Below are 57,671 nucleotides of genomic sequence, written 5' to 3'. Positions count from 1 at the left end.
TGGTTCAGGTCGTGCTGTGGTGGGTCATCCGCCTCGCCCCGATCGGCACTGCGGCCCTGATCGGCAACGCAGTCGCCACCTACGGCTGGGAGGCCCTGAGCAACCTGGGCCAATTCGTCCTGGCCATCTACATCGGCCTCGCCCTGGTCATCTTCGTGCTCTACCCAATCGTCCTGGCCGTGAACAAGATCAACGTGGTTGAGTTCTTCCAGCGCGTCTGGCCCGTCACCGCACTGGGCTTTGTCACCCGCTCCTCCATGGGCGTGATGCCGGTGAACCAGCGCACCGTCGAGCAGTCCATGGGCGTGCCCTCCGAGTACGCGTCCTTTGCCATGCCGCTGGGCGCGGCGACCAAGATGGACGGCTGCGCCTCCGTCTACCCCGCCATCGCCGCCCTGTTCGTCGCGCAGTTCTACGGCGTTGACCTGGGCATGATGGACTACCTGCTCATCGTCATCGTCTCCGTGCTGGGTTCCGCGGCCACCGCGGGCACCACCGGTGCGACCGTCATGCTGACGCTCACCCTGTCCACCCTCGGCCTGCCGCTGGCGGGCGTCGGCCTGCTGCTGGCCATCGAGCCGATCATCGATATGGGCCGCACCGCCGTCAACGTCACCGGCCAGGCCGTCGTGGCCGCCGTGGTGTCCACGCGCGAGAAGATCCTGGACAAGGACGTCTGGGACGCGGGCAAGGAGGCCGGAAAAGGCATCCCAGCCTCGGTCAACTAACTTTTCGGCGAAAAATTGATAACGCTCTAGCGTGGCAAAATGCCGGCGGGCAGCACGTCACCAGCGACTGCCGCGGCGGCACCGCCGGCAGCTGCCAGAATCGCTAGAACGATGCCAACAATGGCACCAGTGCTCAGGCTCGAGCCTTTGTCCTGCTGAGCATTCGGCTTCGCAGGTTTTTCAACGGTTTTCGTTACCGTAGTGGCGGGGGCCGTAACAGTCACAGTCGGCGCTTGCTTTTCCGCGGCTTCCGTAATCACCGGTGCCGGCTGACTCACAGTTTCCGTAGCGGTCTCAGTAACCGTCACAGCGGCCATCTCCGTCTTTGCCGCCGGAGCTGCCGGGGTCACCGTCGTCGTTACAGGTGCCGGGGTCACCGTCGTCGTCACCGGCGCCGGGGTCACCGTCGTCGTAATCACCTTTGTCGTCGGAGCTGCCACAGGTGCTGGGGTCACCGTCTTTGTCACAGTCTTCGTCACCGGAGCAGTAGTCTGCTGCGTCGACGACTTCGGAGCTGCTGGACTGTCAGCCACTAGCGAGGCAAGCGGGTGGATCGGGAAGTCCCCAGTGACTATTTCAGAGCTACCGTCAGTGTAGTTCACGCGGACTTTTACCGGAACATTGAAAGCCGCAGGGTAGATCTTCTTCTTCTCGAGGGTGATGTTGATGTACTCACGGAATCCATTGAGGGTTTCCACTCGATACGTCACCGGATACGGTGAATCGAACTCAAGGATTTCCATATCCAGGAACTCGGGGCCCTCATCGGACAAGAAAAACGACAGCTCCTCAGTTGGACCAGCTTCCAAAGCCCCGATCGGAGTGATGCTCGGCTCGTACAAGTCCGCTGCCGTTATCTCCTGCGCCGTGAGGCCCACGGGGTTGACGAGCGCCGACATAGCCACCGAGGCCGCGACTACCAGCGCGGTCGCTTTCTTCTTCAAAGTGTTCTCCTTACAGACGGGAAACGAAAACCGTCTGAAGTATATACACCCCTTGAGTGTTGGCTGCCCGTTTTATTCACACTTGCTGTGCGTCCATTATCTGTCAGCTGCCAGAATGGAATTTACCCCTACTTCGGCAGCACGTCCGGCAGGTACTGCTTCACAAAGGAGTAGATGCCGGCCAGGACGCCGATGATGGCGAAGATGATGCCGATGATCTTCTCGGTTTCGGAACCACCGCCGAGCGACACAGTGCCCTGAGTGCCCTGCCCCCTGCTCGGGGTGCTCTTCTTCGGCAACGGAACCGCCTTCGTCGACGGCGTCTCGCCGTTGTTCGCCGGGCGCGCCAGCGCCTCGGTGCGCGCGCCCTCGGGGAACGCGGTCACGCCGGAGGCCTTGCCCGCGGCCTCCCACGCGCTGGCGGTGCCCTCGGCCGTCCGCACCGACGCCACGCCGAACCACGTGCGGTCCGGGTTGATCAAGTTGTAGAGGTGGCCGTTGGCGTTGTTGAACTGGCCATTCGAGTCGTACAGGGCGTCCAGCTCGTCGTAGCCCCAACCGTGCATGGCTTTCGCCATGTCTTCTTCGCCGGAGAGGTTCTCGCCGAACGGCTGCTCGCCCTGAATCGTCGCGGTCCACAGCGAGCCGCACTCATTGCTGCACGTCTCGTTGTACGGGCGATCATGGTCGATCCCGCCGGCTTCTTCCAGCGCGCGCTGCAGGGCGATGAGCGCGTAGCCGTGGTCGATCTTCACGTCGTTGACGTACGCCTCCTTCGTCCTCAGCCCGGTCACCTTTGCCGCGTACTGCAGGGTCTCGCCCTTGAACGGCACGTTGCGGTCCCACATGTCGGCGCGCAGCTCGCGCACCTTCTGCAGGGCGATCTCGTTGTCGCGGGTGAGGTCAAACTTTGCCTCAAAAGTGACGACCTGATCGGCGGGCTGGTTCAGCTCCACGCCGGTGACCGGAGCGGGGTCGGCGGAAGCGGCGGGCGCGACGACGAGGGCGGTCGCGGCGCATGCTGCGATTGCGAGGGAACGAAAACGCATGTCAGGGGCCTTTCAGCAAGTTTTCGGGCAAAAGTTACCCCTTCACCCTACAACTCCTAGAGATCCAGTCCATCCAGAATTGCGTCCATCGCGTCGGCGACCCCGGTGCGCCACAGTGTCGTGGCCTTCGGGTCGGCGCGCCCCGGCCCGCCGTTGACCACCGCGACGGGCTTGCCCTGTTTGCGGGCGTCCAGGACGAATCGGTACCCGCTCATCACCGCCAGCGACGTGCCCAGCGCCAGAACCGAAGCGGACTCGTCCAGCCACGCCCGGGCTGCTTGTCTGCGCCCCGTCGGCACATTTTCACCGAAGTACACCACGTCCGGCTTCAGCCGTTGGCCGCCGCACGCGGGGCAGGCGATCATGTGGAAGCGCTCCACGTCGCTGGCGCGTAGCTCCACGTCGCCGTCTGGGTTGATCATGCTGCCGGTGATCTGCACTGACTCGAAGAAGTGGGGGTTGGCTTGGGAAAGCAGGGCGTCGATAAGCGAACGAGCGTGGCGCGCCCCGCAGTCCAGGCACACGACGTGCTCCATATCCCCGTGCAGCGCGATGACGTCGCGGGAGCCGGCGGCGAGGTGGAGGCCGTCGACATTCTGGGTGACAATACCGGTGAGCAGCCCGGCGCGCTCGAGCTCGACCAGGGCGAAGTGGGTGCGGTTGGGCGCGGCGGCGCGCATGAACTGCATACCCACGAAGGCGCGCGCCCAGTAGCGGTGGACCTGGGCGGGCGAGTGCGCGAACTCCTGGTACGTCATCGGGCGGCCCTTGGTCAGGCGGCCGCCGGCGCTGCGGTAATCGGGGATGCCGGAGTCGGTGGACACGCCCGCGCCGGTGATGACCAGGACGTTGCCGCGGCGCAGCTGCGCGACGACGCGCTCGAGCGCGAGGTCCGGGTCGGTGGGCGCGGTGGTTTCGTGGACGACTCGCTCGATGGAGCGCACGGCGCTGCGGTGCGCCATCTGCACGGCCGGATCGTCGAAGGAGCTCAACGGAATGGGAGCTCTCCGATCGTGCGGCGCAGCTTGCGGGTGCGCAGGCGCTGCGGGTTCTTGGCCAGCTTCTCCATCGCGCGCACCGCGCACATCACGTGCGCCTCCTTGGAGTTGGAATAGAAGGTCTGGGCGGCCGCGGGCAGCTTCGGCACCGCGTGCAGCGGCAGGTCGGAGACCGCGAGCAGCGCACCGTAGGGCACGCGGTAGCGGTAGCCGTTGGCCGCGATGGTGCAGGACTCCATGTCCACGGCCGCCGCGGTGGAGCCGCGCAGCCACTCCCACAGATCGCGCGGCGCCTTCCATTCCCAGTTGCGGTCGCTGGTGGAAAGGACGGTGCCGGTGCGCATGAGCGAGGTGTCGTCGCCGTAGATCTTCGCCACCGCCTTCTCCAGGGTGCGCTGGATCTCCGGAACGGCGGGGATGGGCGAGTCGGGACGGATGTGCTCGTCAAGCACGTTGTCCTTGCGCTCGTAGGCGTTGCCCAGGATGAGGTCGCCGATGCGCATGCGCGCGTCCATGCCGGCGCAGTGGCCGATCATGATCCACGCTTCGGGGCGCAGCACCGCCAGCGAGTCCGTTATTGTTTTTGCGTTCGACGGGCCGACGCCGATGTTGATCATGGTGATGCCGTCGCCGTCCTCGGTGACCAGGTCGTAGCGCGGCATCTGGAACTTCGAGCCCAGCTCCAGGTTCTCCACCGCCACCGTGTCGGAGATGGTCTCGCCGCTGGGCAGCACGAGGCGCGTGTAGCGCGAGCCCTCGCGCGCCAGCTCCGCGACGCCGAAGCGCACAAACTCGGTGACGTGCATGGCGTAGTTGGTAAACAGGATGAATTTCTGCAGCGACTCCACCTGGATGCCCGTGTAGTGCTCCAGCCGGGCCAGCGCGAGGTCGAAGCGCTGCGGACCGAAGTGGAAGAGGGGCTTCTCTTCGCCGTGGAAGGCGTCCCAGTGGCCGTCGATAATTGCGTCGTGCACCTCGTCAAGGGTGGGGCGAGGCACGAACACTGCGTTCTCCGTGTTCGCGGGGCGGGGGCCAGTGCCGCGGATGTACTCGGGCGGGATGCGGGTCTCCGAGTAGCCGACGCGGATCTCGCACTCGTAGTTGGTGGTCAGCGCCTCGAGCTGCGAGCGCAGGTACGGCGCCATGAGGTCGGGCCGCGACAGCACCGCCGAGTAGACGCCGGCCTCGTCGACGTAGCCGAAGGGCTCGGAGCGGTCCACGGGCACCCATTGCCCGATCTCCACGGAGAGCTTGGGGTAGTACACGTCCTTGTAGCGCGCGTAGTCGCCGCTGGTGAGCGCGTCTCGCGCGAGCTCACACGATGCGGTGTAGAGCTCAATGAGCTTCTCGACGGCCACGTGCGCACTCTCGACTCTGTCCATAGCGCCTAGACTACTGGCTTATGGGATTTTCAGACGTGGTCCGCTGGGCGGAGCACCGCATCAACAACGCGGACGTGAAAACGAAGGCCCGCCGGGGCTGGGCGCCACAGGTCACGGGTTTTACCGGCTACGGCAACTCCGAGCGTGCCCGCGTGCTTGGGCGCGTGCTCATGGCGGACCCGGAGCGGGAACCGAAAACGGAGGTGGAGCGCGGCTACCGCCAGTTCTTCACCACCCAGGTGCCCGACATTGAGGTCACCGTCACGCTGGGCGCGCAGACCGTCACGGCGCAGACGAACGGCAACGGCTACCTCGAGGTCCTCATCCTGGACCACGGGCTGGAGCCCGGCTGGCACACCGCCACGGTGCGCACACCGCTGAGCGCGGAGCCGAGCGAAGCGCAGGTGCAGATCATTTCGGACGACGTCACCCACGGCCTGATCTCCGATGTAGATGACACGATCATGGTGACCATGCTGCCGCGCGCCATGCTCGCCGCCTGGAACTCGTGGGTGAAAAAGACGAACACCCGCCAGCCGATCGCGGGCATGGACGACTTCTACAGCGCGGTCCTCGGCCCCGACGAGCCCACCTTCTACGTCTCCACGGGCGCCTGGAACACCTACGACACGCTCACCGACTTCATCGCGCGCGAGAAGCTGCCGCGCGGCCCGCTGCTGCTCACGGACTGGGGCCCCACCCCGACTGGTCTGTTCCGCAGCGGCAAGGAGCACAAGCGGGTGGCGCTGCGTAACCTCATCGTGGACTTCCCCAACATCCGCTGGACGCTGGTGGGCGACGACGGCCAGCACGACCCGATGCTCTACTCCGACCTGGTGCAGGAGCACCCCGACCGCGTGCGGCTCGTGGCCATCCGCGAGCTCAGCCGCTCCGAGCACATGCTGGCCCACGGCACCACCACCACGATCTCGCAGCCGGGCAACTACCGCACCATTAAGTCGATCCACGGCCACACCGGCTTTGACTTGCTCGAGGAATACCGGCACCTGTGAGCCGCAAACCGTTCGCCCTCGCCTTCGCCGGCGTCGTGATCCTGCTGGTCGCGGCGTCGTTCGTGCGCATCGCGCACACCCCCGCCGAGCCCGACTCGGACGCGCTCTCGCGCCGACTCACCGAGGTGGACGACACCGTCGGCGTCGACCCCGACTGGCTCGAGGCGGAGGTGGAAAGGATCGAGGCGGACACGGACACGAGCATTGGCATCGTGCTTATCGACGACGATGACGCCGCCGTCACCGCAGGCGACGTCACCAGCCTCGCGGCGTGGTCCACGATCAAGGTGCCGGTCGCAATGGCCGCCACGGAACACTGCGACGCGAGCGAGGAAGTGCTGGACACCCTCATCACCTCCACGATCGAGGTCTCCGACAACGGGTCGGCGGACCAGCTCTGGATGTGCCTGGCGGCCGCGGGCGGCGCGAAGAAGCTGGTCGCCGACGAGCTGGCCAAGGCGGGCGCGACGGCCACGCTCGAGGAGGCCTGGGGCACGAGCGAGTGGTCGCTGAACTCCCAGGCCCGCTACGCCCACTACCTCGCGGAACTTTCGGACCGGGAGCCCGACAACGCGGTCCTGGACAAGATGGTGCACGTGGATAAGTCGCAGTCCTGGGGCCTCGGCGCCCTGGGCATCCCGTTCAAGGGCGGTTGGAGCGACGACACCGACGGCTCCTGGCAGTCTCGGCAGCTGGGCTTCGGGCAGTTCGCCGACAAGCGCTACGGCATCTCCATGGCCGCGATCAGCGAGGACGGCTCCTTCGAGGACACCACCGACGCGCTGGACGAGCTCGCCGAGGCACTCGCCAGCGTTAGCCCCGCTTCCGAGTAAGCAGCTGCCCCATCAGGTCGTGCACCCGGTCGACGCGTTCGGCGGTCACGCCGACGGCGATCTCGTCGCGGTACGCGGTGACGAAGAGGTGCTGGGTGCCCGCCACGATGAACATCGCTGCATCATCGATGACCTCGTCGGTGGCCTGGATGCCGCCGCGCTCCAGCGACTTCCACAGGTTCGCACGGATCGGCGGGAACATGAGCTCGCAGATCGTCTGGTTGAGCTTGCCGTGCACGGGCGAGTCGATGAGGTGACGGATCATGCACTCGTGCGGCTCGAGCACCTCGGCGAGCTTGTGCACCTGCGTGGCGTAGTCCGTGTCGCCGTCGAAGTTGTAGGCAAAGTCGCGGTACGCCGGCCCGAGGACCGCCTCGCCCGCGGCGATGACCACGCTATCGCGGTCCTGGAAGTGCTCGTAGAACACCTGGCGGCTCACCTGCGCCGCCTTCACGATGCCGGAGACAGACAGGTCTTCCACCTTGTGGTCAACCAGCAACGCGATGGTGGCGGAGATCAACGCCTCGCGGGTGCGTACCGCGCGGGGGTCGGAGCTCGATTCACGACGTGCCATAACAATTCATCTTCCTTCGGAGCTAGCTGCCCACGATCGACGCGCGCAAGAGTCCAAGCACGCTATTGGCGCGCTTCGCCGCGTCTTCTGCCGAATCCGCCTCGCGCACCGAGGCGACCAGGAGGCGGAAGGCGCCGGCGCGGAGGAAGTCCTCCACGCCTTCCAGCAGGCTCGGCTCGAGCTCGCCCTGGCGCTCCAGGATCGCGTCCACCACCCCGCGCAGCATCGGCTGCTCCGGGGTAGTAAAGAGCTTGAGGGTGTAGGTGAGCGCCGGGCCGCCGACGACGTTGAGCAGCAGGTCGCGCTCCTTGTACATGCCGGCCACGAGACCCTCAATGGCCTGTTCCGGGTCGCCGGTGCGCTCGTAGGTCTTCACATATTCCTGAAGCAGCGGCCGAAACGTGCGCTCCATGAGCGCGCCGACGACGGCGTCGCGGCCGTCGAAATGCTCGTAGAACACCTGCCGGCTCATGCCCGCCAGGCCCACGATCGCGGACACCGTGATGTCCTCGGTCTTCTTTTCGCGCTGAAGCGTCTCCGCCGCGTCCAGGAAGGCGTTGCGCGTACGAATCGCCCTCGGGTCCATGCTGCCTTCTCTACGGGCCACCGCTTCCACCTCTTCCCGGGTTTCTGCTCGCCTCGCCCTCAGGATCACTCAGGTTCTGATTTAAATTCTCAGCTTTCCTGATTTCTTCAGTGAGGCCAGGTCTCGCGTTATCCTCAAATATTGCGCCGTACCGTGCGGTTCAGCGCTGCTCAATATCGTTCAGTCTTCACATTAGACCGCAACAGATGTAAATTACCGCATCCGCCAAATTTAAGAAAGTTGATTTGTATGACTTTAGCGGACACTACCATTACGCTGCTCAAAGAACTCGTCCAAATTTCTTGCGTGAACGATCTCACCCCCGATTCCGGGCAGGAATCCAAGGCCGCAGACGTCCTCGAGCGCTTCTTCGCGGACGCGCCGAACGTGCGCGTCGAGCGCTTCGAACCCCACCCAGGCCGCACCTCCATCGCGTTTACCATCGAGGGCTCGGACCCCTCCGCCGAGCCGCTCACCCTCCTCGGCCACACCGACGTGGTCCCCGTCGACGAGGCGAAGTGGACCAAGGACCCGTTCGGGGCGCAGATTATCGACGGCCACCTGTACGGCCGCGGCGCCACCGACATGCTCTACATCACCGCCGCGATGGCGGCCACCGTGCGCGACGTGGCCCTGTCCGGCACCCAGCCCACCGGCACCCTCACCTTCGTGGGCTGCGCCGACGAGGAGGCCCGCGGCGGCCTGGGCGTGGGCTGGCTGGCGGAGCACGCACCGGACGCGTTCTCCTGGAAGAACTGCCTGTCCGAGGAAGGCGGCTCCCACCTGCCGGTGCAGGACGGGTCGGATGCGGTGGTCGTCGTTATTGGCGAAAAGGGCGCGGCGCAGCGACGCCTCACCGTGCACGGCGACGCCGGGCACGGCTCCACGCCGCACGGGCGCGAACTGACCATTGCCAAGATTGGCAAGGTGGCCGAGCGCATCGCCGCCCTGACCCCGGAGGTCAGTTCCGAGGAGCCGTGGCCCGGCTACGTGCGCGCCTGGAAGTTCGACCCCGAGACCGAGCAGGCGCTGCTGCGCGGCGAGGGCTACGAGGCGTTCGGCGAGCTGCAGCGCTACTCGCACGCGATGAGCCACCTCACCGTGGCGCCGACGGTCCTGCGCGCGGGCGGCGCGATCAACGTCCTGCCGTCCGAGGCCTCGATCGAGCTGGACATCCGCCAGCTGCCGGGCCAGAGCCAGGAGGACATCGACGACCTGCTGCGCGAGGCGCTCGGCGACCTGGCCAGTGAGGTGGAGATCACCCACCTCATCACCGAGGACGCCACCGTCTCCCCCACCGAGGGCCCGCTTTACGACGCCATCGTGGACACCTTCGCCGAGTTCTTCCCCGAAGCGGCCGTGGTCCCCACGCTCGCCGCGGGCGGCTCCGACCTGCGCTTTGCCCGCCGCAAGGGCGGCGTGGGCTACGGCTTTGCCATGCACAAGCGCGAGAACACGCTGGGTAAGGTGCTCGACCTCCTGCACAGCCACGACGAGTACGTCGACCTGGCCGACGTGGAGCTCACGACGCAGGCCTACCGCAGCCTGATCCGCCGCATGGTGAACGCGTAATTTGCGCGCTCCCCTTTCACATGCGTCACATCCGTGACATACTGGCGGTCATGAAACTCCGCTCCCTTGCCATGACCGCCGCCGTCGCGGGCACGCTCGCCGCGGCCCCGGCCGCCGCCCACGCCGACGCGATTGACGACGCCCTTGCCAAGCTCCCCGCCGGCGAAATCTCTTGCGCCCAGGCCGAGAAGTACTGGACCAACGACGCCGACTACAACGCCAAGGTCCGCCAGGCCCAGACCATCGCCCGCTTTGACAGCCGCGGCCCGCAGATCCTCGACGCCCTCGCCCGCGTAGAGAACGCGGCGAACCGCTGCGGCCTCAAGGGCACCAACGGCGGCACCAGCAACGCTGCGCCGGCGCAACCCGCCCAGCCGGCCCAGCCGGCACAGCCCGCGCCGGCCACGCAGCCCGCCCAGCCTGCCCAGCCAGCACCGGCCGCGCAGCAGAACCCCCAGAACGTGATCGTGCTCGCCCCGCAGGGCGCGCCGACCATCGACGTGCCGGTGGCCAACGTCGCGACCGTGCGACTGCCGGACCTGGGCGCGATCGTCCAGCAGCTGCTCGCGCAGTACGCGCAGGGTTCCTCCCTGCCGCGCTAACTCCCCCACTCGTAGAGGACCTCGGCGCCTGCGCGGATGCGCACGCCCGGCGCGGGCTCGAGCCACGCGTCGGTCTGGATCTCCTCGCCGTTTTCGCCACGACTCCGCACGGAGATCGTGGCGTTTTCCTTGTCCAGCACCTCCACGTCGGCGTGGGTGAGCCACTGGTTGCGGCGGCGCACGCCGATCAGCTTCTTGTGTTCCTCGAAGACCCACTGGCCCAGCTCGGAGAGTTCTGCCGGGGAGGCTGGGAGGGGAGGGCGGATGGCGTCGTCAGCCGCGAAGCCCTCGCCGCGCACCCCCTCGAAGCCCTGCTCGTCGCCGTAGTAGATGCTGGGCATGCCGGGCAGGCTCATGAGCAGGGCGAGCGCGACGATCTCCCCGTCCTGGCCCACCTTGGAGGCGATGCGGTCGACGTCGTGGTTGCCAATGAAGATGTTGGGAAGCGCCCGCTTGGCAATGTCGCGGTGGCGGCCCAGCGCGTGGTCGAGCTCCCAGAAGTTGGTGTCTGAGATAGAGGACCAGAGCGCCTTCCACAGCTCGTACTGCGTGACGGAGTCGAGCGTGCCCGCCTCGGCGATCTCGGCGTAGTCGCCGTGGATGACCTCGCCGAGGATGCACACGTCGGGGAACTCCTCGCGTACCCGCCCAAGCACTGTGCGCCAGAACTCGGCGGGCACGGAGTAGGCAACGTCGAGGCGCCAGCCTTGGATGCCGCGGCGCAGCCAGTGCAGCATGATGTCAGTCACCGCGTCCTGGACCCTGGGGTCGTCATGGTGCAGGGTGGCCAGCTCCTCGTGGCCCTCCCAGTCGGTGCCGCCGGCGAGGCCCTCGGCCACCCACGGGTGGGTGCGCGCGACGTGGTTGAACACGCCATCGAGCATGACCTGGATGCCGCGCTCGTGGCACGCGGCGACGAAGTGGTCGAAGTCGGCGTCGTCGCCAAGCCTGGCGTCGATGCGGTAGTGGTCGAGCGTGTCGTAGCCGTGCGCGACGGACTCGAAGATGGGGCCGAGGAGGATGCCGTTGCAGCCGAGCTCGATGAGGTAGTCCAGCCACGCCTCGAGGCGGGGAAGGCGGTGCGCGGCGTCCTTCGCGTCGCGGATGGGGGCACCCGTCGCGCCGAGGGGGTAGACGTGCCACCAGATGGCGTCTACGAGCTGCTGTTTCACGGTATTTCCCTTTCGTCAGCGGACAACGTTCAGAATTATATTGATATTCAATGCATGTAAAACTTGTGCGTGTGTACGATGTAGCGCATGACAGAACGCCACACGACGCACGCGCCACAGCGGCGCCTGAGCGTGGAGGAGCGGCGCCAGGAAATTCTCGACGCTGCCACGGAGATCTTCTCCACCACGCCCTACAGCGAGGTCCCCACCCAGCGTATCGCCGATCACTGCGGCGTGTCCCAAGGCTTGGTGTTCCACTACTTCGACTCCAAGGCCGGCCTGTACACCGCCTTCCTCGAGCGCACGGCCATCAACCTGCACAACGCCCAGATCGCCGCAGCTGAGGGGCTCGAGTCCTCCGACACCGAGGAAATCGTGCGCCGCGGGCTGGACATCTACCTCAACTACATCGAGACGCACCCGTTCGTGTGGTCCACCGGCAAGCGCGGCGGCGAGGAGCCGATCGAGGCGATCCACCTGCGCATCGAGCGCCACGACACCACCGTGCAGGCGCTGTGCGACTTCCTCGGCCGCAGTGACGACCGCGCGCGCATCGCCGTCTCGGGGCTCATCGGCTTTATCGACGCCATCGCGCTGGACTGGGTCGACGACGGCTGCCCCGCCGAGCAGCGCGAACTGCTCATCAGCACCGCCTCCGCCGCCTTCCTCGCGGCACTGTAGCGCGCTACCGCTCGCCGCGGTGCCGGATCAGCGGCTCGAGCCGCTCCTGGATGCGCTCGCGCCAAGCTTCGACCGTTTCCTTGTAGCCCTCGCCGTGCGGGTGCATGCCGCGGTGGGTGAACGTGACCTGGGTCTCGCCGTCCTCCTGCTCGCTGTCGCTGAGCTCGAAGATGAGCGAGGTGTCGTCCCAGTCGCGGTCCTCCTTGTCCTTGCCCGTGGTCTCGGTGTGCCAGACCAGGCGGTCGCCCACCTCGGACTCCTCGACGCGGAATTCCGCGTACTGGTCGTCGGTGTCGAAGTGGAACTCGCCGCCCTGCTCGGAGGCCGAGCCCTCGATGTGGTCGACGTGCTCGTCCCACCACTCCTGCGGAGCGGAGATCGCCCGGAAGACCTCGGTGCGCGACCCCGGCACGGTGAAGGTAGTGGAGAAGTCCTTGATGGCAGGGACCTTCGTGCCGTCGGAAAACTCGTAGTCCGGCATCGCGCCGTCGGGGTCGTAGATGCGCACGTCCAGGCCGGTGTCGCGCAGGTGGCGCATCCCCTCCTTGATCAGCAGGCGCCCGGCCTTGTTAAAGCTGGTCACGTTGGACACGTCGAGCACCAGCGTGCCGCCCACGATGCGCTCGCTGGCCAGGTCGTGCAGGATGTTCTCCGCGGCGGTGAAGTTGATCATGCCCTGCAGCTCCACCACGGTGCAGTCCTCGCGCCGCTCCACCGACCGAATGCCCGGCGCGGCGTAGAAGTCCGCGCCCATCAGGTTCAGCCCGAGCGAGTCGGACATCTCGCGGAAGATCCGCACCCCGCGCACCGAGTTGCCCTGCTCGTTGAGCCGCGGGCTTAACGACGCCAACCCCAACTGCCCCGGCATCGTCCCGATCAACCCGCCGGCGACGCCGGATTTCGCCGGGATCCCCACGTTGACCATCCACTGCCCCGACCCGTCGTACATGCCGGCCGACGTCATCACCGCCTGCGTGATCCGGCACGAGCCGGCGGACAGGACGCGCTCGCCAGTAATCGGCTGCACGCCGCCGTTGGCCAGTGTCGCCGCCATGGTGGCCAGGTCGCGCACCGTGACCAGCACCGAGCACTGCTGCGTGTACGAGTCGATCGCGTCGTGCGCCTGGTCCTGCACCATGCCGAACTCCCGCAGCAGGTGCGCAATGGCCAGGTTGCGGTGGGCGGTGCCGAGTTCGGACTGGACCAGCGACTCGTCGATACGCAGCTCCCTGCCCGCGAGCCGGGAGAAGTACGCGCGGATCTTCTCCACCCGCTCCTCCACCGAGGATTCGGCGCCGTTAATCATTTGATTCACCGCGATCGCGCCCGCGTTGATCATCGGATTCGCCGGGCGGTGCGTGTCCTCCTCCAGCGAAATCGCGTTGAACGCCTCGCCCGACGGCTCCACGCCCACGTACTTGTGCACCTCCGCCGCGCCGAGCTCCTCCAGCGCGAGCGCGTACACGAACGGCTTGGAGATCGACTGGATGGTGAACTCGTACTCGTCATCCCCCACCGAATACAGGTTTCCCGAGGTCGTGCACAGCGCCACGCCCAGCTTGTCGGGGTCCGCGGCAGCCAGCTCGTCGATGTAGTCGGCGACCTCGCCGCTGTCGTCGTCGCGGACGAGGTCGAGGATGCGGTCAAGGTAGGCAGGCACTGGCGTCGGCATGCGCGCCAGTCTAGAGCCTTTCGCTTATCGACGCTCCCCCATTTCCTTTTTGTCTAGTTTCCTTTACATCGTGGCGTGTTTGGTTTATATTTTGCCGTAGGCGCTTACGAGACACGAAAGGAGCGCTGATGCCAGACACACACGAAAACATGGTCCGCAAATGGCGGCGGTGGCAGGAACTCTCCCAAGCCGACCTCGCCGCGCAGGTGGGAGTGTCCCGCCAGACCATCGCCAACATTGAAAAAGGCAACTACTCCCCCTCCGTCCACCTCGCACTCGACATCGCACACACCCTCGGCAAAACCGTCGAAGCCCTCTTCGGCGACGACCAGGAAGGATAACTCCCCATGTTGAAGCAGTACGGCGACAAGAAAGTCGCCCTGGCCAACCAAGGCACCGACGACGAATACCAGCAGCAGATCCTCCACCAGTCCAGCACCGTGACCTCGGAGACGCTCAAGTACACGACCACATTCATCATGGCGATCCTCGCGTGGGTCCTGCCCGACGGCGCCGCCATCTACTCGCTGCTGGCCTTGCTGCCCGTCACGCTCGCGCAAACCGCCGGCGCGCTGTGGATGCAGAACTACGCCCCGCGGCCCCGCCCGCCCAAGATGTTCACCCTTTCCACCCTGCCCATCTGGATCCTCTTCGCGATCGCCCTCGCCGGCATCGCCTTCACCGACTTCGACGGCGACCGCAGCGGCACCATCGGCATGGTCATCGGCGCGCTCATCGGCGGCGGCGCGGCGGCCATCTTCGCCCCGCGCCTCCAGCGCCGCAAGCGCCGCGACGACGAGGAGCGCCTCGCCACGGACCTCGAGGACTAGTTTTGACGGGTACAGTCGGTGTTAATTGTTCAACGGCACGAAAGGACACCGCATGTACCTGCAGGAAAAGCCGGACCCGAAGCTCAACCACCTCAGCGAGGAGCACGCCGAGATCATCAAGGCCACGCTCCCGCCGGTGGGTGAGAACATCGAGACCATCACGAAGACGTTCTACAACAAGATGTTCACCGCGCACCCGGAGCTCATCGCCAACACCTTCAACCGCGGCAACCAGAAGCAGGGCGCGCAGCAGAAGGCGCTCGCGGCCTCGGTCGCGACCTTCGCCACCCAGCTCGTGGACCCGAACGCGCCGGACCCGGTCATGATGCTGGACCGCATCGCCCACAAGCACGTCTCGCTGGGCATCCGCAAGGACCAGTACCAGATCGTGCACGACAACCTCATGGCCGCGATCGCGGAGGTGCTCGGCGACGCCGTGACCCCCGAGGTCGCCGAGGCGTGGGACGCCGTCTACTGGCTCATGGCCGACGTGCTGATCAAGCACGAGGCGAAGCTCTATGAATCCGACGGCGTGACCGACGGCGACGTCTTCCGCCGCGCCGAGGTCACGGCCAAGGAGCAGCTCACCGACTCCGTCTACGCCTACACGCTCAGCGGCGACTTCACCGCGCCGCGCCCCGGCCAGTACACCTCCGTGGGCGTCACGCTTGACGACGGCGCCCGCCAGCTCCGCCAGTACTCCATCATCGAGGGCGACGAGCACTCCTACCGCATCGCCGTGGAGACCGACGGCGAGGTCTCGACCTTCCTGCGCGACCACGTGGCCATCGGCGACACCGTCGACGCCACCCTCGCCGCCGGCGACCTGGTCCTCCAGGACAGCGACAACCCGGTCGTGCTCATCTCCAGCGGCATCGGCTCCACCCCGATGGTGGGCATCCTGGGCCACCTCTCACGCACCCACTCGGACCGCAAGGTGACCTACCTCCACGCCGACAACTCCGAAGATTCCTGGGCGCAGCAGGCCGAGACCCGCGCCCTCGCGGAAGCGCTTGCCGACGCCAACGTCACCGCCACCTTCCGCAGCCAGGACCAGCGCATCAACGTCGCCGAGGCCGACCTCGCCGGCGCGGACGTCTACCTCTGCGGCGGCGCGAACTTCCTTCAGGGCATCCGCGACGACATCGCGGCGCTGCCCGCCGACAAGGCGCCCGCCAACGTCTACTTCGAGCTGTTCAGCCCGAACGACTGGCTGATCAACTAGCTACTCCACCTCGGTGATGCGGGCCCCGCACTCGTGGGGCCGGTCGAACGGCAGAAGCTCCACCTGCATGCGGCCCGCCTTGCCGTCCACGTAGCCGGCGTGCAGCGCGCACACCGCCGGGCTCGGCGCCCTGCCGGGGTCGGTGACAAACGGGCACGCCTTGAGGGAGAGCTCGCGTGAGGTGTCGGTGGCGGCATCGTCGCGAAGCGCTGGGTCGAACCCCATATCCCGCAGGATCCGGGCGACCTTCTCGGTCGCCTCGTCCAGATCCCGCGGCGTGCCGCCGTGCCTCGACGACGCCTCCTTCGCCCACTGCCGCCCCACCTCGCGCGCTCGCTCCAGGTCGTCGCCGGCGATCGCGGTGGCCAGCATGTCAACCAGCTCGACGTACTCGCTGGTCACGTCCGCGTTCCGCGCCACGCGCGCGGTAAAGATGTGCGACGGCCGCCCCCGCCCGGTCGTACGCGCCTGCCTGCGCACCACGAGCCCGTGGGCGATGAGCTCGTCAAGGTGCCCGCGGACCGTGTTGATGTGCATGCCCAGTTCCTTCGCCAGCTCCGTCACCTGCGCGCCCTGCGGGAACTGCTGCAGCGCGCCGAAGACCTCGCGCTGCTTCGCGCTCAGCTCCGCGGCTGCGGTGGTGAGATCGGAAGTGGGGCGCGGCGTCCGGTGTCGGTCCATGCTTCGCACCTTTCTTGGACAGTTGCGTGCGTTCATTATATGAACCACGCCCTGACCGCCTTGTTTGACCCCTCCCAGCTTAGTACGATTATTACTGTGCAAAAAGTAGTGGGCGTGCTCGTGGCGTGCTGGGCCGCCGTCTCGCTCGCGGCCGCGCTCGCCGGCGCGTCGCGCTGGACGGTGATCCACCCGCTCACGCTCGGCGTGGTCACGACCGCCATCCAGGCCTACTCCACCCACTTCGCCGACGCGCTCACGCGCACCGCCTCCCGTCCCGCCGGGCTGGCCGTGCGCATCGCGGCGGTCAACCTGGCGCTCGTCGCGATGCTGCTGGGCGCGCCGCTCGCCATTCCGGCCGCCGTCGCTGCGGCCGCGCTGTGCTGGCACGGGGTGTCCATCGCCCGCAAGCTGCGCCGCGGCCTCACCAGCCCGTTCGCCAGCACCGCCCGCTGCTACGTCGTCGCCGCCGCGTTCTTCGCCCTCGCCGCCGCCGTCGCCGTGGGCTCGCGGCACGTGGGGCCCTCGCTTATCGACGCCACCATCGCCGCCCACTCCCGCCTCGCCGTCTGGGGCTTCGCGTGGACCACCATCGCCGGCACCGTCATCACCCTGCTCCCCACCATGACGGGCAACCGCGCCTCCGCAACCGCCCGCGCCCGCCTCCCCCGCGCGCTGCTCGCCCACTGCATCGCGCTGCCGGCCGCAGCCGCCGCGGCCCTGGCCAGCCCGCCGCTCGCCGCGGTGGCGCTCGCGGTGTGCGCGCTCGCGTGGTCCTACGCGCTGCAGCCCGTCCTCGCCGGCGCGCTGTTCACGCCCGGGCTGTCGGCCCCCGCGGTGAGCGTCGCCGCCGGACTGCTCTGGCTGCTCGGCGCCATGTTTGCCGACGCCGCAACACTCGCCACCGGCGCCGTCCGCTTCCCCGCAAACCTGCTCACGTTCCTCCTCGCCGCCGGGCTCGCCCAGGTCGTCGCGGGCGCGATCGGCCACCTGCTGCCGGTCCTCGCCCGCGGCGCGCGCGAGCCCGACAACGGCTTCATCAAAGTCGGCGTGGTCAACGGCGGCGCGCTCGTCGCCCTGGTCAGCCCGCGGATCGGGCTTGCCATACTGGGAGTAGGGCTCGCGCTCCATGCAAGAAAGGTAGCTGTCCCATGAAACGAACCGAATCCCTGGCCTGGGGGCTCATCGCCCTCGTGGTCGCCGTCGTCGTCGGGCTCACGCTCGCGTTCAGCGGCTCCGACACCACCAGCACGCAGGCGGTGAGCAGCGAGGACGCCACCACCGTCGACGTGGACATCCAGGGCATGTCGTTCGTCCCCGCGAGCGTCGCGGTGGAGCCGGGCACCCGGCTGGTCCTCAACATCACCAACTCGGACACACAGCAGCACGACCTGAAGCTCGGCGGCGAGCACAGCGGCCGCATCGACCCCGGCGAGACCGTCACCCACGACTTCGGCGTCTTCACCGAGGACACCCAGGGCTGGTGCACGATCGCGGGCCACAAAGCCATGGGCATGACCTTTGATGTGGTGACGAGCGGGAAGGGGGAAGAGGAGGCGTCGATAGGCACTGCCCGCGACGCCACGCTGCAGCCCGCGAGCGGCGAACTCCACAAGGAGACCTGGGTGATGCACGACGACGGCGACTCCTGGACCTTCGCCGACCAAGCGCCCGGTCCGACGCTGCGCGGCAAGGTGGGCGACCGGTTCCGCATCACCGTGGAAAACCACGGGCAGATGAGCCACTCGATCGACTTCCACGCCGGCGAAGTCAGCCCCGACGAGGTGATGCGCGAGATCCCACCGGGCGACAAGGTGGTCTACGAGTTCACCGCGCGGCGCTCCGGCATCTGGATGTACCACTGCGGCACGATGCCGATGAGCCTGCACATCGCGAAGGGGATGGCCGGCGCCCTTATCATCGACCCGCCGGACCTCAGCCCCGTCGACGCGGAGTACGCGCTCGTCGCACACGAGATCTACCACGACGACAACAGCATCCCCGGCGGCGAGTACGACGCCACCGCGTTCAACGGCACGCCGAACCAGTACGTCGAGCACCCGATTGAGGCGCACGTCGGCGACACGGTCCGCGTCTGGGTCCTCGACGTCGGGCCCGACAACCCGGTCAGCTTCCACGTCGTCGGAGAAATCTTCGACACCGTGTACAAGGAAGGCGCCTATTCGCTTCGCGACGCCCACGACACCGGCTCCCAGGCCCTCGACCTCCTCGCCGCACAAGGCGGGTTCGTGGAGTTCACCTTCGACGAGCCGGGCACCTACAGCTTTGTCAACCACCAGATGACGGATGCGGAGAAGGGCCAGCGCGGCCAGTTTGTGGTCCGTCCGTGACCGTGCGGTGCGGCGCGCGGGCCACGTGGTCCGCGCCGGTGGGTGTGACGCTTCCCGACGGCGAGACGTACACAATCCGCCCGCCCCGCCGCTCCGTTCGCCCGCGGGAGGCGCGGCCCGCCTGGTAGTTGTGGTACCGGCACAGCCAGCCCAGGTTGTGGACCGCGGTCTCGCCGCCGTGCTGGTGCTCGGTCATGTGGTGGGCGTCGCAGCGAGAGGCCGGCACGTCGCAGTCCTTCCACGTGCACGTCGCTGAGTCCGCAAGCATCATCTCGCGGTGCTTCGGCGTGGCCAGGCGCATGTCGTAGGCGTTGACGGGCCCGTCCATCGCGCCGACGAGGATGATGTGCCCGAACTGCGAGAGCCGCTGCCGCACGAACTCCTCGCCGGACATGACCACCCCGTTGGCGAAGCGGACCTGCACGTCGTCGCCGGCGCCGGAGACGATCCGGACGTAGTCGCCAAGGTCCAGGTTCACGCTGAGCTTGAGCAGGTAGTCGGCCCGCGGGCAGTCCTGGTCGAGCCAGGCGGCGACGTCGTTCTTCGCAGCGTCATATGCCGCCTGGACGTCCAGCGCGGGGCCGGTCACGCGCAGGGTGGCCTGGCCGTCGCCGTGGTGGGTGACGCGCGCGCACGTGGTGCGCGGCGCGCGCGGCTGCAGCTCCTCCTTCAGCTCCGCCGCGCGCTTGCGGATCAGCGACAGGTCCCCCGGCGTGTTGCACAGCGTGTCGATGTAGCGCCACCGCTTCGTCGCGTCCTTGATCCCGTTCGCCGTGCGCGCGATGTACGCGAGCGTCTCGATCCGGTGCCCGTGCTCCCGCGCCCCGTCGTGCGCGCGCTGCTGGTAGCGCGAGTGGGACGTCCGGCCGCACAGCGTGCGCGCCGCCGCGACCAGCTGCTTCGCGCGGTCGTACTGGACCCCCTCGTCACGCACCTCGCGGGCAGACTTGCCCGCCGCGGCGACGACGAAGTCGAAACCGCTGCGGTCAAACCGGGCGAGCTGTGCGAGTGCGTTCATGGCAGCAACAATATCCGAAACAGCAGCGAAAATGAGGAAATGTGAGAAGTCCCCCAGTTCCCGCAAAAATGGAACCGGGGGCCGGGTTGCTGCGTCTAATACGGTTTGGGGGTTTTCAGCTCAGCACGGCGATGAGCACGCCCAACACGACGAGCGCGGCGGCGGATTGGGTGGCGGGGTGTTGGGTGGGTGTGGCGTCGATAAGCGAATCCTTGCCCTTGAGCACCCCAACCTGCGCGCGGATCGCGCGGCCCATGAGCGGCAAAAACGCGACGAGCACGCCGAAGCAGAGGACGCTCATCACCACGCGCAGCCACGAATTGTCCGTGGCCAGCCAGCACGCGAGCGAGCCGTTGAACAAGACGACGCGGAAGTACGCGGCGCGCGACAGTTCCGCCAGGCCGGCGCGGACTGCACGCGGGCCGCCGCCCATCGTCGTGGGCAGCAGGTAGCTCATCGTGCCGATCAGGAGCTGGGCGGCGAAGCCGAGCATGAGCGCGAGCGTCGGCAGGTCCGGCGTGGTGAGGCGGACGGCGAACCAGATGAGCGTGACAATCAGCCAGATCAGCGCCGCGAAGACGCTCAGGCCGGCGTAGGTGACGCGGCCGCGGGGGTCGCGAAGCACGTCGAGGACGTTGACCAGGAAGCCGTGGAACGTCCACAGCCACGCGGCGATGTACACAACCGTGCCCGCGCTGGCCAGGAAGTCCAGCCCCGCGAGCGCGCCGCAGCTGGCCACGATCACGCCCGCGACCGCCAGCGGCACCGAGACTCCCGCCCGGTCGTGCATCCCGTTGACCCGCCACATGCTGGGGAACAGCACGGTCAGCGACGCCAGCGCCGCCAACCCCACGAACCCGCCGACGTTGGTGACCAGGTGCGCGAGCCGGACGCGCTCCTGCCAGTCGCCGGGCAGCCCGAACGACAGCGCGGAGCCGAACGCCACGCCGACGGGCAGGAACACCGCGCTGGCCACGTAGCCGAGCACCACCGGACGGAGCCGCTTGTCGCGCCCGGCGCGCCGTACCTGCGCGTACAGCTGCCACGAGTGCCAGCCCAGCACTCCCGCGACGATCGCGGCGCCGACCCAGGTCAGCGCGTAGTGCCCGCGCCACCACCCGGCGAGGAACTGCCCCACCAGCACGCACACGACGCCCGCGTTGAGCGCCCAGGTGCGGCGCAGCTGCGCGGGCCGGGCGCTTTCGGGGAGCCGCTGCTGCAGGAACCGTTCGGTGAGGTTTTGCGACCACAGCACCACCGAGTTGGTCAGGATGCCCAGCGTGAACACGTGGATGAGCAGCCACCGCGGCTCGGGCACGAGCGGGTGCGCAAGCCCGATCACGATGAACACGACCATCCAGACCATCACGGGCCTGGACGCGCGCCGGTGCCAGGCGTGCGGGCTCCATTTCTTCGGCATGGCACTAACCTAACATTTACTCCAACTAAAGTTGTATTTAATTGAGGAGCTGGAGCAGCTTCTCGACGATCACCGCCCGGTTCCCCTCCGCCAGCGGCCTCGCGTAGATGTGGTCGTGCGCCCAGAGCCCCGACGCCAGCACCGACGCCGCCAGGAGGTCCGGGTCCGTGGCCGTGTCGTCGGGGCGCGGCAGCCACCGGTCCTCCACCTCCAGCCACGGGCGCGTGTAGTCGGGATGGGTGTGGGCGTGGAGGGTGACCAGGAGCTCGGCGAGCGGCTCGTGCTCGCTCATGGTCACCAGCATCGCCCGGTAGCGCTCGCGCGGGGCGAGGTCGGCGGCGTCCCCGCCGGCGCGGGCGCGCACCTTGTCCTCCCACAGGCCCGCGGTGTACTCGTGCAGCCCGACGAGGAGCTCGTGGCGCGACGGGAAGTGGTAGAGCAGGCCGGACTTGGACAGGTCCGTCTCGGCGGCGAGCCGGTCGTAGGTGACCGCCTCAATACCGCCCGGTCCAGCGACGATGGCGTAGGCGGCGCGCAGGATCTCGGCGCGCTTGCTTTTACGCGGCATGGAGTTCTCCAGACTTCGGGTTGTCGCGGAAGCACCACCAGGTCGCCGCGGCGAACGCCAGGGCCGCGGCGGCGAGGAGGAGCAGGACGGCGTGGTAGGCGTCCGCGTAGGCGGTGGCGGCTGCGGGGCTGGGTGGGCCGCTGTACAGCGCCTCCATGCCCTGCGGGAAGCGGCGCTCGAACCACAGCGGGAGGAGCGAGCCGGTGACGGCGACGGTGAGCAGGGTGCCGAACTCGTACGAAACCTCCTCGACGCCCGCGGCCATGCCCGAGCGGTGCCGCGGCGCGGCGCCGAGGATGGCGATCGAGCTCACCGACATCACCGAGCCGGCGGAGAACCCGAGGAGGACGAGCGCGGCGAGCTCGAGGGCGAGGCCGTCGGCGGAGTCGCCGGCGATGAGCAGCGCGGTGCCCGCCGCCGCGCCCAGGAAGCCGCCGCCGATGAGCGGGAGGAAGCCGATGCGGTGCAGGTTCGCGCCGCCGACCACGGAGGCCGGGATCGCCGCGACGGCCATCGCCGTGATCACCACGCCCGCGTGCAGCGGGGAGAAACCGCTGACCAGCTGCAGTTTCTGCGAGGTCATCAGCTCCACGCCCGCGAGGACGAACATCGCGCCGGCCGCCGCGACGACGCCGCCGGAGAACAGGCGGGACCGGAAGATGTCGAAGGTGAGCAGCGGGTCCGCCAGCCGGCGCTGCCGGCGCGCGAACAGCCAGCCCGCGAGCAGGCACACGACGACCGCGCCCCCGACCAGCGCCGCCGAGCGGTCCGGGTTGGCCACGGCCTTGATGGTCATGGTCAGGCCGGAGAGCGCGAACAAGGCGTAGACGGAGGAGACGATGTCCCAGTGCTTCTCCGGGTTGGGCACGTTCTCCGGCGCGAGGGCGAACGTGGCGATGAGCGCGACGAGCACGATCGGCACGTTGATAAGGAAGACGGAGCCCCACCAGAAGTGCTCGAGCAGCGCGCCGCCGACCAAGGGCCCGAGCGCGGCACCGACGACCGCGACGGAGGCCCAGATGCCGATGGCGGTGTTGCGCTCCCGCTCGTTGGGGAAGGTGAGGCGGATCAGCGCGAGCGTGGCGGGCATCATCACCGCGGCGCCGAAGCCGAGGAGGCCGCGCGCCGCGACGAGCCACCACGCGCCCGGCGCGAACGCCGCGGCTAGCGACGCCACCCCGAAGATGCCCAGGCCGACGAGCCACATGAGGCGGTGGCCGATTTTGTCGCCAAGCGTGCCGGTGCCCAGCAGCAGCCCGGAGAGCACCAGCGGGTACGCGTTAATGATCCACAGGGACTGCGCGGGCGTGGCGTGCAGCTGAGCGCTCAAGGCCGGCAGCGCGGTGTACAGGATCGAGTTGTCCAGGCCGATCATGAGCAGGCCCGTGGAGACGACGGCGAAGAAGGTCCAACGTTGGGCGGAGGCGGAATGTGTCACGCGCCGAAACTGTAATGACCGTCCGTTTAGGTTTCAAGGCGGGGGAAGCGTATGGAGGCGTCGTCAAGCACTCGCACCTGCGCCTCCCCACCCACGGGGAACGTGAGCAGCGGGTTGGTGTGGCCGAAGCTGGCGTTGGCGATGACGGGCTTGCCTTCCAGCTCCGGGATCGACGCGATCGTTTCCTCGAGCATCGCGCGCGTGACGCGGCTGGCGGTCTGGAAGCGGCCGATGACCACGCCCTCGATGCCCTCGCCGTCGGGCATCTGCAGCAGGGAGACGAGCTCGCGACGGAAATCCATCACGCTGTACTTGCCCGTGACCTCCGCGAACAGGATCGCGCGCTCGAGCGACGGCATGAACTCCGTGCCGGCGAGCAGGCCGAGCGTGCCCAGGTTCGCGCCGAGGGCCACGCCGTGCGCCGTGCCGGCCTGGATGGGCCACCAGCCGTCGTCGGGCTCGCGGACGCGGCCGTCCTGGTTGATAAACCAGTCGTCGTCGGTGAACCAGGTGCCCGGCTGCCACTCGATCGGGTCAAGGCCGAACGCGGCGTGCTCGAACCCGGCGCGCGTGACCTCGGAGTGGTCGCGCATGCCCAGCGTGGACCAGTGCGGGCCGATGTAGGTGGCCACGCCGGTGCGCGCGTAGACCGCGTTGGCGATCGCGGAGATGTCCGAGTTGCCGCACATGAACTTCGGGTTCGCCGCGATGAGGTCGAAATCCAGGTGCGGCAGGACCTCGTTGCTGGTAAAGCCGCCGATCACGCTCATGATGCCCGCCACCTCGGGGTCCGCAAACGCGTCGTGCAGGTCCGCGGCGCGCGATTCCGCCGAGGACGACCAGAACATGTCCGATTCGCGCACGTTGTCGCCGAAGGTCACGCTGATGCCCAGTGTTGCCAGGCGCTCGTTCGCAAGCTTTTCGACGAAGCGCCCCGCCCTCCCCTGCTCCACGTAGGTCAACGAACGCGACGGGGCGACAACGCGGATGGTGTCGCCTGCCTGCAGGGGGCGCGGGTAGGTAGTCATTGTTCTGACATTACGGGCTCGGGGCCGAAAAGTGTGCCCGGAATCGCCACACACATGCAAGAAGGCCCCGCTCTCGCGGGACCTTCCGGTTGTGCCCGGGGCGGGACTTGAACCCGCACGTCCTTATCGAACACTGGCACCTGAAGCCAGCGCGTCTGCCAATTCCGCCACCCGGGCGGGCGACTTGATTAATATAACACCACGCCCCAACGTACCTCCAAATCGCCAGTTCACACCGCATTTTCGCGTTTTGAACTAGGTCTGCGGGCGCTGCGCACTTATACTTGCTTGGTTATAGGACATCAGTGAGAACAAAATGAGAGCCGCTGGGAAGGAGGTGCGGGCAGTATGGGTGTCATGGATCGTTTGGCCAAGCTGGACTCATCCATGCAGCGTGGCCTGGACAATTCCATGGCCGCGCTGTTTGGCGGCAAGGTCGTGCCGGCCGAGATTGAAGAGCTGGTGAAGCAGGAGGCGCAGGACTCCGTCGTGGTCACGGACCGTGACGAGTACGTCTCCCCCAACGTGTTTGCGGTGGGCGTGTCGTCGAAGGACCTGGAGAACCTGTCGCAGCAGCGCGACCTGCCCGCGGACCTCGCAGAGCAACTCATGCGGTACGTGCGCAACCTGGGCTGGTTTTTGGACGGGCCCGCCGTCGTGCGTATCGCCGAGGAGTCTGGGCTGCGGACTGGCCAGCTGCGCGTGTCGTCCTACATCGACCAGGAGCCCGACGTGGTCAGCGGCTTCGACGCGATCGTGGCAGAGCCGAAAAAGAAGCGGCGCCGCCACGCAGCCAGCCAGGTTCCCACGGATCACAACCATCAGGAGGATCACATGAATGAGCCGACGACAGATGCCGCCGCCACCGGCGGCACCCCGACGGTGAGCCTGCTGCTGCAGGACGGGTCTTCGCGCACCTACCTCGTGCACGAGGGCTCCAACATCCTGGGCCGCTCCAACGACGCGGACTTCCGCCTGCCGGACACCGGGGTGTCCCGCCAGCACGCGGAGATCACGTGGGACGGCGAGGTCGCCGTCCTGGTGGACCTGCAGTCCACCAACGGCACCACCGTCAACGAGGAACCGGTGGAAAACTGGATGCTCGCGGACGGCGACGTGATTACGCTGGGTCACTCGCACATCGAGGTGCGCATCGTGGAGCCGCTCGCGCAGGCTGCGGCCGCCGCGGACGCGCACCAGGACGTCCCGGAGGCCCAGGTGGACGCCCACCCGAGCACCGAGTTCTTCCGCCCCTAACACCGCAACCCCGTAAAGGAGCCCCATGGATTCCGCTGTGATTCTCAGCGCCCGCTTCGGCCTGCTCGCACTGCTGTGGGTGTTCATCCTCCTCGTCCTGTGGGTGCAGCGGAAGGATGTGGTGCGGGCTGCGGGGGCGGTGCGTCGACAAGCGAAGAGCTCCGCCCCCATCCGCCGCGAGAAGGCACGAGAGCTTGCGGTAGTTGAGGGGCCCCTCAAAGGCTCCCACATGGAAATTGCCAGCCTGGAGGACTTAACTATCGGGCGGGCCGGTGACAACGACTTCCAGCTCGGCGACGATTTCGCGTCCTCCACGCACGCGCGCCTGTTCCGCCGCGGCAGCGAGTGGTTCATCGAGGACATGGATTCGCGCAACGGCACGTTTGTCAACGGCACACGCATTGACCAGCCGGAAAGGGTGTCTGTGGGCACGGATATAAAGATGGGACGCACGATTGTGAGGCTGATGCCATGAGTTTGCGCTTAAACTACGTCGCCGCGTCCGACCGCGGCCTGGTCAGGGGCAACAACGAGGATTCGGCATACGCGGGCCCCAACTTGCTCGTGCTTGCCGACGGCATGGGTGGCCACGCAGCGGGCGAGGTCGCCTCCCAGCTCATGGTCGAGCACATGGAGCACCTGGACCGCGACCCCGGCGACGCGGACATGCTCGCCCTGCTCGGGGCGGCGGCGGAGGACGCGAACGCGTCGATCGCCGAGTCCGTGAAGCACCACCCGGAGCAGGCGGGCATGGGCACGACGCTCACCGCGCTCATGTTCAACGGCCTCGGCTTCGGCATGATCCACGTGGGAGACTCCCGGGGCTTTTTGCTTCGCGACGGCACGCTGACCCAAATCACCGAAGACGATACATTCGTCCAGTCGCTGGTCAACGAGGGCAAGCTCAACCCGGCCGACGTGTCGAGCCACCCGCAGAAGTCGCTGATCTTGAAGGCGTACACCGGGCGCCCGGTGGAGCCGCACCTGGAGATGATCAACACCCAGCCGGGCGACCGCGTCCTGCTGTGCTCCGACGGCCTGTCCGACCCGGTCACCCCGGAGACCATCGCGGTGGCCCTCGGGCAGGGCACCCCGGAGGTCGCGTCGCAGCGGCTCATCGAGCTAGCGCTGCGCTCCGGCGGCCCGGACAACATCACCGTGGTCATCGCGGACGTCGTCGCGGCCGACGACAAGGACGCGCCCGAGCTGCCGACCGCGCCCGTGCAGGCCGGCGCGCTGGCGCCGGACTTCGAGCAGTCGCACCCGGACTCGTCCGCGAGCCGCGCCGCGGCGATCATGCGCAAGTCCGAGACCATCCCGCCGAACCAGCACCGCGAGGCCACCAAGATGGCCGGCAGCGCGGGCGACCGCGGCGGCGCTGGCGGCTCCGACGGTGCCGAAGATGCCGACGAGGAGGATCATCCTCGAGGCAAACGAACCGTCTGGCCGTGGGTAGTCGGCGCGCTCGTGCTGGCGATCGCGCTCGTGGCTGCCGGGCTGATGTTCGTGCAGCACCGCGCGTCTGACCAGTACTTCGTCTCCGCGGCGAGCGACGGCCACTACGTCATCGAGCACGGCTCCCGCGACGACCGGACGCCGATCCAGCAGGCCTGCCTGGACAACCGGAACCGGCTGCGCATCGTCTCGGCCGACTCGACGCCGGAGGACTGCCACGTGTTCAACCAATCCGACCTGCCCGAGAGCCAGCGCTCCGTGCCGGAGAACTTTGGCGGCGGCACCTACGACGACGTCCTCGGCCTGCTCTACCGCATGGCGGGTGAGGCGTTGCCGGTGTGCGTCGATAAGCATGAAGACCCCGAGACCTGCAGGACGGTGAGCTGACGTGAAGCGGCTATTCTCGCGAAACCTCGAGCTCCTCCTGCTGCTGTGCTCGGCGGGGCTTTTGCTGCTCATGGTGTTCGGGCTGGAGATGAGCCAGGGGCGGACGCTGTCGAAGGACATGCTGTACCTGGTCGGCGGCTTCGTCGGCGTGTACGCGATCGCGCACGTCGCGCTCACGCTGCTCGCGCCGCGCGCCGACCAAGTGATGCTGCCGGTGGTCTCGCTGCTCAACGCGCTCGGCCTGGTCATCATCTACCGCCTCGACCTGGCGGAACGACCCGGCTACGGGCCACTGGCGGAGCGGCAGGTGCTGTGGTCACTGGTCGGCGTCGTGCTCATGGTGCTGACGCTGGCGATCGTGCGCGACCACAAGTCGCTGTCGCGCTACTCCTACCTGCTCGGCCTGGCCGGGCTGATCCTGCTCGCGCTGCCGCTCGTGTGGCCGCAGCCGGAGGGCTACGCGGACGCGCGCATCTGGCTGTGGCTGGGCCCCTTCTCCATCCAGCCGGGCGAGTTTTCCAAGATCCTGCTGCTCATCTTCTTCGCGCAGCTGCTCGCTCAGAAGCGCGCCCTGTTCACCGTGGCGGGCAAGCGCTTCCTGGGCATGACGTTCCCGCGCCTGCGCGACCTCGCGCCGATTCTGGCGGTGTGGGCCATCGCCATCCTCATCATGGGCGTGTCCAACGACTTCGGCCCGGCGCTGCTGCTGTTCGCTACCGTGCTGGGCATGGTGTACTTTGCCACCGGACGCACGTCCTGGCTGGTCATCGGCCTGGGGCTGGTGGCCGTGGGCGGCTACGCCGTCTACCAGGTCAGCGAGAAGATCCAGACGCGCTTTACCAACTTCATCAACCCGTTCGAGGACTTCGACGGCGCCGGCAACCAGCCGGCCAACGCGCTCATCGGCCTGAGCTGGGGCGGCATGACCGGCACCGGCCTGGGCTACGGCCACCCCGAGCTCGTCCCCGTCGCGCACTCGGACTACATCCTCGCCGCGCTGGGCGAGGAGCTCGGCTTCGTGGGCATCGCCGCCGTGCTGTGCCTGTTCGCCGTGCTGGTCACCCGCGGGTTCCGCGCCGCGATGCAGCTGCGCGACTCCTACGGCAAGCTGCTCGCCTCCGGGCTCGCGCTCACCCTGGCTATCCAGATCTTCGTGGTGGCGGGCGGCATCTCCGCGATGCTGCCCATGACCGGTCTGACCACGCCGTTCATGTCGGCGGGCGGGTCGTCCATTATGGCCAACTACATCCTGGTCGGGCTGCTGCTGCGCATCTCCAACAGCGCGAACACGCCCACCGAGTACGACGCCTCCGCGGTGGCCTCCCACCCGGGCACCGGCGTGGCCGAGGCGGTGAGCGCGCGATGAACAAGTCGCTGAAATACGGGGCGATCCTCTCGCTCCTGCTCACCGTGGCGCTGCTGGTCAACTTCACCGTGGTCCAGAACTTCCGCGAGGACGAGTACGCGCAGAGCCCGCACAACTCCCGCACGTTCCTGGAGCTGAAGCAGATCAACCGCGGCCAGATCAGCGCGGGCGGGCAGGTGCTCGCCGAGTCCCACCGCGACGACAACGGCTTCTACCAGCGCACCTACCCCAACATGCCGTACTCGTTCGGCCCGATCGTGGGCTACGTGTCCGACACCTACGGCACCTCGCAGGTCGAGTCCGCCTACAACGGCGCGCTGACCGGCGACGGCCAGGGCAACTCCCGCTTCATGCGCACCGGCCACGAGGAGGACGCCGTGGGCAACTCCGTCGAGCTGTCCATGGACCCCAATCTGCAGGCCTTCGCCTACGAGCAGCTGTCTAACAACGGCTACAACGGCGCGATCGTGGCGCTGCGGCCCTCGACCGGCCAGGTGCTGGCCATGGCATCGACGCCGTCTTTCGACCCGAACAGCATCTCCGCGCCCGCCACCGCAGCCGAGGCCTGGGGGCAGCTGAACAACGACCCGCGGCAGCCGCTGCTCAACCACGCGGCGCAGGACCAGCTGCCGCCCGGCTCGATCTTCAAGATCATCACCACCGTGGCGGGCTTGCGCAGCGGCTACACGCCGGACTCCCCGCTGACCGGGGACGCGCAGATCATACTGCCCGGCACGAACGTACCGCTGACCAACTTCGGCGGCCAGGCCTGCGCGGGCGGCGGGCAGGTCACGCTCACTACGGCGTTCGCCCTGTCTTGCAACACCGCGTTCGTGCAGATGGCGCTGAACATGGGTGCTGACCCGCTGCGCAAGGCGGCCGCGGACTTCGGCGTCGGCGAGCGCTACGACCTCATGGAGCTCGGCGTGCCCAACGCCGCCGGCTCACTTGGCGATATCCCGGGCGCGGCCGAGCTGGGCCAGTCCGCGATCGGCCAGCGCGACGTCACCATGACCGCGCTGCAGGCCGCCGTCATGGCGGGCGTGGTGGCCAACGAGGGCAAGCGCATGCGCCCATACGTGGTCAACCGCGTGGTCACCTCGGACCTGCGCACGGTCAAAGAGACCAAGCCGAAGCAGCTCGCGGAAGCGCTCACCCCGGAGGAGGCCGACACGCTGACCAACCTCATGTTCGCCTCCGAGCGCGCTACCTGGGGCTACGACGGCAACGGCTTTGCCTCCAAGACGGGCACCGCCGAGCACGCCGAGGGCGCGGACCCGCACGTGTGGTACGTCGCTTTCGACCCGGCCAAGGACGTGGCCGTGGGCGTGGTGGTGAAAAATGGCGGGCACTCTGGTTACTGGGCCACCGGCGGGCAGGTCTCCGGCAGTCTGGGTCGCGCGGTCTTGCGCGCGGCGCCGGCTGCGCCGGCGGATGGGGAGTCGGCACAATGATGGGAACACGGGGCGTCGACAAGCATGAAGCAGACGAAGGACACGAACGATGAACACTGAGAACCGCGAAGAACTACAGAAGCTCATCGGCGACGATTACCAGCTGCAATGGGTGATCGGGCACGGCGGCATGTCCACCGTGTGGCTCGCGGACGACCCGGAAAACGACCGGGAAGTCGCGCTCAAGGTGCTGCGCCCCGAGTTCAGCTCCAACGACGAATTCCTCGCCCGCTTCCGCAACGAGGCGCTCGCCGCCGAGGGCATCAACTCGCCCAACGTGGTGGCCACCTATGACTACCGCGAGCTGGAGTCGCCTTCCGGGGCGGCGATGTGCTTCATCGTCATGGAGTACATCCGCGGCGAGTCGCTCGCCGACCTGATCAAGCGCGAGGGCGCGCTCAGCGAGGAGCTGGCGCTCGACGTGCTCGAGCAGGCCGCGCACGGCCTGGCCGTGATCCACCGCATGGGGCTGGTCCACCGCGACATCAAGCCGGGCAACCTCATGATCACCCAGAACGGGCAGATCAAGATCACGGATTTCGGGATCGCCAAGGCCGCGGCCGCCGTGCCGCTGACCCGCACCGGCATGGTGGTCGGCACCGCGCAGTACGTCTCGCCCGAGCAGGCCCAGGGTATGAAGGTCACCGCGGCTTCCGACGTGTATTCGCTGGGCGTGGTGGGCTACGAGATGCTCTCGGGCAACCGCCCGTTCACCGGCGATTCCTCCGTGTCCGTCGCGCTCGCGCACGTGTCCGCGGAGCCGCCCGCGCTGCCGATTGCCGTCTCCGCCCCGGCGCGCGAGCTCATCGAGATCGCGCTGCGCAAGGACCCGCGCCAGCGTTTCCGCGACGGCAACGAGATGCAGCTGGCCGTCGAGCAGGTCCGCCAGGGCCTGCGCCCCGCACAGCCGGGCGGCCAGACCGCGGTGATCGCCACGGAGCCCTCCCCCACCGCCTCGACCCAGATGCTCGCCGACGTGGCGGAGGAGCGCACCACCCGTCCCGCGGGCGCGTACCCGCCTTCCGCCGCTCGAGCAGTCGCTTCTCGACGCCCCCCTGCCCCCGCCTCCTCCCGCGCCGGCACCTACCGGGAGGCGCCCGCCCCGGCGCGCGAGCCGGAGAAGTCCTCCAAGGCCGGCCCGATCGCGGCCGGCATCCTCGGCCTGATGCTCGTCGGCGGCGCGGCGGCGTGGGCGATGACCAGCGGCGTCCTCGACGGCATCGGCGGTGGCGCGTCGTCGAGCTCTTCGACGGCCCCGACCGTGGTCACGCAGACGGAGACGGTGGAATCCACGCCGTCGCCCAGCGAGGACACGGAGACGGACACGACGACGCGCGAGCGCGAGACCGTGACGCGCCACGAGCGGAGCCCCGAGACGCTGACCATCAGCGACGAACCCACGCAGCCGAAGCACTCTCGGGAGGCCCCCACCTCGGCGGCGCGCCCGTCGGCGCCGCAGGGCTCGAAGACGGCCGGCGCGCCGACGAGCGCGCAGGAGGTGCCGAGTGCGGCGACGCCGGCGCCGTCGGCACCCGCCGCCCCGTCCGCAGGCACCGACACCGGCACGGACGGCGGCGCAGGTGAGATAGAATTGCCTGACCTTGATTCCATCCTCGGAGGTAATGCGCAATGATGATCGCGGATCGCTACGAGCTCGGTGACGTAATTGGCACCGGCGGCATGAGCGATGTCTACGCGGCGACCGACACAGTGCTGGGCCGCGGCGTAGCGGTCAAGATGCTGAAGATGGACATGGCGCGGGACGAGAGCTTCCGCGAGCGCTTCCGTCTGGAGGCGCAGAACTCCGCACGCCTGAACCACCCGAACATCGTGGCGGTGTACGACACGGGCGCGGAAAACGTCGACGGCGTGGCCGTCCCCTTCATCGTGATGGAGCGGGTCAACGGCCGGAACCTGCGCGACATCGTGCGCGAGGACGGGCCGCTGCCGCCGAATCGGGCGGCGTCGCTGCTGATCCCGGTGGCGCGCGCCCTGCAGGCCAGCCACGACGCGGGCATTATCCACCGCGACATCAAGCCGGCCAACATCATGGTCACCAACACCGGCGAGGTGAAGGTGATGGACTTTGGCATCGCGCGCGCGGTGGACGATTCCTCCTCCGTCCACACGCAGACTTCCGCGGTGATCGGCACCGCCCAGTACCTCTCCCCCGAGCAGGCGCGCGGGAAACCGGTGGACGCCCGCTCCGACATCTACGCGCTCGGCTGCGTGATGTACGAGGCCGTGACCGGCACCCCGCCGTTTGAGAACGAGTCCCCGTTCGGCGTGGCGTACATGCACGTCCAGGAGGACCCGGAGCCGCCGAGCGAGCGCCTCGCCGCGCTGGGCCGCACCAACGGCGCGCACGGCACCGTGGCCAATGCTGCCGACGCCGCGAACGCGCTGACTGACGACGAAGCCGTGAACCTCGACTCCGTCATCCTCACCGCGATGGCGAAGCACCCGGCCGACCGCTACCAGTCCGCCACCCAGATGTGCGAGGACCTCACGCTCCTCGAGCGCGGCAGTGTCACGCACGCCGCGCGCACCCACCTGGCGGCGGCCGAGCACGACCTGGGCCAGCAGCAGCCTGGCGCGCACGCCGCCGACGCGACCGTCGTCGGCGCGACTGCCGTGCCCGGCCCGCACGCTCCCCAGGCGCCGCAGGGCCCTCAGGGCGCAGTGCCACGCCCGCAGGGCACGACCCGCTACGAGGACCACCGCCGCTCCCACGAGAAGCGCCGCATCTCCTGGATGAAGTGGATCGCCGCCCTGCTGGGCCTCATCCTGCTCGGCGCCGCGTCCTGGCTGGCGTACGAGTACTTCTCCACGCCCGACCCCTCGTCCGACGCTCCGGTGGAGGAGTCGATGGTGCAGGTCCCGGACGTGACCGGCAAGCACCGCGACGAGGCCGTCTCCGAGCTCGAGGACCTGGGCTTCCAGGTCGCTGTGAGCGACGAGCCGAGCCCGGACTTCGCGCGCGGCGACGTGATTGGCACCAACCCGACCGCCGGCTCCGAGCTGCAGCGCGGCACCCTGATCACGGTGAGCGTGTCCACGGGCAAGGAGGTCACGGACGTGCCGGACCTCACCGACATGGCGCCGCAGGAGGCGCAGGCGCTGCTGGAGGAGAGCGGCCTGGAGCTGAACGAGGAGATCCGCCACGAGGCGTCCGAGGACGTCCCGGAGGGCGCGATCATCTCCCAGCACCCGGCCGCGGGCACGCAGCTGTCCAAGGGCAGCAAGGTCACCATCACCGTGTCCTCGGGCCCGAAGCAGGTGGAGATCCCGTCGCTGGTCGGGTTGGACGTGAACCAGGCGACGGCGACGCTGTCGTCGTTAGACTTGCGCGCAACGGTAACCAAGATCGACTCGGAGCGCCCCGACGGCGAGGTCCTCGCCGTGGCCGGCGAGAACACCGAGGTCAACGCGGGTACGACCGTGGAGCTGCGCGTGTCCAACGGGATGCTGATGATCATGCCGGAGATCACGCGCCTGGACGTCAACGCTGCGGATGAGAAGTTGCGCGAGGCCGGCTGGAACGGCCGCCTCGTCGCCGGCCCGCCGGTGCCCACGGGCGCGATGGTGGACGCCGGCATGATCGGCCACCAGGGCGTGGGCGCGGGCGAGACGATCCGCAAGGACCAGGCCATCGGCTACAACCTGTGGGAGTTCGACGCGGCCCAGCTCAACCCGCTGAACAATAGTGCCGCCTCGCAGTCGCCTGGTAAGGTATCGCCCCAGAACGCCAACGGGAACCAGCTGGGCGACGCAATCCGCGGGCTCGGCCTGTAAGGAGCAAGAATATGCCGAAAGCAAAAGTCACCAAGGACGCGAAGCCGGTCACTACCGCTTCCTCCGGCGCCACCCGCACCCCGGTCAAGATCAACACCGGCGGTACCCCGATGTGGTACAAGGTCATCATGTTTGGCCTGATGATCCTGGGCCTGGCCTGGCTGATCGTCTTCTACCTTGCTGCCGACCAGATCCCGTTCCTCGCGGAGCTGGGCCCGTGGAATTACGCCATCGGCTTCGCCGGGATGATCGTCGGTTTGCTCATGACAATGGGCTGGCGCTAATCGACGCCACGCTGCAGGCGGATACCCCTCGCGGGTATCCGCTTCTTTTTTGCTCGCCTTCAGCACGAACCTGAGAATTTGAGTAATTGATAGGTAAGCAAACGCGGTGATCATTAATATTCGCGGATTTTCCCGAAAATCCCTTGACCTGCACAGTTAGTATTCCTATGGATGTTTCTACAAGTCCTCGCCACCCCCGGTTGGGGGTATATTCGTACTATATTAAGCGCAATCTCAGTTTAGTCGCTATAAATACTTACCAGGACGTCAACCGCGTCGAAATCGCACTTACTTCGAATCTCAGAAAGGAAAACCACATGCGCGCCTTCCGTACCGCCTTCGCCGCAGTGGCTACCGTCGCCATCGCTGGTGGCGCACTGACCGCCCCCGCTCACGCAATGACCAACGAGGAGTCCCGCCCGGAGACCCCGGCAACCAACGACTCCCTCCCGATCATCCACACCTACCGTGGCTCCGATCACATCAAGGCCAACGTGCTCAACGCTCGCCCGGTCTGCAACTCCACCGAGGACTACCGCACGGTCGTCTACAAGGTCACCGACAACTTCCTGCCGGTCGGCACCATCTCCACCACCAACCTGTCTGACAGCCCGGTCAACCTGACCCAGGACCTGTCCCGCACCCAGCAGATCTCCGCATCCGTCAACGGTTCCAAGACGGAGACCCTGAACATCGGCGGCACCGGCTCCAAGGACGGCCTGCAGGGCACCATCGGCTACACCCTGGCCAAGTCCCTCGGCTGGGACGTCTCCGGCTCCCTGTCCTGGTCCGTCGGCCAGAAGATCGGCCCGTACGAGGTTCCGGCCGGCAACACCGGCGAGGCTACCTACGGCTTCCGCACCGTCACCATGACCGGTACCCAGCAGCGCTGCCGCCCGAACGGCACCTGGGCGACCCCGACCGCGTGGATCGCAAACATGCCGGTCAAGAACGAGGTCCGCGTCAAGAACTACGACACCCCGGCTGCTTCCTGGGCTCCGAACAAGGGCGCACAGGTCACCAAGCCTGTCGACGATGCAAACCCGAACTTCGAGGACGAGGTCAACAAGCTCCGCGAGGGCGAGGACCTCGAGGACGTGACCAAGGTCAACGACGACGAGGCCGCTGACGTCACCAACAAGGACATCACCGACGAGGGCACCGAGGTCGTCGAGGACGACGAGGCTACCGAGGTTGCTGACAAGGAGAACACCGAGGTCGAGGAGACCATCGAGGAGACCGAGACCGAGGGCGAGACCGCCGAGGACGCTGCTGACCGCGAGCAGCAGGACCTGGACCTCGAGCCGTACTTCACCTCCTCCTCCTGGAAGTCCTCCGGCTTCGCTGGCACCGCTGCGCTGCGCATCAAGAACGTTGGCAAGGACCGCTACTACGGCGAGTTCCCGGCTGTCACCTTCCGCGTTGACGTCAAGACCGCTGAGGGCCCGGAGGGCGTCGACCGCCTGATCACCGCCAACAGCCACAAGGGCGCTCACGTCCGCGACCTGGGCTTCGACCGTAAGAAGGGCGTCCGCACCTTCGAGGTCACCCTGGCTAACCCGATCAAGTCCGGCGAGGAGGTTGCAGTTGCTTCCTTCAACTTCGGCGACGGCAACACCTCCGAGGGCCGCATCCACAACTACATCACCGCGACCCAGACCGGCCGTCTCGATGGCGACGAGTCCGACGACAACGACCAGGACGTCGACTCCCGCGAGGCAACCGTCACCGACTTCGGCCGCAAGCTGGACGGCACCTTCTAAGCTGACCGCCTAAGCGGTTCCGCTTCGAAATTCTTTCTCCCGCCCGGGCTCTCCACCACGGAGGCCCGGGCTTCTTACTGCGCCCACAACGGCGAAGTTATCCACAGGCTGTGGATCCCTCTGTGCATACCCCACATTCCACAGCCTGTGGATAAACCTGTGCACTACTTCCACAACCCGAACAAAGTGGCTGTTCGAACGCTCTTTGCCCTCGCTAATCGACGCCACCCCGCCCCCAGTTCGAGGAATTACACGCCCGTAACTATCCACAATGTGAATAGATCTGTGGAAAACTCCCCATGGGGATAACCGGTGGACAACACGCCGCACTTCTCCACAATCCCCAAGTCAGCTACCCCGCGTACCCCGCGCTCACTGTGCACACTGTGCACACCGCCAGCGCGACCCACGCCGCCACCCACCGCGTACGCACGCTTGGCGACGTCAGTGGCCACGCCATCAGCGCCCCCGCAACCAGCCCGCCGGCGTGCCCCCACACGCTTACGTCCGAGGCGACGAGCGTGTACACCACGTTGCCCGCGAGGAGGATGAGGGCGGGGCGGGGGTCGACGTGGCGTCGATAGGCGATGGCAACGAACACCGCCATGAGGGCGTAGAGCGCGCCCGACGCCCCCGCGGTCGGGGTGAGGAACGCGAACTGGAGCACCGCGGCGGAGGACCCCAGGATCCCCGCCGCGTACGCCACCGCGTAGGGGCCGCTGCCCACGGCGCGCTCGACCTCGGTGCCGATCACGGCGAGCATGAGCATGTTGAGCACGAGGTGCGTGGCGCTTAAGTGCACGAACCCGGCTGTGAGCGCGCGCACGAGCCCCGCGCCCCGCGTCTCCGGCCCCCACAGCACGAGCTCGGCGCCCACCGAATCCCACACCACGCTGTCCAGCGAGCGCGACTGCACCGCCATCACCGCGTACACGAGGGTGCACAGCGCGGTGATGGCCACGCTCACGGGCGCGCCGCGGAAGAACTGCTGGGCAATCTTCTGCATGTCAGGCCTCCAAATACAAAAGTGCCCCCGCTGCACTGAGCGGGGGCAAGGGTCGAAGCGGTCTTACTCGGAGACCTCGACGGACTTGATAACGACGTCCTCGACCGGGCGGTCCATGCGGCCGGTCTGCACGTTCGCCAGCTCGTCGACGACCTTGCGCGAAGCCTCGTCGGTGACCTCGCCGAAGATGGTGTGGCGGTTGTTCAGCCACGGGGTCTCGGCGACGGTGATGAAGAACTGGGAGCCGTTGGTGCCCGGGCCGGCATTCGCCATGGCGAGCAGGTACGGGCGGTCGAAGGTGAGCTCCGGGTGGAACTCGTCGGCGAAGTTGAAGCCCGGGCCGCCGGTGCCGGTGCCGGTCGGGTCGCCGCCCTGGATCATGAAGCCGGGGATGATGCGGTGGAAGATCGCACCGTCGTAGAACGGGCCCTCGTTGGAGCCGGAGGCGTTGGCCGCCGAGTACTCCTGGGTGCCCTTGGCCAGGCCGGTGATGATCTCCACGGTCTTCGGCGCGTGGTTGCCAAACAGGTCAATCACGATGTCGCCGTGGTTGGTGTGCAGGGTCATCGTCTGCGTCTTATCAGTCATGGGTCCCAGGATACGCATTTTCGCGCGCGGGTGGCGGAGGGTGGCACACGAAAGCGACCCGGGGTGCGTTCCCACACCACCGGGTCGCGTGTTCGGCGCGGCGCCTACTTCAGGCCAGCGACGACCTCATCGCGCGCGGCGACCAGGTTGCGCAGCGACGGCTCGACCTCGGCGTAGCCGCGGGTCTTCAGGCCGCAGTCGGGGTTGACCCAGAGGCGCTCGGTCGGCACGTTCTCGAGCGCGGCGCGCAGCAGCCCGGCGATCTCCTCCTGCGACGGGACGCGCGGGGAGTGGATGTCCCACACGCCCGGGCCGATCTCGGAGTGGAAGGACTCGTCGAGGTCCTCGAGCAGCTCCATCTTGGAGCGCGCAGCCTCGATGGAGGTGACGTCGGCGTCGAGAGCTGCGACAGCGTCGATGATCTGCCCGAATTCGGAGTAGCAGAGGTGGGTGTGGATCTGGGTTGCGGGCTGCGCCTCCAGGGCGACCAGACGGAACGCGCGGACGGCCCAGTCGAGGTAGGCGGCGCGGTCGTCGGTGCGCAGCGGCAGGAGCTCGCGCAGGGCGGGCTCGTCGATCTGGATGACCTTGATGCCGGCGTTCTCGAGGTCGCGGACTTCGTCGGCAAGCGCGAGCGCGATCTGATCGGCGGAGACGGCGAGCGGGACGTCGTCGCGCTTGAAGCTCCAGGCCAGGATGGTCACCGGGCCGGTGAGCATGCCCTTGACCGGCTTGTCGGACAGCGACTGCGCGTACTTCGCCCACTCGACCGTCATCGCGGCGGCGCGGGAAACGTCGCCGACGACGATCGGCGGGCGGGTGCAGCGGGAGCCGTAGGACTGGACCCAGCCGTTCTCGGTGACAACGAAGCCGTCGAGCAGCTCGGCGAAGTACTGCACCATGTCGTTGCGCTCGGCCTCGCCGTGGACGAGCACGTCGACGCCGATCTCTTCCTGCAGCTCGATGACGTTCTTGATCTCGGTGCGCAGGGCCTCCTGGTAGGCGGCGTCATCGAGCTCGCCCGCCTTGTGGTCGGCGCGCGCCTTGCGGATCTCCGGGGTCTGCGGGAACGAGCCGATCGTGGTCGTGGGCAGCGTCGGCAGGCCGAGCGACTCGCGCTGCGCGGCCTGGCGCGCGGAGAACTCCGGCTGGCGCTGCACGGCTCCCTCGGGGAGCGCCTGCACACGCTTCTCGACGCCCGCGTTGTGAATCTTCTCGCTCTCAGCCCTCGTCCGGACCGCACGATCCGACTGGGCGAACGCCTCCTCGGCGGCCTCGGGGCCGGCGACGAGCGCCTGGATCTCGGCAACCTTCTCGTCGGCAAACGACAGCCAGGTCGCGATGTCCACGGGCAGGTTCTTCTCCGCCTTCAGGGTGTGCGGCACGTGCTGCAGCGAGGTGGACGTGGAGACCGAGACGGCGTCGCGGCCGGCGGCCACGGCCTCGAGGACCTCGGTGCGCTCGCGCAGGTTCGCGGCCCACACGTTGCGGCCGTCGACCAGGCCCGCCACCAGGTGGGTCTCCGCCGGGATCGCCTTGGCCACGCGCTGCGGGTAGTCGGCGTCCTGGTCAAGGGTCCACGGCGCCAGGTCCACGTGCAGTGCCTCGGGGGCGAGCTCCGCCAGGACCGGCAGCGCCTCGCGGGTCGCGCCGTACGGGGTGGTCAGGTACACGGCCGGGCGGTTCTCGGCGCCGAGGAGTGTCGTGTACGCCGCGCGCAGGTGCTGCGCCAGCTCCGCGTCCGGGGTGGACAGGTCGGCGACCAGGGCGGGCTCCGCCAGCTGGACCCACTCGGCACCGGCGTCCTTGAGGGCCGCGAGGACGGTGGCGTAGGCGTCGATAAGCGAGGGCAACAGCGACCACTCGGCCGGCTTGGACAGGGCAATCAGGGTGACGGGGCCGACCAGGAACGGGCGGACCGTGTGGCCGGCCTCCTTGGCCTCCTCGAAGATGCGCACGATGCGCTCCGCGGCGGGCGCGATGTCCTGGCCAGCGGCGATCTCCGGCACCAGGTAGTGGTAGTTGGTGTCGAACCACTTGGTCATCTCGAGCGGGACGCGGGTGTCGTTGCCGCGGGCGAGGGCGAACTCCTCGTCCAGGTCGGTGCCGCCCGGGATCAGGCCGACGGTCAGCGCCGTCTCCAGGACCTGGTCGTAGTAGGCCACGTCGGCGGCGATGGCGTACTCCTCTGTCAGCCCGAGGTCGCGCAGGTGGTTGTAATTGTCAATGCGCAGCGCGTGCGTGGTGGAGCGGAACGTGTCCGCGTCGATGCGGCCCGCCCAGTAGCTCTCCAGCGCGCGCTTCAGCTCGCGGTTCGCGCCGATGCGCGGGTAGCCCTCGATTGTGGCCTTGGGGAACGGTGACGAGGATGACACAGTAGGTCCTTTCCATGGAAACGGGTGGGTCGGGTAATTCGGGGTTATTGGGGTGAGTGGTCTGCCCGCTGCGGGATCCCGATGCGGGACAACAGGTCCTGGGTCACAGCGAGGTTGTTGTGCGTGTACACGTGCAGGCCGCCGGTGCCGGCGTCCAGGATGGTGTTGGCGAGCCGCGCGGACATCTGCATGCCCAGCTCGTACTCCTCCTCCGGCGTCGTGGCCTGCGCGAGCGTGCGGGCCACGCACTCCGGCACCTCGATGCCGGAGAGCTCGCCCATCCGCTGCACGCGCTTCAGGCTGGTCATGGGCATAATGCCGGGGATGAGCGGGATGCGGACCCCGGCGAGTCGGGCCACCTCAACAAAGTCGAGGTAGTCCTGCGCGTTGAAAAACAGCTGCGTGATGGCGAAATCCGCGCCCAGCCGCTGCTTGGACAGCAGCACGTCCAGGTCTTCGTCGAAGTTCTTGGACTCCGCGTGCCCCGACGGGTAGCACGCCACCGACAGCGCCAGCTTGCCGGCGGCCAGGCGGAACGCCTCCTCGTCCTCCACGTCCTGGATCAGGTTGAGCAGGTCCGTGGCGTGCTGGAGGTGGTCCGCTGGCATGCCGGTCTCGGGCAGGTCGCCCCGGAGGGCGAGGAAGCCGCGGACGCCGGCGTCGATGAGCGTGCGAATCCACGTGACCAGCTCCTCGCGCGTGCCCGCGGTGCAGGCGAGGTGCGCGATCGGGCGCAGGTTGGTCGTTTCGGCGACGCGCGCGATGAGCGCGGCCGTGCCGGTGAGCCAGTCGCTGCGCCGTGAGCTGGTCACGGAGACGTAGTCGGGGCGGTAGGCCGCGAGGCCGGCGATGAGTTCGTCGAGTTTGCCCTCGTCCGCGCCGTGGCGGGGCGGGATCAGCTCGAAGCTCAGCGCGGTGCGCGTGCGCCGCCGCTGCTGCGTGGTGTCCTCGCCGACGCGGTCGATCGGCGCGGAGGCAGACAGCCGCGTCGGTGCAAAAGTGCCGCGCATTGGTTTCCGCCTTTCTCTGTGTCTGGGCCGTTTTTCAACGGTGTCCAAGAATCTAGGGGCCGGTTTTTCGGGGCACAACGAGGGGGCGCATCCGGGCAGGCCACGCGCGTTAAATGCGTGAATATTAATCGCAGAAATGAACAGCTTGGTATGTTTTTGCGTAACGCTTGGTCCGCGCGTGCGCGGCAGCGGTTTGGGTAGCCTTGAGGCGAACCGACCTCGACCCCCTACACAGAGGAGCGACAATGAACACGCAAATTTTCCAGGTCCTGCTCACCGGCATCACCGACACCGTGAAGTACCTGCGCGGGCAGGACGAGAAGAAGAAGCGCGAGCTGTACGATTCGCTCGTTGACACGCTGAAGAACAACAACATCGACTCCCTGCACGACCTTGCGGACAAGGAGCAGCTCGAGGAGCTTTACGACGCCGCCCGTGCCCAAGCCGGCGACGTCACCCGCGCCGCCCACAAGCGCTTGGACCGCCGCCGCGCCGCCTTCAACGCCGCGCTGCCGGCCCGCGAGGAGCAGCGCAAGGCTTGGAAGGCCGAGGCGAAGCAGCACAAGAAGAAGGCCAAGGGCAACGGCGGCAAGATCGCGGCCGGCATCTTCGGCCTCGCGGCGCTCGCCGGCGCCGGCTGGGCGTGCTGGCAGTTCTGGCTCAAGGACAAGCTTAACGACGCCCCCGAGCCCGCCCCCCAGCCGCAAACCAACACCGGCGAGGCGAAGCTGGTCTACTCCACCACCACGGAGGACGATCTGCACGCCGAGGAGAGCACCGGCGTGTACTCCCCCGACACCGCCACCGACGCGCACGCGAAGGACGCCGACGGCTCGACTGGCTCGACCGTGCTGACCACCAGCCTCGACGACACCCGCGACCACACCGAGGGCACCGGTGAGGGCCTGTCCACCCTGGACACGCTCGAGGACGACCAGCGCAAGGCCACCCGCGGCACCTCCACCCGCAAGAGCCGCCACTCGCTGCGCGAGGACTAAAGGCGCGGGTCGCCGCGCCTGACCACGTGGACGTCGACGCCGCCAAACAGGCTGAAGCAGCGCACCACGATCTCGGGCGCGGAATCCGGCAGGTCCGCCGGGTCGATCACGCCGGGCGCCAGTTGCATGTCGTGGCCGCCGAAGAGCCCGACCCCGTTGACGCGCACGCGGAAGCCCTCGGGCACGTACACGTCGACACCGCCGAAGACGCCGACCGCATTGATGGTGGTCACCGGCTGCGCCAACTGCGCACCGCGCAGGTCAATGTCTACGCCGCCGAAGACGCCCACCGCCGTGTGCGTGGCCGCGATGGCGTCGCCGCGGACTTTCGACCCGCCGAACACGCCGAGCGAGACGCTCCGACCGCGCTCGACCGCCTGCACCTGTGCGAGCGCAGCCTCAACAGGCGGGGCGAGCTCGGCGCCCGGGATCTGCGCCGGCTCGCGGTGGCCGAAGAGGCGGTTCTGGGGGTCATCGACAAGGTCGGCGATGAGGGCCACGAGGTTGTCGCGAGTCGTGGCCGCCTCGCACTTCGAGGAACGCTCCTCGAACTCGTTCACGTCAATCTGCCCCTGGCCAAGCGCAGCGGACAGGACCTCGGCCGTGCGGTTGCGGTCGTCGTGGTTACACCGAATGCTCATACCTTGATTCTAACGCCCGGCGCCGTCTTCTGCGGCCGTTTTCACAGGCAGGCATGCGTGTTGGCGCCAGGGGCACTGGCGCTAACTCGAAAGCGACGACACGCTACCCTTCATCCGGCGGGTCCGGGGTACGAAACGGCGCCCGCGCGGCGTGATCCGCCCCAGTCGGTGTGACCCGACCCGACGGCGAGACCCACACAATCCGCCCATCCCGACGCTGCGTCCGCCCACGCGACGGCCTACCCGCCTGATAATTGTGATACCGACACAACCACCCCAAATTCCCCACCTCAGTCTCACCCCCATGCTGATGCTCCACCATATGATGCGCATCGCACTGTGACGCCGGCACATCACAATCCTTCCACGTACACCGCACCGAATCCGCCAACATCATCTCCCGATGCTTCCGATGCGCAAACCGCACATCATACGCATTCACCGGCCCATCAGCCGCCCCCACCAAAACCACCGACCCCAACTCAGCCAAACGCATCCGCACAAACTCCGCACCGGAGACCACCACACCATTGTCAAACCGCACCTGGACGTCATCACCCGCCCCCGCGATGACCTTCACATACTCCCCCAGGTCCAAATTCGCAGTTACACGCACCGTGTAGTCCGCCTGCGGACACTCATCAGACAACCAGCCGACCACATCATCTTTCGCCGCATCAAACAACCCCTGCACCGCAAGCGAGGGACCAGTGACCTTCAACGTGGCCATCCCATCCCCATGCTGGCGCACCCGCACCCCAGGCGTGCGCGCAGGCGCCGGGCACAACTCCCGCTTCAACTGCCCAGCAACACGGCGCACACACGCCAAATCACCACTGGTGGCACACAGCGTTTCAATAAACCGCCACCGGTTCGTCGCATCTGTAATCGAGCGCGACGCACGCGCAATATAGGCCAACGTATCCACCCGATGCCCGCACTCACGAGCACCTGCCACCGCACGGGCCTGGTAGCGCGAATGCGACGTCGGCGCGTACAACATGCGGGCGGCGACGACTAGCTGGGCGGCGCGGTCGGGGTCCACGCCGGCGTCGATAAGCGTATCTGCAGACTTGTCAGCGGCCGCGGCGACGTAGTCAACGCCGGCGCGGTCGTGGGCCACAAGGTCTGCAATCACATCCATACCCAGCACCATACGGGCCTGTGACCAGCACAAACAAGCACTTGTGAGAAGACTCCCAAAACACCCACCAAAGGGAACCGCGGGCCCGTTCCCTGCGTCTAATACTGGTTAAGGGTTTTCCGCGCGCCAGGCGATGAGGAGGTTGCGCACGAGGCGCTCGCGCACGTCGGGAAACAGCGCCGTGAGGGTCGCGTCCATGGGGCGGGTGACCACGATGAGCTCGGAGGCGAGCTCGGTCGGCGTCTGGTCCGGCGCGATGAGCCCGTGAGGCGCGGCCTTGTCCAGCAGCACCTGCACGCGGGCGAAGAACTCGTCGCGGCGGCACTTCACGTCCGGCTCCACGCCATCCGGCAGCTCGGACGCGAGCGCGCCGACGAGCATACCCACCCCGTAATCCACGAGCCGCCACACGAAGCGCTCCCAGCTGCCTTCGGGGTCGTCGTCGAAGGCGGCGAGGGTGTCGTCGAGAAACCCGTCCAGGTCCTCGATGAAGCGGAGCGCGCACGCCTGGCGCAGCTCCGCCCGCGACGGGAAGTGGCGGTATAGGGTGGCAATGCCGACGCCAGCGTCCTTGGCCACGCCCTCGAGCGTCACCGCGGAGTTGGGGCGGGTGCGGAACTGCTCGGTGGCAGCAGTGATAATTTGGTCGCGTTTCGCGCGCGGATCAGATCGCACCTGCATCTCCTTCCCGCGCGATACGGTTTCAACTGGACATCGCGCTACATGCGGAGCACCATAGCAGGAGTCTTAAGTGATAGCCAACCCTCCACTTGGAGTTTTTCAATGACACAAATTCTCAGCGCAACCGACCTTGTGCTGCGCAAAGGCGACGACCCGGTGAGCATCGACGCCAGCGAGGGCTTCAACTTTCTGCACGTTGGGCGCGAGTCAAGCGCCACGACGCTCGCGATGACCCTCGCCGGCCGCTACAAGCCGCACTCGGGCACGGTCGACGGCCCCGGCTTCAAGAAGACGGCGCTAGCCGGCGTGCACATGATCGATTCACTCGACCGGCAGATCCCGCTGCGCGACTTGCTGCGCGAGCAGATCGCGTGGTCGCAGCCGTTTTTCAAGCCGACGCCGCGCCGCCCGCTCGAGCACGACACCGTGGCTCGCTGGCTGGAGCCGCTGGGGCTTGAGGAGCTTGATAGCGCTACGTCGGTAGGCGAACTCAACGTCCTCGACCGCTTCCGCTTCCGCATTCTGCTCGCGCTGGTGTCGCGGCCAAAGGCGGAGCTGCTCATCGTGGATGACGTGGACCAGATCCGCGACATGTCGCTGCGCGCGAAGCTGCTGGACAACCTGTACGCGGTCGCTGAGGAAGTGCCGGTGTTGGTGACGAGTGCGAACGAGGAGGACCGATGAGCGGACTGCACCTGGGATCGAATTTCCGCAAGTTTCTACACGGCAAGCTGCCGCCGCTGGCGCTGATTGCAATCACGCTGCTGCCGCTGCTGTTCGGCGGCCTGTTCGTGTGGAGTTATTGGGACCCGTTGGGCAACCTGAACAAGGTGCCGGTGGCGTTGGTGAACTCGGATGAGGGTGAGAATGGGCAGCAGGTCGTCGATAAGCTGCTCGAGGAAAAGCCCATGAACTTCCAGGTGGTTTCCGCGGAAGAGGCCCGGCAGGGCATCGCGGACGGCACCTACTACCTGGGCATGGAGATCCCGACCGACTTCACCGAGGCCGTGACCAGCGTGAAGGAGGACAACCCGCACCAGGCGAAGATCAACGTCACGCTGAATGAGACGAACGGCTTCATTCCGACGATGCTGGGCGGGCAGGCCGCGCTAGTGATTACGGATACCGTGTCCCACACGATCGGATCGAAGGTGGTGGACCAGCTCTTCGTCGGTTTCAACACCATCAACGATGGCATGGGCCAGGCCGCCGACGGCGCGGGCCAGCTCAATGAGGGCGCGAAGAAGGCGGGCGAGGGCGGCCAGAAGCTTGACGACGGCGCGACCCAGCTCGACAACGGCATGCAAGAGTTCAACTCGAAGCTGCAGCAGATGCCCAGCGCCGCGCACCAGCTTGACGACGGCGTGACGCGCCTCCAGGACGGCGCCCAGCAGCTCAACACCGGCATCGGCACGGCGGCGGACGGCGCGAACCAGCTCTCCGAAGGCATGCTGACCCTGCAGGGCGGCACCGACAAGCTGGGCGCGGGTGCGTCGCAGGTTGCGGGCGGCGTGGACAAGATCGCGGGCGTGGCCGGCCAGCTCGGCGCGGCGCAGGCGGCGTTCGCGGACATCGACGCATCCCTGAACCAGGTCATCGCGGACCTGGACGCCTCGCCGATCCCGGGCACGGAGCAGATCGCGGCGCAGGCTCGCCAGACGCAGGCGCAGCTGCACGGCGGCCCGCTCGCCACGGCGATGAACTCTGACCTGGTGAGCCAGCTGCAGCTGCTGCAGAACGGCGCGCACCAGGTGGCCAACGAGCTGCAGGACCCGAACGCGCAGTACCGCGGCGGCGTGAACCGCGCCACCGACGCGGCCCAGCAGCTGGCGGCCGGCCTGGCCAAGCTGCAGGACGGCTCCGGCACGCTCGTCGCGGGCGTGGCACAGCTGAAGGACGGCACGTCGCAGCTGGTCGTGGCGGCAAACACGGCGTCGGACGCGTCGTCCAAGCTGGCCGACGGCTCCAACCAGCTCGTCGTGGGCCTCGGCGCGCTGAACGACGGCCTGGTGCAGCTCGATGACGGCACCGGCGAGCTCAGCGTCAAACTCCACGACGCGCAGGAGCAGGCGCCGACGTGGGAGGGCGAGCGCCTGAACAAGGCGGTCGACTCCGCCTCCAACCCGGTCGTGCTGAACCAGGCCGGCGACGAGCTGACCTTCTTTGGCAAGGGCCTCTCCCCGTTCTTCCTGTCGCTGTCTCTGTGGTTCGGCGGCCTGGTGCTGTACATGATCTTCGAGCCGATTTCGCGTCGCGCGATCGACTCGGGGGCGTCGCCAGTGCGCGTGGCGCTCAACACGCTGCTGCCGTCGTTCCTGGTCACCGGCGTGCAGTCGGTCTTCCTGTGGATCATGCAGGTGTTCATCCTGCGCGTCGAGCCGGCGCACGCGGGTGTGATGCTGGCGGTGCTGGTGGGCGTGTCGTGGGTGTTCGTCTCCTTCATCTACATGCTCAACTGCATTTTTGGTAAGTCGATCGGCCGCCTGCTCACCATGGCGCTCATGTCGCTGCAGCTGGTGGCGTCGAACGGCCTGTACCCGCCCGAGGTGCAGCCGAAGTTCATCCAGTGGGTGCACAGCTGGGACCCGATGCGCTACTCGGTGGACCTCATGCGCTACGCCCTGTTCGGCACCGACGGCGGCGATCCGCGCATGATCCGCGCGACACTGGTGCTGTTGGGCATCGCGGTAGGCTCGTGGGTGGTCGCCTGCCTGGGCCTGACCAGGCTGCGCCAGATCCCAGAGCGCGATCTGCACCCCGAGCTTTCGGTCTAAGACCGCGGCCCTTGCCGGGAGCAGATTGTTGACGTATCATCTTGATGGACGACATCCCACACGGAAGGACACATCATGTTCAACCCGCTCAACCTGCTCCCCGCTAACCAGAAGGCCGCCAAGGCCGCCAAGGCACAGAAGGCTGCGAAGTCAAAGACCCGCCTCGCCTCCGCCGCGCTGCGCGTGCCCACCGGCCTGTATATCCTGAACTCCGGCATCGGCAAGATTGGTGCCGACGAGGGCACCGCCGAGTTCCTCCACGGCATGGCCGTCACCGGCATCCCGGCGCTGAAGGACATGGACAAGGAAACCTTTGCCAAGTTCGTCGCCTACTCCGAGACCGGCATCGGCGCAGCGCTGCTCACCCCGTTCGTGTCCAACCGCCTCGCCGGTGCCGCGCTCGCGACGTTCGGCGCGGGCCTGCTCACCATGTACTTCGGCAACGACGCGATGACCGAGGACGACGGCATCCGCCCGTCCCAGGAGGGCCTGCCGCTGTCGAAGGACTCCTGGCTCGTAGCCATCGGCGCCGCGCTCATGGCTCTGCCGCGCAAGTAGACGCGCAGGCGTGCAGCGCGGTACTAATATGTTTCGCGTGAAACGTGTTCCCGCCCTCGTCGCCCTGCTTGCGCTCGCCGCTGCGCCCGCCCCTGTTGCCCCTGTTGCTACAGCGCAGCCGCTGCGGCCGTTCGCGCCGAGCTGTACCCCGATCCACGTCGTGCAAGCGGCGGGCTCGGGGTTTTCGCATTCCTGGGACCCGTCAGCCCGCGACACGCTTTTCGACGACAACTCCTCCCCCGCCGCCGACCTCACCGAACACTTCGGCGCGCGCACGGTGCGCAGCTACCAGGTCCGCTACCCCGCCTCGTTGGGCCGCTTGAGCGCGCTCGGCAGCGCCAGCGGCGGCATCGAGGGCACGGAGGCGGCGACCTACGGCGAGTCCGTCACGCAAGGAACGGACGACGCGGTGCGCGAAATGGAGACCGTGGCGAGCGCGTGCCCGCAGACCCGCTTCATCATGGTGGGCTACTCGCAGGGCGCCCACCTGATCGGCGACGCGGCAGCGCGGGCGGCGCACGGCCAGGTGCGCGGGGTGGGCCCGGAGCAGATTGCCGGGGTGGTGTTGTTTGCGGATCCGGGGCGGGCGAGCGTCGATAGGCAACGGCCCCTGCCGCCCGCCAAGCTGTACGCGCCCGCGCCGAAGGGGGTCCTGGCGCGCGGCGGCGAGCTGATCAACGGCGGCGGTTCCGGGGTGATTCCGGAGCGCGTGGGACTCGCCGGCGAGCGCGCGCTGAGCTTCGCCGGCCTGGAGGGCAAGGTGCTTTCGCTGTGCAACCCGGCGGACATGGCGTGCTCGACGGACCCGGAGTCCGCGCTGCGCGACCTGGCGGATGTGGCGATGCGCGAGGAGGCCGTGGGCCCGCCCAACGCGGCGACGGGCGCGCACGTGCTGGAGTTTTCCCGCCGCATGGACGCGGGCGTGCCGGTGCAGCAGGCGGTGCGCGAGTCTGGGCTATCGCTTCTCGACGCCCCCGCCGCCGCCCTCATCCTCGGAGAGATCGCACTCTTCGCCCAGGCGGCCGATGGCGCCACCCGGTCGGAGCAGGCGGCCACCCCGCCCGAGCAGCTCGTAGCGGTCACGCTCATGGCGGCGCTGCCGAACCTGGCGAAAGAGGGCGTGACCTGGACCTACCTGCTGCCGGCGCTCGAGGGGCTGCGCGGCGCAGTCTCGGGGGATGACGAGAACGCCACCTGGTACGACGTGGCGCTCGAGGGCATGCGCGCGACCCAGGCGACAGAGCGGTTCTACCTGCAGCTGGCGCGCTCGGGTGTGGTGCCGCGGGTGCCGACGCCGACGGAGCAGCGCCAGGCCGCGGCGCACTCGGCGGTTTCGCAGCTGGTGGGGCAGGTCTCCTCGGCGGCCGGTTTGCAGGCGGCGAGGCGCAATCCGGCGAACGCGAACCTTCTGGCGTCGGCGAGCCAGGCCGGCGACTTCGGGCCACGCCACATGTCGTATTACAAGCTCGGGTACACCGATAGCGCGGGCGGGTTCAACGTGGACGGGCAGACCGGGTACGACTACGCCGTCGACTGGCTCGACGACGTAGTCCGCGGCGTGCTGCGGGAGCGATAGGGGCTACTTGAACGCCTTCATCGCGTTGTCGATGGCGGCGTTAAGTTGCGCGCGCACGCCCTCAAGGCCGGGGATCGGCAGCTGGGAAACTGCGATCAGCGCGAGCAGCAGCACCAGCGGGGTTGCGATGCCGACTGAAGAGGCAACGGTCTTCGGATCCGAGGAACCGTCCTTCGGCGCGTTGCCGTCAGCGCCCGACTTCGTATCGATGTCGAAGCTGTAGCCGGTGGTGTTCTGCACGTTGTCATTCACCGGGACGAACGACACCGTGCCACGCACGCCCTGCTTCGGGGTGAGGACCAAGGAGTCGCCCTCGCGGGTGATGTCCACGAGGTCCGCGCCCTCGGCGATCCCGATGTCGCCGCCCTCCTTGCCGAACGAGATCGTGATCGCGCCGGTGGATGCGTCGCGGCGAGCCGTGGCGATGTCCTTGTTCGGCGCTTCGAACTCGTTGTCGGTCGGCAGGGTGTGCTCTCGCAAAATGATCAGTGACCTGATCGTGCGGACGAGCTTACCGTCGTTGTCGTATTCTTCGGTCACAACGAATTGTTCCTCACCACCTGATTTCGGGGTCAGCGTGAAGTTGCCCTTATCGTCCGTGCCGGTGGTGACGTGATTCGCACCCTGCACAACCTTAAAGGTGTTGCCCTCCGAGATCGGCTGGTATGCCTTGCCCTGACCAATGATGAGGTAGTCGCGCAGCTGAGGGGTGTCAGAGGTTGCGCCCCGGACGATCTTCAGGTTCCAGGTGTTAAGGACGTTGCCGTCCTCGTCCCACTCTTCAATGGTCGCGGTCTTGCCGGCAGCATCAGCCTTCGGTTTGGCCACCCACTGGTTGCCGTCCTCGGTCTGGTACTCCAGGTACTCGGCACCGTCGATGACGACGAACTTGTTGGACTTCTCAACCAGCGTCGCGCGGAACTCTGCGTTGGGCGAGGTCCGATAATTGTAGACGCGAGCGCCCTTGGACTCCGTGATGGTGAGCGTGTATGTCCCGTACACACCTTGCTTGTCGCTCACAGCAATCGTGACACTACCGATCTTGCCCGCACGGCCGGTGACGACGAAATCGCCATCATCCTCGCGAACACGGACGAGATCGTAGCCGTCGATGTCGTTGCCGTCGGCATCCTTAGCGGAAACGATCTTGTAGGAGTCGCCGAATTCAGCGGCGATGCGCGCTGAACTAGTCCAGGTCATCTCATGCTCGACGTCCTTCTGTTGCTCACCAGGCGTGATGTTGACGGTAGAGCGCTCGAAGACATGGCCGCTTTCGGTACGGTCCTCGATCACGACCCGGCCGCTGGCGCCGCGGTTCGGAGAAATCGTTATGTTGGACTCGCCATCCGCTGGCACGGCTTCGAGCAAATCCCCGCCTTCGGTGATGTGGAGCCGGGTGCCAACCAACCCGAGCTCGTTTTCGGAGGTAATTGTGTATTCGGATTCGATCGGCTTGAACGGGGAAACCACATAGACGTGCTCGGTAATCGGGACGTTGTCGTAGTCGACACCGTCGTCGTTAGTCGCCCACCGGACGAATTCGGTGACCTTAAGCTTCCCCTGTGCCCCCGGCTTGAACTTCAGCTTCAAGTCGCCCCAGATCTCTTTACCGTCGTAATCTTCCGGGTTCTCAAAAAAGTCCTCGAGCGTTGCGCCGTCCAGCGGTTCGACCAAGAAGCCATTGTCTTCGTCACTGAACGGAGTGAGGTACACCTCTGAGAGATCGACAACCTCGTGCACACGGGTGGTCTTCTCGGGGTTGAAAGTATGGCGCTCAATGCTGACCGTGACGTTTTGAACGACGCGACCCTGGCTGTCCTTGAGGTCGATGACAGCGGTGCCACCGTTCTTCCTCAGCACGTCGTTATCCTTGTTTGCGTTGACGATCCAGGCGTTGTCCTCCTCGCTCACAGTGACAAACTCGGCGCCTTGCACAACGTCGTAGGTCACACCAGCGGGGCGTAGCAGCTTCGCAAATCCCCCGTACGGGATCGAATCGTGAACGATGCTCTTCGTCGCGTACATCCGCTTCTCAAGCTGGAAGACGTGTGGGCGCACGGTGCCGTCGGCGTCGGTGACCACGACGTGGGCCATGCCCTCCTGGTCCCTGCTGGTGGGAGTGACCTTCCACACCGGCGTGCCGCCGATTTCAGTCTCGTCGACAGCGACGAGGTCCTCGCCCCTGGTGACCGTTGCGGTGCCCCCGTTGTTGGAGATGTAGGCAACCGTGCTCGTGGGTAGATGGCGGTACGCGGTTTCCTCGGGTGCGCGTGGCGGGGCGTCGATAATCTGCTCCGGCTCTTCCGGCACTTCCGCATTGATGGTGTTGTTGAGCTGCAGGTGGTAGATGAACTCGTTCGCCTGCTCATCGGTAATCACGACCGTGGCGGTGCCGTCACCCTCGAGGCTCGGGCGCGGTGCGAGCACGAGCTGGTGGTCACGTTCACCGCGGGTGACGCGGACGTACTTCGCGCCCTCGGTGACATCAAAGGTCCAGTGGCCCTTGATGCGCAGATCCAAGTCGATGGTTTTGGACTGCTCGTCAGCGGTGAAGCCTGCAAACTGGTGGTACTCGGTCGAAGTGGTCTCGACTGGTACGGAATTGTCAGGCAAGTCAAGCCCCGGCTGGTAAAGGCTGAGCAGACGCTCGCCGTCCTTGCCGAGAAACACGGTGACGTACTCGTCGTCACCCGCGGTGAGTTTTTCGATCTTTTGGGTATCGGGAACGAGGACGTAGTTCAGGGTCGCGTCGGCAGAACCCGGCTTGGTTCGCTGCGCGACTGTGAAGCCAGTGAGCTCGTGGAATGCGCCCCTGTGATTCTCGAGGACGTCTGCGCGTGCCGCGTTGAGGGACGCGACGTCATTGCCAAGCAGAGCCCGTGTAAAGAGCAACTTCTGCTCAATCTGCTGTGTCAACGAGCGTGACGGTTTAGAGGCGTAGTTCCGGAGGTCCTGCTGAAGCGCCTTCGTCACGTTGATTGCCGAGACACGGACCTGAGCGTCCAAGTTATCGCCCTCGCCGACGCGACCGGACTGGCCGGTCAGCTTGCGAACCTGCGCGCCTTCAAGGGCATCTACCGCACCATCGATGCTCCATGCAGGACCGCGATCTGTCTGAAGTGGTGCCACTTCCCCATCAAGGCCCTTCGCCTGCAGGGCAAGCTTAGGACGGAGCGCCTGGAACTGTCTGAGGGTATCTGGCGCCACGGGCTGAAATGCTTTAGTGGCAAAAGTGTCTGCAGCGAGAGCATTCGGTGCAATAACTGCGGTGGTGCTTGTGGCGAGGACACTGGAGATGAGCGCAGCTAGAACGCGCTTCTTGAGGGAGGACATGTGTAACGGGAATCCTTTGAACTTTCCGAGTTAGCGCAGTGCGAGGCGTTACTTTCCTGGAAATACAGTGGGTATTTACAGTGACTATTCTCTCACATCGCTTGCACCGGTGCCGCACAAATCTATAGAAATATCCGTGTATTAAGGCAGCCAAGGTTTCGCCAGGAATGCGAAAAGCCGCTTATGCGGGAACATTCCCACACAAACGGCTTACCGTGGTGCTACGAACTACTTCTCAGCAGCCTCAGCCTCCTCAGACTTCGGAGCCTCAGACTCCTCCGACTTTGCAGACTCAGCCGGCTTGCCAGAGGAACCATAACGCAGCGTGTCATTATCCGTCGCCTCACCCAACTGGTACGACGACGTCGACTCCTCCTGACCACAAGCACGCAGCACCGCATCACCAATCAACAGACCAGCAGTAATCACGCCCAGCGCACCAGCAGCCACACCAATCATCTGCGAATTCTCAACCGCAAACGCACCCTGCACACCAGCAGCACGCGACGCACGATCATGATCATAAATACCCAGACCCTGCTGAATACGATTATTCGCATCCTGAATCGCAGCATTCAACTGACCACGCACACCCTCAAGACCCGGAATGTTCACCTGGGACAGGATGCCCAACGGAATCAGCAGCAACAACGGCGAAGCCAAACCAACCAACGAAGCAATACACTTCGGATCAGACGACCCAACATTCACATCACCCTTGCCGTTGCCACCGTTGGCATCTGCGTCGGTCTTAACTTTGACCTGGACGTAGAGCTCCATGGGCTTCTTGCCCTGGACGCCGCCAGCCAGCGGAATGAAGATGACCTTGTTGTTGCCGTTCGGGTTCTTCGGGGTCAGGACGACCTTGCTGTTCGGGTCCTTCGGGGTCAGGACGACGTTGCCGTCCTTATCCGTCTCCTGATCGACCAGCTCGGAACCCTCGAGGACAGCGATGGAGCCGTCCTCCTTCTCGAACTTGATGGTGACCTTGCCGGTCTTCTCATCGTGATCGATCTTGACGCCGAGGTCCTTGTTCTCGCCCAGGATGGCGCCGTTTTCAATCTTGGAGCCGGACGGGACGATCAGGGAGGTGATCTTGCGGACGACGTTGCCGTCCTTGTCGTACTCCTCGGTGACGACGGTCTTGCCCTCGGTGCCGGACTTCGGGGTCACGGAGAAGGTGCCGTCGTTGTTCGACTTCGCATCCACGAACTCGGTGCCCGAGACGACCTTGAAGGTGTTGCCCTTGGCCATCGGCTTGTCGGTCTTGGTGGAGCCCATGACGATGTAGTCGCGGACCTCGCGGCTGCCGGTGGACTTACCCTCGACGATCTTGAGGTTGTAGGTGTTGATGACGTTGCCGTCAGCGTCCCACTCCTCGATCGTGGCAGTCTTGCCTGCGGCGTTTGCCTTCGGCTTGGCGATCCACTGGTTGCCGTCGTTGGTCGGGTTCTCGAAGTAGTCCTCGCCGTCGATGACGACGAACTTGTTGGACTTCTCAACCAGGGTTGCGCGGAACTCCGAGTTGGTGGAGATCTGGTAGTTGTAAACGCGCGCGCCCTCAGCCTCACCGATGTTGAGCTTGTAGGTGGCGTAGACGCCACGCTTGTCGCTCACGGTGATGGTGACGACACCGGTCTTGCCGGCGCGGCCGGTGACAACGAACTGGCCGTTCTCTTCCTTCACGCGGACGAGGTCGTTGCCGTCGACGTCGTTGCCCTCAGCGTCCTTGGCGGAGACGATCTTGTAGGTGTCGCCCTCGTCCTTGCTGATACGCGCCGTACCGGTCCAGGTCATGTTCTTCTCGGTGACCTCGCCCTTGTTGGCGCCGCGGCCCGGGGTGATGTGCAGCGTGTAGCGCTCGAAGACGTAGCCGTCTTCGGTCTTGTTCTCGATGACGACGTCGCCATCAGCGTCACCCTTCGGGGTGATCTTGATCTTGGACTCGCCGGCGGTCGGAACGGACTCAAGCAGGTCCTTACCCTCGACGACGCTGAGCTTGGTGCCCTGCAGGTCGATCTCGTTCTCGGAGGTGATGGTGTACTCAGCCTCACGCGGCTGGTACGGCTTCACGTCGTAGGTGTACTCAACGAGCGGGTAAGTCTCCTCGTCGGGCTGGCCCTTGGCGTAGTCGAGGAACTCAGTCACCTTGAGCTTGCCCTCTGCTCCCGGCTTGAAGTGAAGCTCCAGGTCCTCTTCCAGCTTCTTGCCGTCGTAGTCCTCCGGGTTCTCAAAAAGGTCGCTCAGCGAGCTGCCATCGAGCGCTTCGACCTTGAACCAGTGGTTGCTATCCAGCTCACCGAGGTGAACTCGTGCAATTGTGCGGTCGACGATCTCGCGGGGCGGACGCTTAACGACCTCGCCCGGCTTCTCGAAGTCCCGCGGATTGATGTTAATCGTCGCGACAGCCACGAGCTGGCCGTTTGCGTCCTTGACGTGCACGACTGCCTTGCCGCCCTCAGTAAGCAGCTTCTCGTTGTCCTGCTTCGGGGTCACGGTCCAGGTCTTGTCGGTCTCGGTGAGATCGACAAGATCCTCGCCTTCAACGACCTTGGCCTCGTAACCGTCCTTGCGCTGAACGTCGACGTTGCCGTTGTAGTAGATGTCGTGCTCGATGACCTTCGGGCCACCGTTCGGGTCCGGGACGACCTTGAAGTCGAAGTTGTACTCGATGCCCTCCTCGTCGGTGAAGACAACGTGAGCCTCACCCTCGGTGACGCCGTCCTTCGGAACGATCTTCCAGACCTTGTCGCCGTTGACCTCGGCCTCTTCGACGGTGATGACGTCCTTGCCCTCGGTGATCTCTGCCTTGCCGCCGCGGTGCTCAACGAAGCCCACGGAGGTGTTCAGGATCTCGCGGGAGACGTTGTACTGCGACTCCTTGTTCTCGATCGTGATCACGTTCTCGCGGGTATTGCCCTGCTTGTCGGTGATCTCGACGATGACCTCGCCCTTGGTCACACCGTCCTTCGGGGTGACCTTGAGGTGGCCCTGACCGTCGTCCTTCACGACGGCGATGTCGCCGCCCTTGACGGTCTTGTGCGTCTCGCCCTCGTCGATGTTGATGAGCTTGAAGCGATCGCCGTTGCCACCGGTGTTGATGTTGTAGAAGAAGTTGTTCACCTTGACGTGGGTGGACTCATCTACGTTGACGGTGTTGTTGATGGTCAGGCGGTAGACGTGCTCGTTGCCGTCGGAGTCGGTCACGACGATGGTGACCTTGCCCTCGCCCTTGAAGCCCGGGCGCGGGGTGACAACGAGCTTGCCGTCCTCGTTCCGCTCGACGATGACGTACTCGGAGCCCTCGGTGACCTCGAAGGTCCAGGAGTCCTTGATGCGCTTGTCAAGGTCGATGACCTTGGACTGCTCTTCCTTGGTGAAGCCAGCGAACTGGTAGTACTCGTAGACCTCGCGGACCTTCTCGTACACCTTCTCGGTGTAGTAGTGGTCGTTCTGGCTGATGGTCTTAGTAACGGTGGTCGGCTCGCCAGTGACGGTGGTGACGACCTCGCCGGTACGGCCCGGAACCGTAGTCTTCACGGTAGAGACCGGGGTGACCACGGAAGTCTTGGTGACCGGCTGTGCCGGGACCGTCTTGGTGACGGTCTCCTCGGTGATGGTCTGGGTCTCGGTGGCGACCGTGGACGGGATCGTCTCGGTGACGATCTCCGGCTCCGGCGTCTTCTTCACGGTCTTGGTGACCGGGGTGCCGTTCTCGGTGGTCGTGACAACCTCGGTCTCTACCGGCTTGGTGTTGGTCACGGTGGTGACGCGCTCCGGGCGAGTGGTGGTCACCGTGGAGGTGATCGGCTCGCGGCTGCGGCGCTCGGTGGTCACGGTTGCCGGAGCGGTCTCGGTCACCGTGGTGGTGTACGGGTTGCCTGCCGGGACGGTCGTGGTGGCCTCGTGATCCGGCTCGTTCACCGTGGTGGTGACGGTCGAGCGCGGGGTCGTGGTCTCCTCAACCTCGGTCTCGAAGTTGTAGTCCGGCTTGTCCGGGTAGATGTCCAGACCCGGCTGGTGAACCGTGATGATTCGCTGGAAGGTCTTCGACTGCTTCGGGTTCAGGTTCAGGTTGTAGTTCTTGGGGACCAGCACCGTGACGAACTCGCCCGGCTTGACGGTCTGCTTGATCTTTGCCAGCTTGCTCTCGTCCGGGTTGAGGACGTAGTTGGCCTCGTGGTTGGGGTTTCCAGCCGGAAGGGTCTGGTGCACGATGTTGAAACCGGTAAGGCTGTAGAACAACGTGGAATCCTGCTGCTGGATGTTGCCGCGGACGTTGTTGAGCACACCGAGGTTGTTGGCCAGGAGCGCCTGCAGGAAGGTGTTCTTCTTCTCCAGCATGGGCAGCACCGAAGCATCGCCGTTCATGTACTTGTCGTAATCCGCGAGCATGGACTTGGTCAGGTTAATCGCGGCGATACGGACGTTCTCGTCGATGGCCATGCCATCGCCGACGCGGCCGGAGGTACCGGTGAGCTTACGTACGTCGTAGCCGCCGACCTTGTTGTTCCACGGGTTGTCGATGCCCCAGTCGATGCACCAGCCCGGGCCATACTCAGTAGGCAGGGTCTGGGTGCTGTTGTCGTACCCAGTGTGAATCTGGGCGAGCTTCTTCTGCTCGGCGATCAGCTCCTGCAGCTGCGCCTCGTCCATCTTCTGGTATGCGTCAACGACCAGCTGGTCTGCAGACGCGTTGGTAGCAATGACGGCGGTGGTACCGGTGGCGAGGACGCCGGAGATAAGCGCGGCCATGACGCGCTTCTTAAGATGTGCGTTTTGCAACGGCTCAATCCTTAAAAACTTGACGGAGATATTCGAAGCAGCCTGGAGATCTCCTGAACACGGATCTTCACACTGACAG

General features: G+C 66.6%; 48 protein-coding genes and 1 tRNA gene (1 of these 49 running past the window's edge). 25 read left to right on the top strand and 24 right to left on the bottom strand.

From position 1 onward, the window contains the following. On the top strand, positions 1–728 hold the 3' portion of the coding sequence (locus OVO38_RS09300; RefSeq protein ID WP_267208329.1) for a dicarboxylate/amino acid:cation symporter. The gene continues 571 nt to the left of window position 1, outside the view; only the last 728 of its 1,299 coding nucleotides appear in the window; its start codon lies beyond the left edge, outside the window; it ends in the stop codon at positions 726–728. A gap of 26 nt (positions 729–754) precedes the next feature. Here OVO38_RS09300 and OVO38_RS09295 read toward each other — a convergent pair whose 3' ends face one another. The 4 genes from OVO38_RS09295 to amn all read right to left on the bottom strand — a co-directional run bounded on the left by OVO38_RS09295 (position 755) and on the right by amn (position 5,101). Further along, positions 755–1,672, bottom strand: a complete 918-nt coding sequence (locus tag OVO38_RS09295) for a hypothetical protein (RefSeq protein WP_267208328.1) — start codon at positions 1,670–1,672, stop codon at positions 755–757. 128 nt (positions 1,673–1,800) lie between these two features. Next, a complete protein-coding gene (locus tag OVO38_RS09290; protein ID WP_267208327.1) occupies positions 1,801–2,721 on the bottom strand; it encodes a CAP domain-containing protein in 921 nt (306 codons plus the stop codon). Between the two features lie 56 nt (positions 2,722–2,777). Further along, the gene (locus OVO38_RS09285) at positions 2,778–3,683 is read right to left on the bottom strand and encodes a Sir2 family NAD-dependent protein deacetylase (protein ID WP_267208357.1); all 906 of its coding nucleotides are present in this window, start codon (positions 3,681–3,683) and stop codon (positions 2,778–2,780) included. A 26-nt stretch (positions 3,684–3,709) separates the two neighbouring features. Beyond that, positions 3,710–5,101, bottom strand: coding sequence for an AMP nucleosidase (gene amn, locus OVO38_RS09280; RefSeq protein ID WP_267208326.1), 1,392 nt, complete (start codon positions 5,099–5,101; stop codon positions 3,710–3,712). 20 nt (positions 5,102–5,121) lie between these two features. On the opposite strand from amn, the gene OVO38_RS09275 reads away from it, so the two are divergent. Then, positions 5,122–6,114, top strand: a complete 993-nt coding sequence (locus OVO38_RS09275) for an App1 family protein (RefSeq protein ID WP_144717688.1) — start codon at positions 5,122–5,124, stop codon at positions 6,112–6,114. Further along, positions 6,111–6,947, top strand: a complete 837-nt coding sequence (locus OVO38_RS09270; RefSeq protein WP_095546910.1) for a hypothetical protein — start codon at positions 6,111–6,113, stop codon at positions 6,945–6,947. The genes OVO38_RS09275 and OVO38_RS09270 overlap by 4 nt, the downstream gene beginning before the upstream one ends. On the opposite strand, the gene OVO38_RS09265 is transcribed toward OVO38_RS09270, so the two are convergent. Both OVO38_RS09265 and OVO38_RS09260 read right to left on the bottom strand, forming a co-directional pair. Then, complete coding sequence (locus tag OVO38_RS09265; protein WP_095548069.1) at positions 6,928–7,521, bottom strand: TetR/AcrR family transcriptional regulator; 594 nt, start codon at positions 7,519–7,521, stop codon at positions 6,928–6,930. The genes OVO38_RS09270 and OVO38_RS09265 overlap by 20 nt on opposite strands. Before the next feature lie 22 nt (positions 7,522–7,543). Next, positions 7,544–8,128, bottom strand: a complete 585-nt coding sequence (locus OVO38_RS09260) for a TetR/AcrR family transcriptional regulator (RefSeq protein ID WP_133064065.1) — start codon at positions 8,126–8,128, stop codon at positions 7,544–7,546. Between the two features lie 228 nt (positions 8,129–8,356). Here OVO38_RS09260 and OVO38_RS09255 point away from each other — a divergent pair, with 228 nt between their 5' ends. Together OVO38_RS09255 and OVO38_RS09250 are read left to right on the top strand one after the other, a co-directional pair. Next, positions 8,357–9,679: a M20/M25/M40 family metallo-hydrolase gene (locus tag OVO38_RS09255; protein WP_095554149.1), complete on the top strand. Its 1,323-nt coding sequence runs from the start codon at positions 8,357–8,359 to the stop codon at positions 9,677–9,679. 50 nt (positions 9,680–9,729) lie between these two features. After that, positions 9,730–10,281, top strand: a complete 552-nt coding sequence (locus tag OVO38_RS09250) for a hypothetical protein (RefSeq protein WP_267208325.1) — start codon at positions 9,730–9,732, stop codon at positions 10,279–10,281. Here OVO38_RS09250 and OVO38_RS09245 read toward each other — a convergent pair. Continuing rightward, a complete protein-coding gene (locus OVO38_RS09245; RefSeq protein ID WP_267208324.1) occupies positions 10,278–11,453 on the bottom strand; it encodes an alpha-amylase family protein in 1,176 nt (391 codons plus the stop codon). The genes OVO38_RS09250 and OVO38_RS09245 overlap by 4 nt on opposite strands. A gap of 87 nt (positions 11,454–11,540) precedes the next feature. On the opposite strand from OVO38_RS09245, the gene OVO38_RS09240 reads away from it, so the two are divergent. After that, positions 11,541–12,134, top strand: a complete 594-nt coding sequence (locus OVO38_RS09240; protein WP_095554151.1) for a TetR/AcrR family transcriptional regulator — start codon at positions 11,541–11,543, stop codon at positions 12,132–12,134. A gap of 4 nt (positions 12,135–12,138) precedes the next feature. Here the strand turns inward: OVO38_RS09240 and OVO38_RS09235 are convergent, their stop codons facing one another. Beyond that, positions 12,139–13,806, bottom strand: a complete 1,668-nt coding sequence (locus OVO38_RS09235) for a glutaminase (RefSeq protein ID WP_267208323.1) — start codon at positions 13,804–13,806, stop codon at positions 12,139–12,141. A gap of 128 nt (positions 13,807–13,934) precedes the next feature. Here OVO38_RS09235 and OVO38_RS09230 point away from each other — a divergent pair, with 128 nt between their 5' ends. From OVO38_RS09230 to OVO38_RS09220, 3 genes are read left to right on the top strand one after another with little or no spacing between them, the layout of a single operon-like run. Then, positions 13,935–14,147: a helix-turn-helix transcriptional regulator gene (locus OVO38_RS09230; RefSeq protein WP_095535845.1), complete on the top strand. Its 213-nt coding sequence runs from the start codon at positions 13,935–13,937 to the stop codon at positions 14,145–14,147. Positions 14,148–14,153: 6 nt separating this feature from the next. Further along, entirely contained in the window at positions 14,154–14,636 is a 483-nt protein-coding gene (locus OVO38_RS09225; protein WP_095548064.1) for a hypothetical protein, read from the top strand. 52 nt (positions 14,637–14,688) lie between these two features. After that, on the top strand, positions 14,689–15,861 hold the full coding sequence (locus OVO38_RS09220) for a globin domain-containing protein (RefSeq protein ID WP_144717697.1): 1,173 nt from the start codon (positions 14,689–14,691) through the stop codon (positions 15,859–15,861). On the opposite strand, the gene OVO38_RS09215 is transcribed toward OVO38_RS09220, so the two are convergent. Beyond that, the gene (locus OVO38_RS09215; protein ID WP_095535842.1) at positions 15,862–16,542 is read right to left on the bottom strand and encodes a helix-turn-helix transcriptional regulator; all 681 of its coding nucleotides are present in this window, start codon (positions 16,540–16,542) and stop codon (positions 15,862–15,864) included. A 96-nt stretch (positions 16,543–16,638) separates the two neighbouring features. On the opposite strand from OVO38_RS09215, the gene OVO38_RS09210 reads away from it, so the two are divergent. Beyond that, the gene (locus OVO38_RS09210; protein ID WP_133064759.1) at positions 16,639–17,694 is read left to right on the top strand and encodes a hypothetical protein; all 1,056 of its coding nucleotides are present in this window, start codon (positions 16,639–16,641) and stop codon (positions 17,692–17,694) included. Beyond that, positions 17,691–18,890 (top strand): multicopper oxidase domain-containing protein, encoded by a 1,200-nt coding sequence (locus OVO38_RS09205; protein ID WP_267208322.1) that lies wholly within the window; start codon positions 17,691–17,693, stop codon positions 18,888–18,890. The genes OVO38_RS09210 and OVO38_RS09205 overlap by 4 nt, the downstream gene beginning before the upstream one ends. Here the strand turns inward: OVO38_RS09205 and OVO38_RS09200 are convergent. The 6 genes from OVO38_RS09200 to OVO38_RS09175 form a co-directional block, all read right to left on the bottom strand. After that, entirely contained in the window at positions 18,829–19,908 is a 1,080-nt protein-coding gene (locus OVO38_RS09200; protein WP_267208321.1) for an HNH endonuclease signature motif containing protein, read from the bottom strand. The genes OVO38_RS09205 and OVO38_RS09200 overlap by 62 nt on opposite strands. 115 nt (positions 19,909–20,023) lie before the next feature. Then, a complete protein-coding gene (locus OVO38_RS09195; RefSeq protein WP_267208320.1) occupies positions 20,024–21,328 on the bottom strand; it encodes a copper oxidase in 1,305 nt (434 codons plus the stop codon). A 37-nt stretch (positions 21,329–21,365) separates the two neighbouring features. After that, positions 21,366–21,896: a TetR/AcrR family transcriptional regulator gene (locus OVO38_RS09190; RefSeq protein ID WP_095275308.1), complete on the bottom strand. Its 531-nt coding sequence runs from the start codon at positions 21,894–21,896 to the stop codon at positions 21,366–21,368. Next, positions 21,886–23,271 carry an MFS transporter gene (locus tag OVO38_RS09185; protein WP_267208356.1) on the bottom strand — a complete coding sequence of 462 codons (1,386 nt, stop codon included), beginning with the start codon at positions 23,269–23,271 and terminating at the stop codon, positions 21,886–21,888. Before OVO38_RS09185 ends, OVO38_RS09190 begins: the two co-directional genes overlap by 11 nt. An 89-nt stretch (positions 23,272–23,360) precedes the next feature. Next, positions 23,361–24,362, bottom strand: coding sequence for a S66 family peptidase (locus OVO38_RS09180; protein ID WP_267208319.1), 1,002 nt, complete (start codon positions 24,360–24,362; stop codon positions 23,361–23,363). A 92-nt stretch (positions 24,363–24,454) separates the two neighbouring features. Beyond that, positions 24,455–24,539: transfer RNA gene (locus tag OVO38_RS09175), tRNA-Leu, on the bottom strand. Between the two features lie 171 nt (positions 24,540–24,710). On the opposite strand from OVO38_RS09175, the gene OVO38_RS09170 reads away from it, so the two are divergent. The 9 genes from OVO38_RS09170 (at position 24,711) to OVO38_RS09130 (ending at position 36,123) form a co-directional block, all read left to right on the top strand. Next, complete coding sequence (locus OVO38_RS09170) at positions 24,711–25,619, top strand: DUF3662 and FHA domain-containing protein (protein WP_095535829.1); 909 nt, start codon at positions 24,711–24,713, stop codon at positions 25,617–25,619. 25 nt (positions 25,620–25,644) lie between these two features. After that, positions 25,645–26,094 (top strand): FHA domain-containing protein, encoded by a 450-nt coding sequence (locus OVO38_RS09165; protein ID WP_095275311.1) that lies wholly within the window; start codon positions 25,645–25,647, stop codon positions 26,092–26,094. Beyond that, positions 26,091–27,461 carry a PP2C family protein-serine/threonine phosphatase gene (locus OVO38_RS09160; RefSeq protein WP_267208318.1) on the top strand — a complete coding sequence of 457 codons (1,371 nt, stop codon included), beginning with the start codon at positions 26,091–26,093 and terminating at the stop codon, positions 27,459–27,461. The genes OVO38_RS09165 and OVO38_RS09160 overlap by 4 nt, the downstream gene beginning before the upstream one ends. Before the next feature lies 1 nt (position 27,462). Continuing rightward, entirely contained in the window at positions 27,463–28,827 is a 1,365-nt protein-coding gene (locus OVO38_RS09155; protein ID WP_095554169.1) for an FtsW/RodA/SpoVE family cell cycle protein, read from the top strand. Continuing rightward, positions 28,824–30,281 carry a penicillin-binding transpeptidase domain-containing protein gene (locus OVO38_RS09150; protein ID WP_154879126.1) on the top strand — a complete coding sequence of 486 codons (1,458 nt, stop codon included), beginning with the start codon at positions 28,824–28,826 and terminating at the stop codon, positions 30,279–30,281. Before OVO38_RS09155 ends, OVO38_RS09150 begins: the two co-directional genes overlap by 4 nt. A gap of 49 nt (positions 30,282–30,330) precedes the next feature. Beyond that, a complete protein-coding gene (locus OVO38_RS09145) occupies positions 30,331–31,914 on the top strand; it encodes a serine/threonine-protein kinase (RefSeq protein ID WP_267208317.1) in 1,584 nt (527 codons plus the stop codon). Continuing rightward, positions 31,914–34,076, top strand: a complete 2,163-nt coding sequence (pknB, locus tag OVO38_RS09140; protein ID WP_323746830.1) for a Stk1 family PASTA domain-containing Ser/Thr kinase — start codon at positions 31,914–31,916, stop codon at positions 34,074–34,076. The genes OVO38_RS09145 and pknB overlap by 1 nt, the downstream gene beginning before the upstream one ends. A gap of 11 nt (positions 34,077–34,087) precedes the next feature. Next, positions 34,088–34,360, top strand: a complete 273-nt coding sequence (gene crgA / locus OVO38_RS09135) for a cell division protein CrgA (protein ID WP_095275316.1) — start codon at positions 34,088–34,090, stop codon at positions 34,358–34,360. A 317-nt stretch (positions 34,361–34,677) separates the two neighbouring features. Further along, positions 34,678–36,123 (top strand): hypothetical protein, encoded by a 1,446-nt coding sequence (locus OVO38_RS09130; protein WP_095535824.1) that lies wholly within the window; start codon positions 34,678–34,680, stop codon positions 36,121–36,123. Between the two features lie 352 nt (positions 36,124–36,475). On the opposite strand, the gene OVO38_RS09125 is transcribed toward OVO38_RS09130, so the two are convergent. The 4 genes from OVO38_RS09125 to OVO38_RS09110 all read right to left on the bottom strand — a co-directional run bounded on the left by OVO38_RS09125 (position 36,476) and on the right by OVO38_RS09110 (position 41,102). Further along, entirely contained in the window at positions 36,476–37,129 is a 654-nt protein-coding gene (locus tag OVO38_RS09125; RefSeq protein WP_095535823.1) for a rhomboid family intramembrane serine protease, read from the bottom strand. Between the two features lie 63 nt (positions 37,130–37,192). After that, positions 37,193–37,717, bottom strand: a complete 525-nt coding sequence (locus OVO38_RS09120) for a peptidylprolyl isomerase (RefSeq protein ID WP_095537976.1) — start codon at positions 37,715–37,717, stop codon at positions 37,193–37,195. Positions 37,718–37,821: 104 nt separating this feature from the next. Continuing rightward, positions 37,822–40,092 (bottom strand): 5-methyltetrahydropteroyltriglutamate--homocysteine S-methyltransferase, encoded by a 2,271-nt coding sequence (metE, locus tag OVO38_RS09115; protein WP_267208316.1) that lies wholly within the window; start codon positions 40,090–40,092, stop codon positions 37,822–37,824. A gap of 44 nt (positions 40,093–40,136) precedes the next feature. After that, complete coding sequence (locus OVO38_RS09110; protein ID WP_095275321.1) at positions 40,137–41,102, bottom strand: methylenetetrahydrofolate reductase; 966 nt, start codon at positions 41,100–41,102, stop codon at positions 40,137–40,139. A gap of 245 nt (positions 41,103–41,347) precedes the next feature. Here OVO38_RS09110 and OVO38_RS09105 point away from each other — a divergent pair, with 245 nt between their 5' ends. Then, the gene (locus tag OVO38_RS09105) at positions 41,348–42,100 is read left to right on the top strand and encodes a hypothetical protein (protein WP_267208315.1); all 753 of its coding nucleotides are present in this window, start codon (positions 41,348–41,350) and stop codon (positions 42,098–42,100) included. Here OVO38_RS09105 and OVO38_RS09100 read toward each other — a convergent pair. From OVO38_RS09100 to OVO38_RS09090, 3 genes are all read right to left on the bottom strand, one after another. Further along, positions 42,097–42,741, bottom strand: a complete 645-nt coding sequence (locus OVO38_RS09100; protein WP_095545551.1) for a DUF1707 SHOCT-like domain-containing protein — start codon at positions 42,739–42,741, stop codon at positions 42,097–42,099. The two genes, OVO38_RS09105 and OVO38_RS09100, sit on opposite strands and share 4 nt — an antisense overlap. Positions 42,742–42,844: 103 nt before the next feature. Continuing rightward, positions 42,845–43,885, bottom strand: coding sequence for an HNH endonuclease signature motif containing protein (locus OVO38_RS09095; RefSeq protein WP_267208314.1), 1,041 nt, complete (start codon positions 43,883–43,885; stop codon positions 42,845–42,847). Positions 43,886–43,993: 108 nt separating this feature from the next. Next, complete coding sequence (locus OVO38_RS09090) at positions 43,994–44,560, bottom strand: TetR/AcrR family transcriptional regulator (protein WP_267208313.1); 567 nt, start codon at positions 44,558–44,560, stop codon at positions 43,994–43,996. A 108-nt stretch (positions 44,561–44,668) separates the two neighbouring features. Between OVO38_RS09090 and OVO38_RS09085 the strand changes: the two genes are divergently transcribed. From OVO38_RS09085 to OVO38_RS09070, 4 genes are all read left to right on the top strand, one after another. Continuing rightward, positions 44,669–45,250 carry a hypothetical protein gene (locus OVO38_RS09085; RefSeq protein WP_267208312.1) on the top strand — a complete coding sequence of 194 codons (582 nt, stop codon included), beginning with the start codon at positions 44,669–44,671 and terminating at the stop codon, positions 45,248–45,250. After that, positions 45,247–47,340, top strand: coding sequence for a YhgE/Pip domain-containing protein (locus OVO38_RS09080; protein ID WP_267208311.1), 2,094 nt, complete (start codon positions 45,247–45,249; stop codon positions 47,338–47,340). The genes OVO38_RS09085 and OVO38_RS09080 overlap by 4 nt, the downstream gene beginning before the upstream one ends. A 75-nt stretch (positions 47,341–47,415) precedes the next feature. Then, on the top strand, positions 47,416–47,898 hold the full coding sequence (locus OVO38_RS09075) for a hypothetical protein (RefSeq protein WP_233126992.1): 483 nt from the start codon (positions 47,416–47,418) through the stop codon (positions 47,896–47,898). Positions 47,899–47,935: 37 nt separating this feature from the next. Further along, positions 47,936–49,474, top strand: a complete 1,539-nt coding sequence (locus OVO38_RS09070) for a cutinase family protein (protein WP_267208310.1) — start codon at positions 47,936–47,938, stop codon at positions 49,472–49,474. A gap of 3 nt (positions 49,475–49,477) precedes the next feature. Here OVO38_RS09070 and OVO38_RS09065 read toward each other — a convergent pair whose 3' ends face one another. Both OVO38_RS09065 and OVO38_RS09060 read right to left on the bottom strand, forming a co-directional pair. Then, complete coding sequence (locus OVO38_RS09065; RefSeq protein WP_267208309.1) at positions 49,478–52,603, bottom strand: hypothetical protein; 3,126 nt, start codon at positions 52,601–52,603, stop codon at positions 49,478–49,480. A gap of 432 nt (positions 52,604–53,035) precedes the next feature. Continuing rightward, positions 53,036–57,592, bottom strand: a complete 4,557-nt coding sequence (locus OVO38_RS09060; protein WP_267208308.1) for a hypothetical protein — start codon at positions 57,590–57,592, stop codon at positions 53,036–53,038. Between the last annotated feature and the right edge of the window lie 79 nt (positions 57,593–57,671).

It is taken from the genome of Corynebacterium sp. Marseille-P8863, assembly GCF_946902955.1.
Lineage (GTDB): Bacteria > Actinomycetota > Actinomycetes > Mycobacteriales > Mycobacteriaceae > Corynebacterium > Corynebacterium gottingense.
Note: the sequence above shows the minus strand (reverse complement) of the source record. Positions and strands in the feature narration are given on the sequence as shown.

Bases quoted from the DNA above. Each gene is read 5' to 3' on its own strand.
- OVO38_RS09225 (WP_095548064.1), top strand. From the start codon at position 14,154: ATGTTGAAGCAGTACGGCGACAAGAAAGTCGCCCTGGCCAACCAAGGC.
- OVO38_RS09130 (WP_095535824.1), top strand. From the start codon at position 34,678: ATGCGCGCCTTCCGTACCGCCTTCGCCGCAGTGGCTACCGTCGCCATC.
- OVO38_RS09230 (WP_095535845.1), top strand. From the start codon at position 13,935: ATGCCAGACACACACGAAAACATGGTCCGCAAATGGCGGCGGTGGCAG.
- OVO38_RS09120 (WP_095537976.1), bottom strand. From the start codon at position 37,717: ATGACTGATAAGACGCAGACGATGACCCTGCACACCAACCACGGCGAC.
- OVO38_RS09145 (WP_267208317.1), top strand. From the start codon at position 30,331: ATGAACACTGAGAACCGCGAAGAACTACAGAAGCTCATCGGCGACGAT.
- OVO38_RS09240 (WP_095554151.1), top strand. From the start codon at position 11,541: ATGACAGAACGCCACACGACGCACGCGCCACAGCGGCGCCTGAGCGTG.
- OVO38_RS09290 (WP_267208327.1), bottom strand. From the start codon at position 2,721: ATGCGTTTTCGTTCCCTCGCAATCGCAGCATGCGCCGCGACCGCCCTC.
- OVO38_RS09275 (WP_144717688.1), top strand. From the start codon at position 5,122: ATGGGATTTTCAGACGTGGTCCGCTGGGCGGAGCACCGCATCAACAAC.
- OVO38_RS09235 (WP_267208323.1), bottom strand. From the start codon at position 13,806: ATGCCGACGCCAGTGCCTGCCTACCTTGACCGCATCCTCGACCTCGTC.
- OVO38_RS09075 (WP_233126992.1), top strand. From the start codon at position 47,416: ATGTTCAACCCGCTCAACCTGCTCCCCGCTAACCAGAAGGCCGCCAAG.
- OVO38_RS09105 (WP_267208315.1), top strand. From the start codon at position 41,348: ATGAACACGCAAATTTTCCAGGTCCTGCTCACCGGCATCACCGACACC.
- OVO38_RS09285 (WP_267208357.1), bottom strand. From the start codon at position 3,683: ATGGCGCACCGCAGCGCCGTGCGCTCCATCGAGCGAGTCGTCCACGAA.
- amn (WP_267208326.1), bottom strand. From the start codon at position 5,101: ATGGACAGAGTCGAGAGTGCGCACGTGGCCGTCGAGAAGCTCATTGAG.
- OVO38_RS09185 (WP_267208356.1), bottom strand. From the start codon at position 23,271: ATGATCGGCCTGGACAACTCGATCCTGTACACCGCGCTGCCGGCCTTG.
- OVO38_RS09165 (WP_095275311.1), top strand. From the start codon at position 25,645: ATGGATTCCGCTGTGATTCTCAGCGCCCGCTTCGGCCTGCTCGCACTG.
- OVO38_RS09085 (WP_267208312.1), top strand. From the start codon at position 44,669: ATGACACAAATTCTCAGCGCAACCGACCTTGTGCTGCGCAAAGGCGAC.
- crgA (WP_095275316.1), top strand. From the start codon at position 34,088: ATGCCGAAAGCAAAAGTCACCAAGGACGCGAAGCCGGTCACTACCGCT.
- OVO38_RS09190 (WP_095275308.1), bottom strand. From the start codon at position 21,896: ATGCCGCGTAAAAGCAAGCGCGCCGAGATCCTGCGCGCCGCCTACGCC.
- OVO38_RS09265 (WP_095548069.1), bottom strand. From the start codon at position 7,521: ATGGCACGTCGTGAATCGAGCTCCGACCCCCGCGCGGTACGCACCCGC.
- OVO38_RS09200 (WP_267208321.1), bottom strand. From the start codon at position 19,908: ATGAACGCACTCGCACAGCTCGCCCGGTTTGACCGCAGCGGTTTCGAC.
- OVO38_RS09215 (WP_095535842.1), bottom strand. From the start codon at position 16,542: ATGGACCGACACCGGACGCCGCGCCCCACTTCCGATCTCACCACCGCA.
- OVO38_RS09110 (WP_095275321.1), bottom strand. From the start codon at position 41,102: ATGCGCGGCACTTTTGCACCGACGCGGCTGTCTGCCTCCGCGCCGATC.
- OVO38_RS09095 (WP_267208314.1), bottom strand. From the start codon at position 43,885: ATGGATGTGATTGCAGACCTTGTGGCCCACGACCGCGCCGGCGTTGAC.
- OVO38_RS09125 (WP_095535823.1), bottom strand. From the start codon at position 37,129: ATGCAGAAGATTGCCCAGCAGTTCTTCCGCGGCGCGCCCGTGAGCGTG.
- OVO38_RS09150 (WP_154879126.1), top strand. From the start codon at position 28,824: ATGAACAAGTCGCTGAAATACGGGGCGATCCTCTCGCTCCTGCTCACC.
- OVO38_RS09195 (WP_267208320.1), bottom strand. From the start codon at position 21,328: ATGCCGAAGAAATGGAGCCCGCACGCCTGGCACCGGCGCGCGTCCAGG.
- OVO38_RS09160 (WP_267208318.1), top strand. From the start codon at position 26,091: ATGAGTTTGCGCTTAAACTACGTCGCCGCGTCCGACCGCGGCCTGGTC.
- OVO38_RS09255 (WP_095554149.1), top strand. From the start codon at position 8,357: ATGACTTTAGCGGACACTACCATTACGCTGCTCAAAGAACTCGTCCAA.
- OVO38_RS09180 (WP_267208319.1), bottom strand. From the start codon at position 24,362: ATGACTACCTACCCGCGCCCCCTGCAGGCAGGCGACACCATCCGCGTT.
- OVO38_RS09205 (WP_267208322.1), top strand. From the start codon at position 17,691: ATGAAACGAACCGAATCCCTGGCCTGGGGGCTCATCGCCCTCGTGGTC.
- OVO38_RS09170 (WP_095535829.1), top strand. From the start codon at position 24,711: ATGGGTGTCATGGATCGTTTGGCCAAGCTGGACTCATCCATGCAGCGT.
- OVO38_RS09250 (WP_267208325.1), top strand. From the start codon at position 9,730: ATGAAACTCCGCTCCCTTGCCATGACCGCCGCCGTCGCGGGCACGCTC.
- OVO38_RS09100 (WP_095545551.1), bottom strand. From the start codon at position 42,741: ATGAGCATTCGGTGTAACCACGACGACCGCAACCGCACGGCCGAGGTC.
- OVO38_RS09220 (WP_144717697.1), top strand. From the start codon at position 14,689: ATGTACCTGCAGGAAAAGCCGGACCCGAAGCTCAACCACCTCAGCGAG.
- OVO38_RS09080 (WP_267208311.1), top strand. From the start codon at position 45,247: ATGAGCGGACTGCACCTGGGATCGAATTTCCGCAAGTTTCTACACGGC.
- pknB (WP_323746830.1), top strand. From the start codon at position 31,914: ATGATCGCGGATCGCTACGAGCTCGGTGACGTAATTGGCACCGGCGGC.